Here is a 57,671-nt window from a genome sequence, read left to right on the forward strand (position 1 = left end):
CTGAACGACTGGCACGTGGTGGCGTATTCCACCGATCTGGAACAGGGCAAACTTCTGCCCGTTACCCTGATGGAACGCGACCTCGTGCTCTGGCGCTCCGCCTCAGGCGAAGTGCATGCCTGGGACGACCTGTGCATCCATCGCGGCGCACGCCTGTCCAAAGGCTGTATCGAGCGCGATACCGTTGTCTGCCCCTATCACGGCTGGCGCTATAACGATCAGGGAAGCTGTGTACTGATTCCGGCCGCCCCCAATGAACCCCCAATGAAAAAAGCCCGCGCCATTACCCACCCGGTCAAGGAGCGCTACGGCTTTATCTGGGTAAGCACCGGCACACCGGAAAAAGATATTCCGGTTTTCCCCGAGTGGGATGATGCCAGCTACCAAAAAGTGCATTGCGGCCCATACACGTTCCGTTCCGGGTATCGCGCGGTCGAAAACTTCATGGACCCCAGTCACTTTCCGTTCGTGCATGCCGGGGTCAACGGTATTTACGACAACCCCGACCCCATCGCCCCTTATGATGTGGAGTTGACGGAGGAAGGTCTTGTCACCAGTGAGGTGCGCGTAACACAGCCCTACGGCGATCCCCGCCAGATTCCGGTCATTGCTTATTATGCCTACACATGCTTCCGCCCGCTTGTGGCATATTTCAAAAAGCGCCTTGTCATCCAGAACCCCGAAGACCAGCATCTGGGCAATGAGGACGACCGTTTCTGCACCTTCCTGACCACCCAGATGGTCGATCAGCAGACCAGTATCGTGCGGATCTGTTGCGCCATGAACTTCAATCCGCAGCCAACGGTTGAAGACGTCCGTCGCCGTCAGGACATCGTCTATGCGCAGGATGCAGGCATTGTCGATACGCAGCGCCCCGAACGCATCCCGGTAGACCTGCGGCTGGAACTGCACCACCGCAGCGACCTGCTCGGGCAGAAATATCGCAAATGGCTCCAGACAATGGGGATTACCTACGGTGTCTTCTGACGGTTCGGCCCCTACCACGCAGCAGGCTCTCATTACCGCCCGGCAGGTCGCCGGGCGGGACATCTGCCTGCTGACCTTGCAGGCAGAAAACGGCGCCCCCCTGCCCGAGGCAATGCCGGGGGCTCATATTGACCTGCATCTGCCCGATGGCCGCAGCCGACAATACTCGCTGCTGTCCTGCGCTCCTTACACGATTGCCATCAAGGCGGTACGGGATGGACGCGGAGCCTCACAATGGCTGCATGATACCCTGAAGGTGGGTGACACCATCAGAATTGGCATGCCCAGAAACAACTTTGCGCTGCGTGAAGGCGCAACCGATACCGTGCTGCTGGCAGGCGGGATCGGCATTACAGCGCTGCTGTGCATGTATGATGCGCTAATAGCCGAGGGCCGCACGGTCTGCCTGCATTACTGGGCACGTTCGGTAGAAGAAACATTCCTGCATGCACAGCTTTCCAGCAGGCCTGGGCTGCATATCCACTCATGCGGCGGGCGCGTAACGTCAATGGCTGCCGTCATGGCCGAACATGGCCCCGAGGCAGATCTTTATTGCTGTGGCCCTACACGGATGCTAGCGGAATTCACGGCACTGACACAGGGCCGGAACCCGCAAAGGCTGCATATCGAACGCTTTAGCGCCGACAGCACCACTTTGCCTGAAACAACAGATAACGGCTTTAGCGTCCAACTGGCCCGCAGTGGCACAACCATTGCCGTGGGAAAGGATCAGTCCATTCTCGAAGCGCTGACAGAGGCCGGGGTAGATATTGAATATTCCTGCGAGGAGGGGCTGTGTGGCGCCTGCGAAGCGCGTGTGTTGGACGGCACCCCCCTGCACCGCGACAGCATACGAACACCCGATGAGCACGACCAGCGACGCACAATCATGCTGTGCGTAAGCCGGGCACGCTCCGGCATATTGGTACTGGACCTGTAAACAGACACCCGGAGAAGGCTTTTCATGAGCGTATCAGACCCCTTCCCCCCCCATGAGGCCGTGCAGGCACTGGCCCGGCAGGCGGGGCTTGAACTTACGGCAGAGAACACCCCCGGAATTATAGAAAATATGCGTATTCTCCAGCATTATTCCGATCTCATCAATACATTCCCCCTCTCGGACCACTGCCCTCCAGCATTTGGGTATCAGCCATGACAGCAGGTGTGCAGGCGCTGGCGGAGCGTGTGCGTTCGCGCACGGTTCGGGTTAGCGATAGTATCCGCGCGACACTGGACACCATAACCCGGCATGATAAAGGCCTGAATGCCGTGACACGGGTTCTGAGCACGCGCGCTCTGCAAAGTGCTGCAGCTCAGGACGCCTTTTTAGAGGCAGGCGGCACACCCGGCCCGCTGGCTGGCGTACCATTCGGGGTGAAGGACCTTTTCGATCTGGAAGGGATCACAACCACCGCAGGCTCCGCAGCTCTGGCCAACACACCCCCGGCAACGCAGGATGCCCTGGCCATTACCCGGCTGATCCGTGCAGGCGCCATCCCCGTTGCCACATTGAATATGGATGAATTCGCCTACGGCTTTGTAACAGAAAACGCCCATTACGGACGCACAGCCAACCCGCATGACACCGCCCGATTGGCGGGTGGGTCTTCAGGCGGTTCCGCCGCCAGCGTAGCAGCTGGCCTGCTGCCCTTCTCGCTAGGGTCGGATACAAATGGCTCCATCCGGGTTCCGGCGTCACTCTGCGGCGTATGGGGCCTGCGCCCGACTTACGGACGGCTCCCGCTTGACGGGGTTTATCCTTTTGCAGCCAGTCTGGACACCATCGGACCTTTTGCACGCAGTGCAGCCGATCTGCACCTCGTCTTTGCGGCTCTTGCCACAGATACCCCGCAGACCGCCCCCCCTACAGAGAGCCACACCGGCACCTTACGGGTTGCACGCCTTGGGGGGTGGTTTGCAAAAAACCTTGATCCCGATTTGGAGCAAGGCATAACCCGCCTCATGGAGCACTGTGGCACACGACAGGTCATAAACCTGCCGGAAGTCGAACGCGCCAGAGCTGCCGCCTTTCTGATTACGGCAGCCGAAGGGGGCAACCTCCACCTGCCTCGCCTCCGCAATAACGCTCAGGCTTATGACCCTGCCACCCGCGATCGCCTGCTTGCCGGAGCCCTTCTGCCCGCAGGACCGGTTATACAAGCACACCGTTTTCGTTCATGGTTCCGCGAAGCAATACATGGGATTTTCCGCGACTACGATATTCTGATCGCACCCGCCACGCCCGGCCCGGCTCCCCTACACGCCAACCCCATCCTGACACTGGATGGCAGGCCCGTTCCCGCCCGTGCCAATCTTGGCTTATTTACCCAACCCATCAGCCTTGCTGGTGTACCCGTGTTGAGCGCCCCCCTGCCCTGCCAGAGCAGGCATACCAATACGCCAACACCGGACATGCCGCTGGGTATTCAGCTTATTGCTGCTCCCGGTCAGGAAGAACGCCTGCTTTCACTCGGCATAAAGCTGGAAAAGGCTGGCCTGCTCGGACGCCCCGCAGCACAGTGGCCATAAAAAAATCCTGATGAAATCAGGATTTTACAGGGGCGCGGCTATGGATATTACCGGCTTCCGTCAGGGTTTTCATGGCGGACATAAACTGCGCCCGGCCTTTTACGGGAAGTGCCTCAATCGTACGCGCGTGAGCTCGGCGGGCGGGTTCGCTCATCTGATCGAGAATATCCTGCCCGGCCTGCGTTAGAAAAACCTGCTTTACCCGCCTGTCATGCTGGGCATTTTCCCGCCGCAGGACATCACGTTTTTCAAGTCTGGCCACTACATTGGCCAGAGTAGCCCGGTCAACACCGATTGCCTGTCCCAGTTCGTGCTGGTCTTTGCCCGGATACAAGCTGACCATGCTCATAATACTGTATTGCACAGGGGTTATGTCGAACCCGCTGCACTCCTCCATAAAAAGCGAGACATGGATCTGGTGCAACCGGCGGATAAGAAAACCGGGCCGCTCCAGAATCGCCTGTGTCCAGGCCTGATCGGGCTCTGCGGCCTCAGCGATAGTATCGGGGGACGACTGATTTTTCATGTCGAGAGGCTAACAGATTTCGCTCTACCTGCCAAACATTGAACAGGTTTAGAGGATTTTTCCGCGCTTGCGGGGGATTTGTTCTTGCCTGCACCATTAATACGTCAGTATACTGATCAATAATCTCACAAAGGATATCTGATAATGCCTGTTGACCTGATCCTGCGCTCCGGCACGGTAATTGATCCGCTTACAAAACGAAATGAAGTGCTGGATATCGCCATCACCAACGGGCAGATTTCCCACATGGCGCCCCGGATCGGGCCGGACATTACGGCACACAAGGAAATTGATGTAACCGGGCGCATTGTCGCCCCCGGGCTGATTGATACCCACGGCCATATCTACCAGCATGTCACTGGCCGCTTTGGCCTCAACCCGGACCTTGTCGGCGTGCGTTCGGGCGTTACCACCATTATCGACCAAGGGGGGCCAAGCTGCATGACACTTGGCGGTTTCCGCCATTTTGTGGCCGAACCGGCTGATACGCGCGTGTTGTGTTTTCTGTCCGCCTATCTTGTCGGCGGGCTTGAGGGGCACCTCTACCCCGAACTGTACGGCCCCGGCCAGACCAATGTCGAACACAGTGTTCGGGTTGCGCGCGAAAATGCCGATATCGTACGGGGCATCAAAGGTCATGCGGAAATTGGCGGCATTTCGCGCTGGGGTCTTGAGGTCGTCAAAATCGGCAAGGACATTGCACGACAGGCGGGTATTCCACTTTACGTCCATCTGGGCCAACTCTGGCCCACTCGTGAAGACGCGCCCGACATCAATGCCGATGATGTCGTGCGCGAACTCGTGCCGCTACTGGAGGAAGGCGATGTTCTGGCCCACCCCTTCACGCGCCACCCCGGCGGTTTCATTTCCATGGACACAGGCGAAGTCCACCCCGTTGTCTGGGCGGCACTCGAGCGTGGCGTTACGGTTGATGTTGGCCATGGCTCGCATTTTTCCTTCGAGATGGCCGAACAGGTCATGCGCGCGGGTATCCGCCCCTATACGCTGGGAGCCGACATGCACGGCTATAACGTGAACGTTCCCAATATTACCGATAGCGAAGACCGTCAGGCCAACCCGTTTGCCGGACGTGCACCTTTCAGTCTGACCAACGCCATGTCCAAACTGCTCTATCTTGGCATGTCGCTGGAGGAGGTCATGGCCACCGTAACGCTCAATCCGGCGCGGATGATTGGCATGTCCGATACGCTCGGCTCACTTCAGGTTGGGCGTGAGGCAGATATCAGCGTGCTCAATCTTGAGAAAGGCCGCTTTGAAATGACAGATAACAGCGGCGCACGAGTAACAACCAATACCATGCTTACCCCCGCCTTCACCCTGCGTGCCGGTCGGATTTTCGAAGCCGACAGCCCGCTCAATCCGCCTGTCGTGCCTGTTCAGTAAAGCTGGAGCCAGTCCCATGCCCGCACCCTGCGACAACACCGCAGCACAGGCCGTACGCGATGCCGCCTATGACAATGTTGCCGCCGTGCCGGGCAGCCGGGACTGGATGGCCCGCCTGCGGGCGGATTCAGAAAGTTTTCGCACGCGCCTTCATACTATACGGCAGGATGTGCAATGGGGGCCGGAACCCGCCAACCGCTGGACATTCTATCCCTCTGGCCGAACCGATACCCCCTGCCTGATTTTCATTCATGGCGGATACTGGCAGTGGAACCGGCCGGAAGACTTCGCCTGTCTGGCAGAGGGGCTGCTGGCTCACGGCTGGTCGGTTGCCATGCCTGCTCATACGCTCGCCCCTTCAGCCAGCCTGACCCGGATTGTGCATGAACTGGAACAGGCACTGAACTGGCTGGCCGAGCGGGGGGCAGCTTATGGGCTGCATGCACCCTATGTACTTTCAGGCTGGTCGGCCGGGGGCACGCTCGCCACTTTGCTGCTTGGCCATCCGCTCATAAACGCAGGGCTGTGCCTCTCGGGCATTCACGATCTTGCCCCTTTACGGAACACATACCTGAATGCCGCGCTAAAACTCAGCATGCAGGAAATCGAGGATTTTTCTCCGCTACGTATTCCCCCCTGCCCCAAACCGCTCTGCCTTGCCTTCGGCACAGAGGAGCTGCCGGTTTTCGCGCAGGACGCCGCCGCACTCCTGACCTTACGAAACCACCATAACTGCCCGACAACCTTCATGCCGGTACCGCAGAAGGATCATTTCCGCATGCTCAACACGTTGCGCGCGCCAGACGGGTCTCTGACACGCTGGCTGGTGGAAACATTCGGACACTTTCCCCCATAAGTCATTTCATACCAAAGGATTTTTCCCTCAGGAATCCGTTTCCGGTCTCTCCGCCATAATGGAAACATGGGCCGCCAGAATACGCCATCCTACCTCCCCCCGGATCCATGTCTGCATCTGCCGCCCGATAGCCGTACCACCAATACGGCGGAATTCCAGACTGACGACCGCCATCGTTTCATTCACACAAACAATGTGCCGCCGTAGCACTTCACGCGGGGGAGACCCACCCGCCCGCGCACGCCGAAACGCCGCAATGGCCTCTGCTCCATACAGATTTTCACCCACGCCGTAGCGCACAGCCTCCGGCCCACTCCAGAACAAGGCGTCCAGTGCTGGCATGTCATTGCGGCCCAGCGCCTCCTCATACGCATCAGCGCACCGGGCGACCTGCACCATCATATCCGGGTCATTCAGGCGCATGGGTCACAACCCCTATTTTCGGGGCGTTTTGTATCAGTTCTGGCGGGCATCATAATCTTCAGCCAGCATTATCGCCCCTTTACGCGCCAGCGCCTGACAGGGCGCATTGGTATTGGCACTGACAATATTGGGCATGATCGACGCATCAATCACACGCAGGTTTTCAACCCCTTTTACGCGCAGCCTCGCATCCACCACGGCCCTGTCATCCCGGCCCATGCGGCAGGTGCCAACAGGGTGCCACATGGTGTTCACCACCTTGCGTATCCACTGAGCTATCTCTTCATCGCTCTGGATTGCGGCACCTGGGGCAAGCTCCTCCTCCGTAACCTGAGCCAAGGCATCCTGCGCCATAACTGAACGCGCCGCCCGAATAGCGGCTACGGCATCGCGCAGATCCTGCTCGTCCTCCATGAAATTGGGATTGATCAATGGCATGGAGTCCGGGTTTGCATCCGCCAGCCTGACCCAACCACGACTGCGGGGCCGCAGCAACACGACTTCCAGCGTCACGCCGGGGCGCTTGCCGGTAGGGATCAGCCCATCTTCGGAAATAACCGGAACATGGTAACACTGCACGGTCGGATCTGCTGTGAAATCCTGCGGATTCCAGTGCGAGACAGTTTCGATACCATTGCCCGCAATGGGGCCATCTCGCGTCAGCAGATACCGCAAACCGGCCTTTGCCGCCCCCAGACCGCCACAAATATCCTGATACCCGAGCTTACCGCGCACATAGGTGCGCACACAGCAGATCGGATGATCCTGAAGGTTTTCACCAACCTCTGGCGCCTCAACCTTAACCGGAATCCCAAATGCATTTAACTGTTCTCGCGGGCCAACCCCGGAATGCATCAAAATTTTGGGGGACTGCACCGCCCCAGCCGATAGCACAACCTGCCGCGCCAGCACCCTGTGGCTGCGCCCGCCAGCAAGATATTCCACACCATAGGCCTGTCCTTCGCGGATCAGTACCCGTGTAACGGTTATCCCTGTAACCGCTTTGACACGTCCGGATTGAAGGTGGCGCCGCAGATAGGCATCAACGGCGCTGCACCGCCGCCCTGCCTCAATATTGGTCTGCACGGGAGAAACACCAATCTGGCTTTCCCCGTTGTAATCCACATTATAAGGCAGACCATATTCCTGAAACGCCTTGACGCAAAGCCGGTTCAGCGGATTGATGTGGCGTGTCAGCTCTATTTTCATATCGCCGTCAGCGCCATGATAGGCGTTATGAAAGGTATCGCTACATTCCTGCGCAATGAAATGCCGTAGCATTTCAGCATAGGACCAGTCTTCCTCGCCACCTACGGCTTCGTTCCACTCATCATAGTCGCGCGGCTGCCCGCGCACATAACACAGCGCGTTGACAGACGAACCACCCCCCATGACCTTGCCAGACCGATAGGGCCGGGCCGTACCATACTGGGGCACGGTATCGTATTTCCATACATGACGGTCGTGCTCAAGAAGCTTTGCATATCCTGCTGGTATTTTTATGAACGGGTCTTTATCGGCCCCTCCGGCTTCCAGCAGCGTGATACGGGCATCCGTGTGTTCGGCCAGATAGCCTGCCACAACACAACCGGAAGCCCCCGCACCAACAATGACGATATCTGTTTCCGTATCCGGCATTACTCTTGCTTTCATGCGGGTTGTCGCGGCGCATCTCGGCAGAGATACGCCGCCGGACTGTTATACGATTAAAGCTGACCTGCTTCAGGCCGCTGCACGCAGGGCTTTGTTCTTTTTTCTTCTGGCCAGAACCCAGTAAAGAACACCCGGCACCACGATACCCAAAATCCAGGAAATATCGATACCACCAAGCTGATTTGCAATCACACCTGTATAAAGGCTGTTGGACAGGAACGGTACCTGCACCACAATGCCAAGCACATAACAGGCTACAGCCAGTCCGTTGACATAACCATACACGCCGCCATCATTCCGGTAGAGCGAGGGAATATCATAACGCCCGTGCTCAATCAGGTAGTAATCAACCAGATTGATCGCAGTCCATGGCGACAGGACAGCCAAAAGCAGGAGTAGAAAATTGCTTATATTATCAAGCGCATCTCCACTCAGGCTCATGGTCAGCAACGCAGAGGCACAAACCAGAACCGCAGCCACAACGGTACGCGCTTTTTTGGAAGGTTTCCATGAAGGCGCGAAAGTATGCAACAAAGTCAGGCTGGACAGTGTCGCGCAGTAAATCTGCATTGATGCACATACAATGGTGGACGCAAAAAACACGATATAGATGACCGCAGGCAGTAGACCGGAAACCTGACGGAGTGATTCGTAGTAATTATCACCCGAGATGGTACCCGCCACATACGCTCCCACAATCATAGGCAGGGCTGCGCCAATGGCGCTACCCGAAAGGCAACCGTAAAACGCTTCCTTTTCCCCTGTATGCACAGGCAAATAGCGCGAATAATCCGATACATACGGTGCATAGGCAACCTGCCACAGCACACCAACCGAAATCGCCATCAGAAAATCATGCGCGCTGGGTGCTGCAAAAAAGGGAAGTTTCAGCGCCCCGAAAGGACTGAAAATGTAAATGGCCCCCACCACAACAAACACGATCCCCGCAATGTAGGAGAACGCGGCAATAAAACGCTCCAGCAGGGCATGACCAACCGTGCAGAGCACCCACACCATGAACGCCGAGGCATAAATAGCCGGATGGCTGGAAAGCGGGCCAAAGAAGGTTCCCGACTGATCACGCCCAATGGCAAACAGGGTTGAAGCAAAACCAATATACATAAAAATAACGATCAGGATGACCAGCAGCGAGCCGTAAACCCCAAACTGGCCACGGGTCTGCTGCATCTGCGGAATACCCAGATGTGGCCCCTGTGCGGCATGCAGAGCCATGAAGATGCCGCCCAGCACGTTACCCAGTATAATGGCCAGAATGGCCCACCCCACGGAAAGATTACACAACTGGGTATAGATCATGCCGGTCATGAAGGTCAGAACCGTCTGGTTTGCCCCCAACCAGACGGTTGCAAGAGAACGGGCATTCCCACGCCGGACATTATCCGGGATTGGGAATATTGTTTCGTCTTCGATATGAAATGAACTGTTTTTTCCGCCCTGCGGATCCAGAACACTTTCGGACATGTCATTATCTCCAAAAAGACAGGAAGCAGGCAAACGCCGGTCAGCCCCGGCACAGTACAGCCACAAAAATCATCAGAACGGGAAAGAGGCTTTTCCCGTCTGGAACGTCACCCATTTGAGTTCCGTCATTTCCTCAATGGAGTAGCGCCCGCCTTCGCGGCCGAACCCACTGTTTTTGACACCTCCGAAAGGCACATGCGGCTCGTCGGAAATGGTCGAATCATTGATATGCACCATGCCCGCCTCGATATTCTGAGCGAAATACCAGGCATCACGCAGGTTCTCGGTCATAACGGCCGCAGACAGGCCATAAGCCGTATCATTGGCAAGCCTGAGCGCATCCTGCGTATCGTGTGCACGCAGGACAGACACCACCGGGCCGAAGGATTCCTCATGGTAAATCCGCATATCGGGCGTGACATCACTCAGAACCGTTGGTGCAAAATACGGCCCCTCATAGGTGCCGCCACACTGCACAATGGCCCCTTTGGACACAGCATCTTCTATCTGCCCGGCAATAAATGCGCATTGCGAAAGCCGGATAAGCGGCCCCACCACCGTATCCTCCTGCTCTGGCGGGCCTACCCGCACATTTTGCGCACGCTCGACAAAACGCTGACAAAACACGTCATGCAGGCTGGCATCCACAATCACGCGCGAGCCAGCCATGCAGACCTGCCCCTGATGCAAAAAGGCCCCGAAGGTGGCCGCCCGCACGGCAGCATCAAGGTCAGCATCCCGCAGAACAACCAGCGGCCCCTTGCCGCCCATTTCCAGCGTAATGCGCTTTAGCCCACGGGCTGCGCCTTCCGCCAAAAGGCGTCCGGTACGGGTCGAACCTGTAAAGGTAATAGCCTTTATCCGCGCATCTTCCGTCAGGGCGGGAGAGACATCAGACACAGCCGCATTGATCACGTTCAGCACGCCCGGCGGTAGCCCGGCCTCATCAAACAGATCAGCAATCAGCAGGCCAGAAAGCGGTGTTTCTTCTGATGGTTTGATAATAATCGCATTCCCTGCCGCCACGGCGGGCACGACTTTTTTCATGGTCAGCAGAAACGGTGAATTGAACGGGCAAATGCCTAGCACCACCCCCAGAGGCTGGCGGAAGGAAAGGGAAACCCGGCCATCAATCGTCGTGGGCATGGTTTCACCCGCGATCCGGCGGATTTCTCCCACCATGGTCTGAATAAGATCAACCACATAGTCGATCTCCCACAGGGCTTTTTTAAATGCCGAACCGGACTCCCTGATCAAAAGTTGCTGGATTTCCGTACGGCGGGCCAGAATAACCTCTCTCAGACGGAAAAACAGCGCTTCCTTGGTGGCAACCAGTGTCGCGGCCCAGTCCTTGGCGGCTCGCTGCGCACTGTGCAGGGCGGCCTCAATTTCAATTGCAGATGCCTGATGCACATACGCAATCAGCGTATTGTCGGCCGGGCTATGGTCAGGGGCCAGAACCTCCTGCGCGGACGCCACCCACTGGCCATTCACATACAGCCCGTAAACCGGAATACCGTTTTGTTCACAAAGAGGTTTCAGCATCGTTTCACCGTTCGTATTGTGCCACACGCATGAGCCACCCGGCCTGTTTTCTGGCCTGCATTCTCGTGCCCGTTCCTTACGGCGGCCCGCAATCCACGTAAGGGCCGCACCTTCATATTCCGATAACGGAACGATTGCACAAAGCGTGAAGCCGCGCAATACTAATCAGTATGCTGATAAAATATCCCTTCATGCAGGCAGATCAGCAGGCACCATAGGCAGAACACGACAGAACCGCTTATGCTGCCCGCTCCGCCATAAAACAAAACATCAAACACAAGCGGGACAAAAAATGCTTCATACACCACGATCAACCAGAGGCATGGTGACATCGCCGCACCATCTGGCCAGCCAGAGCGGGCTGGAAGTTTTGCGCAAAGGTGGCACAGCACTGGAAGCCGTCATTGCAACAGCCGCAACCCTTTCCGTTGTATATCCACACATGACCGGGCTTGGAGGAGATGCCTTCTGGCTCGTGGCCTATCCAGACGGCACAACCACCGTCATAGATGCTTCTGGCCGAGCCGGGCAGAACGTCAGTCAGGCGCTTTACAGGGCTGCGGGTCATGACAGTGTGCCGTGGCGCGGGGGACTTGCCGCCAACACCATGGCCGGCACAGTTTCAGGCTGGCAGGAAGCCCGGCGACAAAGTGCGCGCCTGGCCCCCTGCCTACCATTGGAAACCCTGTTTGAAGAGGCCATTTTTTACGCGGAACATGGTTACCCCATGAGCCAGAGCGAAGCGCTGATGCTGCGTGAAAAAATGCCAACCCTGCTGGCCAGCCCGCAATTTCGTACGGCTTATGATATACCGCAGGTGCCAAAAACCGGACATATCCGCCGCAACCCGGCCCTTGCCCGCACGCTTGAAACACTTGCCAGCAATGGTCTGGAAAGTTTTTACGAAGGCTCCATCTCCCGGATGCTCGCTACAGGCCTGACGGATGCCGGTAGCCCGCTCTGCGCTGAAGATTTCGCCAGCCATACCGTACGGGTTACACACCCCCTACATACAGACCTGCCCGGTGCTCGCGTCTACAACGCCCCTCCGCCCACACAGGGTGTCGCGTCACTGGCCATTCTCAAACTGTTCAGCCTGCTCGATCGGCCACAGGCCGAAAGCTTCGGCTATGTGCATGGTCTGGTAGAGGCCACCAAGCGGGCCTTCCTGTTCCGTAACCAACACGTACAGGACCCTGATAGCATGAGCGAAGACTGTCAGGCTTTTCTGGACGATGAAAGTCGCTTACGCACGCTGGCCGATAGCATTGACAGCCACCGGGCCATGCCATGGCCCCACCCTGCACAGGCAGGGGATACGACATGGATGGGAGCAGTCGATTCCTCCGGTGTCGTCGTCAGCATGATCCAGAGCCTGTATTTCGAGTTCGGCTCCGGCATTTTCCTATCCGATACGGGCCTGTTCTGGCAAAACCGGGGGGCATCCTTCCTGCTTGCTCCACCAGATAGCCCTGATGGCTGGAATATGCTCGCACCAGGCAAAAAGCCTTTCCACACCCTCAACCCCGCCCTCGCCCGCTTTGCCGATGGCCGCGTCATGGCCTATGGCACGATGGGAGGAGAAGGCCAGCCCCAGACACAGGCTGCGCTATTCACCCGCTATGCGCTGTACGATACGCCGTTACAGCAGGCCATTTCCGCCCCCCGCTGGCTGCTAGGCCGCACGTGGGGCGATGATAGCACGGCCCTGAAAGTGGAAAACAATCTTGATTCCAGCATCCGGCACCAACTCGCAGAGGCCGGACATACCGTTGTCGAGGTAGAGGCCCTTTCAGACCTTATGGGCCATGCAGGCGCCCTCGTTCACCATAAAAACGGCCTGCTGGAAGGCGCCACCGACCCCAGAAGCGATGGAGCCGTAGCCGCATTCTGACAGACTACACAACACCCACCACCCGTGCGCGCCACACCCGCTGCATCTGGCGCGCGCAAAACCGAGATTGGCACACAATCTAGGTAACTGACTGAAAAATAAGGATTTTTCTAAGCAATGGCGGATGGGGTGGGATTCGAACCCACGGTACGGTTCCCCGCACGCTGGTTTTCAAGACCAGTTCCTTAAACCGCTCGGACACCCATCCAGCTTCGCCAAGGCCATGTCTTATAAGCAGGATGCAGTGGGGCTGTCCAGCCACCTGCCTCCTATATGGTGCAAAGACAGCAACCCGCGTCTGCCCCATGGTGCTTGCCCTTCCAGCCACGGGACTGTACAAGCCCCATCCTGAATAGCCATTCCTCTTGGGAACCACGTATGAAACAGCAGGCAAACCTGATCCGTGCCGGTCAGGTCATTGAGCATGACGGTCGTCGCTGGACGGTCTTGAAGCAGCAGATCATCACCCCCGGCAAGGGCGGCGCTTTCATTCAGGTTGAAATGCGCGACCTCAAAACCGGTAACAAGACCAACGAACGGTGGCGCACGGCTGATACCGTCGAACGTCTGATGACCGAAGACCGGGAATATCTGTACTCCTACACCGATGGTGAACTGCTGGTACTGATGGACCCCGAAAACTTCGAACAGCTCACGGTGCCGCTTGACCTGCTGGGCGAACAGGCTCCCTTCATTCAGGACAACATGACCATCAACCTGCATCTGGTTGAAGGCGACCCGGTGGGTATTGATCTGCCGCCGCAGGTCACGCTTGAGGTTGTCGAGGCTGATCCTGTTGTCAAAGGACAGACCGCCAGCTCATCTTACAAGCCTGCCAAGCTTTCCAACGGGGTCAAGACCATGGTGCCGCCCTTTATCGAAGCGGGTGAGCGTATCGTGGTTCGTACGGAAGACGGTTCTTACGTCGAACGCGCCAAGAACTGATCTTTTTCCGTCTATCCACCCTTAAAATCAGGACAAAACACCGTGGCCATGCGTCTCTCCCCCGTCATGATGGTGATGCAAACCGCAGCTCAGAAAGCGGCCAAGCGCCTGCTGCGTGACTTTAACGAAGTCGAGCAGCTCCAGGTCAGCATCAAGGGGCCGGGCGACTTTGTCTCCCAGGCGGATTTACGCGCAGAGCAGACTCTGCGCGAGGAACTGGAGCGCGCCCGCCCCGGCTATGCCTTCCTGATGGAAGAGTCCGGCGCATCAGGCAGCGACAACTGGACCTGGCGCTGGGTGGTAGATCCGCTGGACGGCACCACCAACTTCCTGCATGGCATTCCTCACTGGGCCATTTCCATCGGCCTACAGCGGCGCCTGCCCGATGGCCGTGTAGAACTGGCTGCCGGTCTGGTTTACAACCCCGCCGCTGGCGAAATGTTTTGGGCTGAAAAAGGCTCAGGAGCCTACCTGAACGAACGCCGCCTGCGCGTATCCGCCCGGCGCGATATGCAGGAAGCCGTTTTCGCAACTGGTATCCCGTTTGCCAAAGTGCCCGCCAAACAGCGTCTGCCGTTTGCCCGCGTCATGGGCAACCTCATGCCGCGCGTGGCCGGAATCCGTCGCTTTGGGGCGGCTGCCCTTGACCTCGCATGGGTCGCGGCCGGACGCTACGAAGGTTACTGGGAGTTTGGCATCAAACCGTGGGACTGCGCGGCGGGTGCCCTGATCGTGCGTGAAGCGGGCGGTCAGGTAACCGACACCGCCGGTGTGGATCTGGATGACCTGCCTGACGATGTCATGATCGTGGCTGGCAACGGCAACATGCACGGCAAGCTGCTCGAAGTGGTTGTGGAAAGCCTGAAGAATCAGGACTGATTTTTCAACTGGCTTTCAGGCTCAGGCCCGCGTGTTCCGGCACGCGGGCTTTTGTTTGTGAAGCGCGGCCTTTTACCGCATAGCCTCTGGCATTGTGCCTGCGAATAGCTCATCTAGAGAGTATGCACTCCTCCTTTCCCTCCGCGCATGATGCTCCGGCTTTTGTCCCTTACCGGGGCGGCTTTTCGCTTCTGACCGAGGATGGGGAACTCCTGCACCTTTCCGCGCAGGCACTCCGCGAGCGGCTTGCCGCGCTACCGCCTGCCCTTGTCGTTCATGCGCCAGCGCTGGCCCGCAGGCTGGGGCTGCCAGCACCGGGGCAACCTGCCCCATGGCTGGACCTGCTCGAACTCTTTGCCTTCGTACACCCGGCCCGCCCGGCCGTACCCACGCCACGAGGACTGGCTTTGGCGCTAGGGCTGGATGTGGAAGGGCAGGAGACCATCGAAGCTGATCTTCTCCCCAACCTGCTTGCCACCCTGCTGAATGACCTGCGGCAGCGCAATACAGGAGCCGAAGCCGACAGTCTTGCGGCATTCTGTCTGCGAATGGCGCAAGCAGGATGGCCTTGGGCTGGCACAGTGGCTGAAACGCTGGAACTCGAAACCCGGCTCACACCCCGCGGCACCCTGCCCGAAGATGCCCTACAACCCGCCGATGCCCTCAGAGTTTGGCGCACACTCCCCAAATGGGAGGAAAGCGCTCCACGCCCCCCACCGGCCTCGCATGCCATTACGCCGCTAGAAGTACGTGCCAGACTGGCCCATATTCTGGGCGAAGGGGCGGAAAGCCGTGCTGGGCAGGCAGACTTTGCCAATGTCTGCATTAACGCCTTCGAGCCACGCAGCATGCCGGGCGACCCCGCCGTACTGCTGGCCGAAGCGGGCACTGGCACTGGCAAAACTCTGGGTTACATCGCCCCCGCCAGCGTCTGGGCCGAACGCAATGACGGTGCGGTATGGGTCAGCACCTACACCCGGCACCTGCAACGCCAGATCGAGCAGGAAACCCGCCGCCTTTACCCTGACAGCGCAACTCACCGGCAGAAAGTCGTGTTACGCAAGGGGCGCGAGAACTATCTGTGCCTGCTGAACATGGAAGAAGCCGTCAATACGGCAGCCAGCCGCCCGGCAGGTGTAACCATTGCCCTAGCCATGCTGGCACGCTGGGCGCTGGCCACAGCCGATGGCGACCTGATGGGCGGCGATCTGCCGGGCTGGTTTGGCGATCTGTTCGGCCAGGGGAATCTGGCCGGGGTTGCGGACAGGCGTGGCGAATGTATCCACGGCGCCTGCCCGCATTATCAGCGCTGCTTTGTCGAACACGGAATCCGCCGCGCAAAAGATGCGGATCTGGTGATTGCCAACCATGCGCTGGTTATGGCGCAGGCTGCCTATGCGCAAGCGGGGATCAGTGATGATGCCGCCAACAGCCCGGAAAATGCTCCACCGTCACGCTATGTGTTTGATGAAGGGCACCATCTGGCCGATGCGGCGGACAGCGCCTTCAGCGCCGAACTCTCCGGGCTGGAAGCGGCTGAACTCCGGCGCTGGCTGCTGGGAGCCGAAGGCCGCCGCTCCCGCGCACGTGGGTTAAAGCGACGGCTGGATGATCTTGTGGTCGGCCACCCCAAGCTGGAAACCCCGCTGGATGCAGCCCTGACAGCAGCCCATGCTCTCCCATCGCCCGGCTGGTCAACCCGCCTGACCGCAGAAGACACCCCGCCAGAGTCTGCCGAACCCGACCTTCCCCCGGTGCCGGAAGAGTCTTTCCCGGCCACCCTGCTCCTCCCGCCCGATGCGCCCACAGCGCAGCCGATCATGGAGAACCCGACCGAAGTCTTTTTACGCCTGCTACGCCAGCAAAGCCTCGCCCGCGCCCATGAGGGCGGACGACAGCACGCACAGGGGGGCACGCTTGAATGTGACCTGCACCCCCTTGTGCCCGGTCTGGCGGAAGCCGGGCAACAGCTCTCCCGCGCACTAACCCGCCTTGTCGAACCGCTGCGCACGCTCTGTGAGCGCCTGCGCGCCCGACTGGAAGACGATGCGGACAGTCTGGACAGCCCTACACGCATACGGATCGAAGCCATGACACGTGCCCTGCACCGGCGCGCCATTGCCCGGCTGGATGCGTGGCTGGCCATGCTAGCCGAGCTGGAGCAGACACCCGATGCGCAGGGCCACGTACCCTCGCATGTGCATTTCATCCGACTGGAGCGGCGTGAGCGCCAGCGCATGGGTGAACAGGATGTGGGCCTGCACCGCCACTGGATAGACCCGACCATTCCCTTTGCCGCAACCATGGCCATTCCCGCACAGGGCATGCTGATCACCTCGGCCACCCTGCGTGACCATCAGCCAGCCCCCCCCACCAGCCAGCCCGATGACAGCCACGAGGCAGATGATGCCGAACGCACGTGGGAAGCCGCAGAGGCCCGCACCGGGGCCAATCATTTTCCCTCCCCCGCCATTCGGGCGAGCCTTGCCAGCCCGTTCAACTATCAGGCCCAGACTCGTGTCTTTATCGTAACAGATGTGGACAACAGCAGCATTGTCGATCTGTCTGCCGCGTTTCGCACATTGTTCATGGCATCGGGTGGGGGAGCACTGGGGCTTTTTACCGCCATCTCCCGCCTGCGGGGGGTGCATGAGCGCATTGCCCCCACGCTGGAGGAAAATGGCCTGCCCCTGTACGCCCAGCATGTCGATGCCATGGACAACAATACGCTGGTGGATATTTTCCGCACCGAGGAACACGCCTGCCTGCTTGGCACCGACGCCATGCGGGACGGGGTGGACGTACCGGGCAATGCCTTGCGACTGGTCGTATTTGAGCGGGTTCCATGGCCGCGGCCTGACATCCTGCACCGCGAGCGGCGCATTCATCTGGCGGGGGGAGACCCCAAAGGCTTTGATGATGCTATAGCCCGCCTGCGCCTGCGTCAGGCTTTCGGGCGGTTGATCCGACGCCAGTCAGATCGTGGGGTGTTTGTCCTGCTGGACCGGCGCGCACCCTCGCGCCTGCTTTCCGCCTTTCCCGGCGGGGTGGAAACACACAGAGCCGGGCTGGCGGAAACCGCACGCGCCATTACGGCATTCCTGCATGCCGAACCTGATGCGCCCACAACCGACAGTCAGACCGCCGGGTTGGATGGCGCATAGGAAAACGGCCCCCCGTAAAACAGGGAGCCGTAACGACCTTACAGAACCTGCAGGTTCGTCGCAGCCTGCTTGCCACGCTCTTCCACCAGATCGAAGGACACTTTCTGCCCGTCGTTCAGGCCACGCAGGCCAGCAGCCTGAACGGCCGTAATATGCACGAAAACATCCTTGCTGCCTTCATCGGGAGCAATAAAACCATAGCCTTTGGTGGTGTTGAACCACTTGACGGTACCGGTGGGCATGGGCGGGAACGATCCTTGTTTCTCTTCAACTCCCGGCCACACACAACGTACTGCCGGGGTTCATGGCCCCAATCCCGTCATGCGCGGGCGGTCTTGTCAATGAGAATATCCAGCCACCCCGTCAGGAAGCCAGCGTATTTTCCAGAAAGAGCAGGCTGCGCTCGCGGGCAAGTGCATAGGCTGGTGCGTTAAAAGCCGCCCGTTCAGCACAGCCAAAACCGTGCCCGGCATCGTCGTAGACAAACATCTCCACTTCCGGGTGTGCCTGACGGATGGCGGCAATATCCGCAGGCGGAATGCTGGCATCCTGCCCGCCAAAGTGCATCTGCACCGGACAGGCAGGCTGTTGATTCAACGCCGCAGCAATGCCCGCGCCGTACCAGCAACAGGCCGCAGCCAACCCTTCAAGCCTGCATGCACTTTCCCATGCCAGTGTGCCACCCCAGCAATACCCGATCATACCTGCCTTGCCCGAACGCGGATGCGCCAGAACCGCACGCAGGTCAGCCAATGTCTGCTCAAGGGGAATCCGGGCGCGCAGGGCTTTGCCCTCTTCCACATCCGCCGCCGTGTAGCCCAGCGTCACGCCGCGCTCGGCCCGATCGAACAGGGCCGGAGACAGCACATGAAACCCCGCCTTGGCGAAATCCTCGCAAACCGCGCGGATATGATGGTTCACGCCAAAGATTTCCTGCAACACCACCAGTGTCGGGTTCAGCCCCGGCTGACCGGCCTCCCACACTTCAAAACCGTGGCCATCAGCCGCCTCGAGTGTTATCCAGTGTCCCATAAGAACGCGCCTTTCCTGCCGGGTTTACCCTGGCGTTAAGAGCACCATAACCGATGCCTTCACCCGTCATTATGACGTGAAAAAGAAACTGGGCGCCATTCCTTGACACCGCCTTGGGGCGCACCTATCTCCTGTTCTGGCACTCCCGGGGTGGGAGTGCTAACGTAACGCGGCGTTATGTTACGCGCGGCAAAACTGATGGCGCTGCTTCCCGATACAAGGGCGCTGTCACAGAAAAGAATGTGGAGCGATCCATAATGACGAAGTTTCGTCCCTTACACGACCGGGTAGTTGTCCGCCGCCTCGAAAGCGAGCAGAAGACGGCTGGCGGAATCATCATCCCCGACACCGCCAAGGAAAAGCCGATGGAAGGCGAAGTTGTCGCCGCCGGCCCCGGTGCACGCAACGAGCAGGGCCAGATTGTGGCTCTGGACGTCAAGGCTGGCGACCGTATCCTGTTTGGCAAGTGGTCCGGCACGGAAGTGAAGATCGACGGCGAAGAGCTGCTGATCATGAAGGAAAGCGACATTCTGGGCGTGATTTCCGCCTGATTCGCTAACCCTTATCGCAATTCAAGAACGATCTTCACAGGAGACATTCAATGGCTGCCAAAGACGTAAAGTTTGGTGCTGATGCCCGCCAGCGTATGCTGCGCGGCGTGGACATTCTGGCCGATGCGGTCAAGGTAACGCTCGGCCCCAAAGGCCGTAACGTGGTTCTGGACAAGAGCTTCGGCGCACCGCGCATCACCAAGGACGGCGTTTCCGTCGCCAAGGAAATCGAACTGGCTGACAAGTTCGAGAACATGGGCGCGCAGATGCTGCGTGAAGTGGCTTCCAAGACCAACGACATCGCGGGCGACGGCACCACCACCGCCACCGTGCTGGCTCAGGCTATCGTGCGTGAAGGCATGAAGGCCGTTGCCGCTGGCATGAACCCGATGGACCTCAAGCGCGGTATCGACAAGGCCGTTGCTGTTGTCACGGAAGAGCTGAAGAAGAACGCCAAGAAGGTCACGACCCCGGCGGAAACCGCTCAGGTCGGCACGATTTCCGCCAACGGCGAACACGAAATCGGGCAGATGATCTCCGAAGCCATGCAGAAGGTTGGCTCCGAAGGCGTTATCACGGTTGAGGAAGCCAAGCACTTCCAGACCGAGCTCGACGTTGTGGAAGGCATGCAGTTCGACCGCGGCTACCTGTCCCCCTACTTCGTCACCAACCCGGAAAAGATGACTGCGGACCTCGAAAATCCGTACATCCTGATCCACGAAAAGAAGCTGTCTTCGCTGCAGCCCATGCTGCCGCTGCTCGAAGCCGTTGTGCAGTCCGGCCGTCCGCTGCTGATCATCGCTGAAGATGTCGATGGCGAAGCGCTGGCCACTCTGGTTGTCAACAAGCTGCGTGGCGGCCTGAAGATTGCCGCTGTGAAGGCTCCGGGCTTTGGCGACCGTCGTAAGGCTATGCTGGAAGACATCGCGATCCTGACCGGTGGTCAGGTTATCAGCGAAGACCTCGGCATCAAGCTCGAAACCGTTACGCTGAACATGCTTGGCACGGCCAAGAAAGTGCATATCGACAAAGAAAACACCACCGTTGTCGATGGCGCTGGCAGCTCGGACGACATCAAGGGCCGCGTAAAGCAGATCCGTGCGCAGATCGAGGAAACCTCCTCCGACTACGACCGTGAAAAGCTGCAGGAACGTCTGGCCAAGCTGGCTGGCGGTGTTGCCGTGATCCGCGTTGGCGGCTCCACGGAAATCGAAGTGAAGGAACGCAAGGATCGCGTGGACGATGCCCTGCACGCAACCCGTGCGGCTGTTGAAGAAGGCATCATCCCCGGCGGTGGTACGGCTCTGGCCCGCGCCACGACGGCTCTTGCCCACCTGCACTACCACAACGACGACCAGCGCGTTGGTGGCGACATCATCCGCCGCGCCCTGCAGGCTCCGCTGCGCCAGATCGCCCTGAACGCGGGTGAAGATGGTGCCGTTGTTGCCAGCAAGGTTCTGGAAAACGACGACTACAACTTCGGTTTCGACGCTCAGGCAGGCGAATACAAGAACCTGGTTGAAGCCGGTATTATCGACCCGGCCAAGGTTGTGCGCACGGCTCTGCAGGATGCAGCTTCCGTCGCCGGCCTGCTGATCACCACCGAAGCCATGGTGGCTGAACGCCCTGAAAAGAAGGCGGCTCCGGCCCCTGACATGGGCGGCATGGGTGGCATGGGCGGTATGGACTTCTAATACCCCCTTCCGTATCCAGTCGGAAAACGGCCGTGACTTAACTGTCACGGCCGTTTTTTTATGCCCGCATGCCTACCCTGCCCGCCTCCGCGCGTTTGCATCCTCATACGTGCAAGATTTTTCTGGACAATCCGGGCCGGAAAACGCTTTTTACCTCCACTTACCCGGCCCGGCTAAGAGGCCGGGCTGTCTGTTCCTTCCTTGCCCTTGCTGGAAACCCTCATGCAGGCTGCCCGATCAGACAAAAGTGCCACTCTTTTCAAGGTTACTCTGGCACTTCTGCTGTATTTCATTACCTCCACGCTGGTTATCCGCTTTACGACCGACGGGCACAGCCATGCCACTATCTGGCCGGGCAACGGCATTATTCTGGCACTTCTGCTCAATCGCGGCCTGACCCTGCGCAAACGCGTTCTATGCCTGACCTTTCTGACTGACATTCTGGCCAAAAGCATTGTCTGGTCATGGACACCGTGGTTCATTGCCTCGGCTTTTCTCAATGTTACGGAAATTGCATTGGTTGCGGCTCTAGCCCGGTTCTATACAAGCCACGGCAAACCCTTTGCCTCGGCCCGCACGGTTCTGAATTTCACACTGATCGCGGGCATTGCCATTCCATTCGCCATTTCCATTCCCGGCGCATTCGTAAGTGGCACGGCCCATAACAGCAGCTTCTGGCTCTCTTTCTGGGAGTGGTTTTTCAGCACATCCTTCGGGTTGCTGATCTTTACCCCCATGTGCACCTCGCTGTTTGGCGGGCGCTTTGTGCATGATCTGACGGAAAACGGTAGCTATCCCGCATGGAAAATCGGCGTGGTTCTGCTCTGTCAGGCCGCCCTGTCAGTGCTGGTGTTCAGCCAGAGCACCTACCCGCTTCTGTTCATTCCTGCGGAAACACTCATCATTTCATCCCTGCTGATCGGAGAGGTCGGGGCCAACCTGTCTTTCATGATCATTACAGTTGCGGGACTCGTCTTCACGATTGATGGCAAAGGCCCGATCAGTCTGGTTCATACCAATCATTTCGGGCGTGAAGTGCTGCTGCAGATCTATCTGTTCATCCTGATGCTGACGGAACGGCCAGTTTCTTCAATTCTCATGAGCAAGCGCGCCCTGATCAAACGACTAACCGCGCGCGAACAGATGCTGGCTCTTGCACTCATCAACGCCACCGACAGTATTCTCAGCTTTGACCGTGACTGGATATGCCGCTGGGCGGGCGGTGCCTCACTCTCACTTCTGGGCGTGGCCAATGAAAACCTGCCCCTGCAACGGTTGAGCAACATTCTGGCGACTGACAACAGGGAAGTCCTGACCCTGATGGAAACGTTTTTCAGTGCTGACCAGTATTCCGCCATTCTTGAAATCGCGGCACCGCATATGCCCGGCACCACGATTGAACTGAATTTCCGCAAATTTTTCGATGCAGGCACAGTTGCGGGGGCTATTGTCACCATCCATGATGTAACCCGGCGCAAGCTCAAGGAAGACGATATCGCCCGGCAGTCCGAAAGCGACCCCATGACCGGCCTGCTCAACCGGGCAGGATTTCAGAAACGGATCAATGCGCTGATTAACGCAGCGCATGCCGATTTCTCACTCGCCTATATTGATGCCGATCATTTCAAGGACATTAACGACCATTATGGTCACGAGGCGGGCGATACGGTGCTGAAAACCCTCGCAGCCCGGATAAGCCACCAGACGCGCGAGAGCGATATTGTCTCGCGCTTTGGGGGCGATGAATTTGTGCTGGTTATTACCAAAAACCAGAAGGATGCCGCTGCGACCCTCGAGCGCATTGTACGCGCGGTGCACGACGAGCCTATCGCCCTCGATACGGGCGAAACCATTCATATTTCAATCAGTTGTGGCGTAGCCCCCTATAGCGAGGGCGTGTCAGTCGAATCCCTTTTACGCCAGGCCGACAGCGCCTTGTACGAAGCCAAAAAGGCAGGCCGTAACCGGGCCTGCGAGATCAGCCCCGTTATCGTATCACCGCAAGTGACCATAGCCTGAGGCAGAAGGCCTCAGGCATGAACAGGCTCAGATGATATAATCAATCGGGGGCAGCGTCTGATCCATGTTGAGTGCTGGCATGCTGCCAACATGGCGCGTGCCAACCTTACGGGCCGGATTGCCAACCACAGTCGTAAAGGGCGGGACAGGTTCGAGCACTATCGAGCCTGCGCCAATCTTGGCACCTTCGCCCAGTTCGATATTGCCCAGCACCTTGGCCCCCGCCCCGATCAGCACACCACGGCGCACCTTGGGATGACGATCACCACTATGCTTGCCGGTGCCACCAAGGGTGACATTCTGCAGAATGGACACATCATTTTCGATCACGCAGGTCTCGCCCACTACAATACCTGTGCCATGATCGAACAGGATACGCCGCCCAAGGCGGGCTGCTGGGTGAATGTCCACACTGAACAGCTCTGATGCACGGCTTTGCAGGTGCAGCGCCAGATGCACCCGCCCCTCGCGCCAGAGCCAGTGTGCGACACGATATGTCTGCACCGCATGGTAACCCTTGAAAAACAGAAAGGGGGTTACAAAATCCGGGCAGGCCGGATCACGCTCACGGATCGCCAGCAGGTCTGCCGCTGCTGCGCATACAATATCAGGATCGGCCTCAAAACCTTCCTGCACCAGTTCGCTCAGCGCATCAGCCGCTACCGAGCGATCTCCCAGCTTGCGCCCGAGAAGCGCTGCCAGTGCCGAGGCAAAATCAGCGTGATTCCGCACACCGGTTGCCAACAGCCCACGCACCAGCGGGTCATTGCATCCGCAGGCTTCGTGGAGCATCTGCTGCCATAACGTCGCAAGCTGGGGCGCGCACAGGCTGCTGCTCTTGTCAAACTGGCTGGATGCCAGAACGCTCTGCTCCCTGCTGTCCGTCATGACTCCATTATCCATGATCGTTTCCTGCTCCTACAGCCCCATGGCATGTCGCACAAAAGCCCTGCGCAAGGCCGGAATGCGGTGTACGCCCGCAATACCAAGGTCGCGCGCCAGACGCAGAACCGGATTATTGTTACTGAACAGCCTGTCCAGCGCATCGGTTGCCGCCAGCATCAGCATATTGGCCGGACGGCACCGGGCCTGATAGTTGGCCAGCAGTTCAGCCGCGCCAACATCCTGCCCTTTTGCATGCGCCTCAACCAGCAGCGGCACAAGCTGAATGATGTCCCGATACCCCAGATTAAGCCCCTGCCCGGCTATGGGGTGGATACCATGAGCGGCATCCCCCACAAGCAGCATGCGGGTATCCGTATAGCGCTGGGCATACTGCGCGGACAGCGGATACGTCCACCGCCGCCCGACCGGCGTTACACGGCCAAGGCGTTCCGTGCCCATGCGGCTTTCAACCTGCCGGGCAAAAACCTCATCCGGCAGGGCAGCAAACCGCTCAGCCGTGCCATCCTTGTCGCTCCAGACAATGGCGGACATATGGGGGTGTTCTTCCGTGCCACACATCGGCAACTGTGCGAACGGCCCAGCAGGCAGGAAGTGTTCAAGCGCACTGTTATCGTGCGGAAACTCATGCGCAATCGCACAGACAATGGCAGTCTGCCCATATGGCAGGCGCGTCAGGCCGATACCGGCCTCTTCCCGCAGGCGCGAGCGGCGACCATCGGCCGCGACAATCAGCTTCGCCCCGAAAGAGCGGCCATCAGACAGGCGGACATGCGCACCTTCCGCCCGGCGGGTAATGCTGGCCTCTACCGGGGCCAGAACCGTAATACCGGCTGTTTCCGCCAGACAGGCGTTGAGCGCCACACGCAGGGCGCGCGCCTCGATCATCCAGCCGAAAGGCTGCCCCGCATCCTCACGCTGGAACTCCAGAAACAGAGAGGACGCAGGCTCCCCCGGACGGCCATCCGTAACCAGAATATCCTCAATCGGGCAGGATGGACGCGGAAGGGCATCCCATACCCCCGCTTCTTCCAGAAACCTCTTGGGGCCAGCGGCAATAGCATAGGCCCGGCCATCCAGATCAGGATGCTCCATACCCGCAAGCTCGGTCCGGTCCAGCACAGCAACACTCAGCCCAGCACGCCCCAGACGGCAGGCCAGCGACGCGCCAACCGGCCCCGCGCCCACAATACAGACATCTACATCGGGCAGAGTATCCGCGGGAAAAACGCCTTCCGCCACGGTGGCTGCGGCCTTCTGGTGCATAAGCTCGGTTTCCTTCAATACGCAGTCCCCGCCCTCTCACGGGCAGGCCCGCCACGCACGGGGCGGGCAGCGGCATCATATATGCGCTTGCCCGCCGGGAAAAACCAGACATGCGCTCAGAACATCCCACATAAAAGCCTAGCGCGGCATGACCAAATGTGTCAGTCTCGGAACAGGAAAGAAATGATTATCGGGAGGGAGTAAAAGTTAAATGAAACTGATTACAGCCATTATAAAGCCCTTCAAACTCGGCGATGTGCGCGAAGCGCTCGCCCCGCTTGGCGTGCAGGGTCTGACCGTTTCCGAAGTCAAGGGTTTTGGCCGCCAGAAAGGCCAGAACGAAATCTACCGTGGCGCCGAATACCGGATCAGCTTCCTTCCCAAGATCAAGGTGGAAATCGCTACAACTGACGATCTGGTTGATCAGGTTATCGAAGCCATCCTTGATTCCGCTCACACTGGCAAGATCGGTGACGGCAAGATTTTTGTCAGCGATCTCGACCGCGTTATCCGTATCCGCACCCGCGAAACAGGCGATTCCGCCCTGTAATTAACGGATTTTCCGCCTTTCCATGCCTACCATCCCTTAGGGGTAATGGCATGGAAAGGCCGGGCGCCTCCTAGGAGCGCGCACTTGCGGCAGACTTTCGAAAAAGCGACTTCATGCTTTAAACGTCCGGTCTGCCCGGCCCATCTCCCACCGTTTTCTTTCTTGTTTTCGTGCGGGGTCTCACCGCTCAGGCAAGACGTGCAAGCCCTCTAGACGGGCCTGCACGCCTTGCTACGCTCTGGGTGCAACGCCTCGCACCCGCTATAGGCTTTCTATTAATCGCCACCTTGTGATGAGACCGAATAGTATAGTTTTACTTTCGCGACACCCAAACATAGGTGCGATACAGCCCTCAGCAGGCCAAACCAACCATCAGACGCCACACGAATATTACGGACACCGTGCCTGCGCTCCTTTTTCGCGCAATAAAAAAGCCTCCGCCACATCCCGTGGCGGAGGCTTTACCCCTGTCAGACCGGCTCTCCCAAACGGGAGAGCCCGCCAACAACTCAGAGGTTGATCTGTTCCCCATGCAGGGACGTATCCAGACCTTCCTGTTCCTGATCGGGGGTAACCCGCAGGCCGATCACGACATCCACAACCTTGAGGATGATAAAGCTGACCAGAGCACACCATACGATGGTGACCATGACAGCTTCACCCTGCACGATCATCTGCTTGAAGGAACCAACGATCCCTTCAGGGCTGGAGTCCGTAGCGGAGAGCGGGCCATAGGCCAGCAGACCAGTCAGCAGCGCACCAACAATACCGCCAACACCATGCACGCCAAAGGCGTCCAGACTGTCATCGTAACCGAGCATGTGCTTGAGGCTGGTTGCACTCCAGTAGCAGACCACGCCAGTGATCAGACCAATGACCAGCGCGCCGCCGGGCAGCACGAAACCAGCCGCCGGGGTAATGGCCACAAGGCCACCCACAGCACCGGAAATGATACCCAGAACAGTCGGCTTGCCAGCACGCAGCCATTCCATAACCATCCAGGACAGGCCCGCCGCCGCAGCAGCAATCTGGGTCGTGACCATGGCCATGCCCGCACGGCCAGCAGCACCCAGAGCAGACCCGGCGTTAAAGCCGAACCAGCCCACCCACAGGAGAGACGCGCCAATAACGGCGTAGGTCAGGTTGAACGGAGCGAGATCATCATGCCCGTAACCCTTGCGGCGCCCCAGAACCAGCGCACAGACAAGACCGGCCACACCAGCATTGATATGCACGACCGTGCCACCCGCGAAGTCAGCCGTGCCGAGAGCAGCCAGCCAGCCCATCGGGCTCCACACCCAGTGAGCGATCGGGGCGTAAACCAGCAGCGACCACAGAACGGAGAACACGCACATGGCGCTGAACTTCATGCGTTCTGCATACGCACCGGCGATCAGGGCCGGGGTGATGATGGCAAACGTCATCTGGAAGACCATGAAGACGCTTTCGGGGATGGTCATCGTCGAAGCGTTGGGCGTGCCTTCACCAATAGTGAAGGGAATGTCCGCACCATTATGGATGTGTTCGCCAAGTCCGTTGAGGAAAAGTCGTGAAAAACCACCAATCCACGGCGTGCCATTGCTGAACGCCAGAGAGTAGCCAGCCACCATCCAGACAATGGACATGAGACAGCACAGGGCAAAAGCCTGCATCATGGTAGCCAGAACGTTTTTCTTACGCACCATACCGGCGTAGAAAAGACCCAGACCGGGGATGGTCATCATCAGCACCAGCGCCGTGCTGGTCAGCATCCAGGCGGTATCACCGGTATCGATGGCCGGAGCGGCATCAGCCGCGAGGGCGGAACCACCACCCAGCAGCGAAACCGCAACCGCGCCCGCCAGCAGTGACAGGGATGAGGCCATCCCCGTGCGTTTTACGGCAGAATATGCCCTAGGCAATGACAGGAACATATATTGGGTCTCTCCTTAAACTCAAGGCTCTCAGCAATACTGGTCTTAATGATTTACGATCCTGACAGTGCCATTGTTTGACTTGTATCTCAAGCGGAACAAAGCGCCCTTTGCCACCATATTCCGTAATCATGGCCAGAATCTGGAAAAGAGCAGGCAGAATAGCGCCCGACAGCCTGCACTCCCACACAGCCTGTCAGGCCTGAAAACCTGTGAAATTATGGCTTTCCATGTGGCACAGCCAAAGGTTGCCGCCACCATGCCCCCTCTGGCTTTGGCATGTGTATTTTCTGGCGAATGCGGCATGGATGCCACACCCGCCCGGACCGTTATGCGCCCTTGATTGCGCGGGAAACCGGACGCGGCGGCAAGGATGTCCACCGATACAATGCCCTTTATCATTCCGTGGATTTGCCGTAGCGTACGGCCGTCATCGCTCTTCTGGCTGACGGACAGGGCAATGGGCCAATGCGCCCGTCAGGGGACATGAGCGTGCATCTTCCTGCCTATCTTCCTCGTAAGGTCATCACCATGAAAGTATTCGCGCGTATTGGTCTGGCGGCGACGCTGCTCACCTGCACCACCGTCATGGCCGCCCCCGGCGCCCATGCGCTGACAGCCAAGGAATGCCACGAAAAATTCAAGGAAGCGAAAGCCGATGGCTCGCTGAAAGACCAGACCTACAAGGCCTTCAAGGCCGCCACATGCGATGCAGCCGAACCGGCAGCCGCAAAGCCTGCTGAAACCAAAGCCGCTGAACCCAAGGCCGTGGAATCCAAGGCTACCGAGGCAAAGCCCGCCGAAACCAAGCCTGCTGAAACCGCCAGCAGCGCCAAGCCTCTGCCCGCCAGTGCCGAAGGCGCGGTTTTCCCGAGTGCTGTCAGCGCCCAGTATTCCAAGCTCAGCGCTGGTAAAGCCCGCCAGAAAACCTGCCTTGACCAGTACAACGCCAACAAGACCAGCAACGCCAATGGCGGCCTGAAATGGATCCAGAAAGGTGGCGGCTACTACAGCGTGTGCAATGCGCGCCTGAAAGGCTGATACGCCTCAACCCCATGACAGGCCGCAGCTCTGGCCTGCCATGGGGCTTTTACGGCTGCGTGCGTTTGTGCGCAGGCATGAGGTAGAGTGAGCGCGTCGCATAAGACAGCCAGATGCGATGGTTCATGAACCAGTCTGCCCCCAGCAGCATATCCGCCGTATCATGCACGGGTGAGACCGTCAGAACCGGTGTACGTTCTTCTTCCTGCCCGACTCGTAAGGTCTCGAAACGGTGCCAGTGATAAACCTGCCCGTGGCCATCCAGCCCGGCGGCCACACCCCCCGGATCCCCCGCCAGTGCGCCAGCGGCAACACCGGCCCTACGGGCTGCTTCACTGGAAACAATGGTGGAACGGGCTCCACTATCCAGTAGGGCATGCAGAGTATGGCCATCGAGTTCGACTGACGCCATCAGGCGTTTGCGTGCGGTCATATCAAGAGGCACCGCACGATACAGATAACGCCAGCCAACAGGCCCGGAACATGCCGCCGTGGCGGGAGACCAGAACGCCATCCACCCTTCCGCCACACTGAACTCAACATCATAGCGCGAGAGCAGATCCGCCCCTACCAGCCCTTCAATGGCAGGCACCAGCGCCGGAATAGCAGGCAATGCCTCTACCGGCACGGAAACCGGGCCAAACTCCACCGCCCCAAGCCGCAGAGAGTGGATAATGGCATTAGGCACCAGTCGTCCCTCGCCCCCTGTGCCCTGCACAACCGTACGGCGCTCGGGGTCTGGCTTCATGTCAAACAGCGCCATGGCCTCGGGGGAAACCAGACTCCCCTCCGACCCGGTATCGACAATCATCCGCGCGGCATGGCCGTTCAGGCTCACGGGCGCATTGATAAACCCCGCGTCATTCCGCAAGGCGACACGCGCCACCAGATGGCGGCATCCGGGCGGATCAGCAGGCTCGGCCTTGCCCGCCGGGCCAAAACCCGCCACGACAAACACCATGCCCACACACAACACAGCCTGTGACACATACGGTAAAAACCGCCAGCCCCCTCCGGGTCGCATCAGGCCAGTTCTCGGGCAAAACGGTCTGTCGCATTCAGCAGGGCTGTCAGGATACCGGGTTCAAACAGGGCATGCCCCGCGGCATCCACTAAATGGAATGCCGCTTCCGGCCATGCGCGATGCAGATCCCACGCCGTACGCACCGGCGTTGCCATGTCATAACGCCCCTGCACGATCACGGTAGGAATATGCCGGATACGCTCCACATCGCGGATAAGCTGACCTTCTTCCAACCAGCCAGCATGAACGAAATAGTGGTTTTCAATGCGGGAGAAGGCCAGAGCGTATTCAGCCTCATCGTGCTGCTCCTCCAGTTCCGCAGACGGGAGCAGGGTCAGGGTTCGGCCCTCCCACAGGCTCCAGGCCCTGGCGGCTTCCACGCGTGTGGCCCTGTCCTCTGCGGTCAGGCGAAGGCGATAGGCGGCCATCATGTCATGGCGTTCGGCCTCGGGAATGGGGGCCTGAAAATCCTCCCATTTGTCAGGGAACAGCCATGAAGCGCCTTCCTGATAATACCACAGCAATTCGGCTTTACGCAGCGTGAAGATACCGCGCAGCATCAGGGCCAGAACCCTGTCCGGGTGGGTCTGGGCATAAGCCAGCGCGAGGGTTGATCCCCATGAACCGCCAAACACCGCCCACTGCGCTACGCCACACTGTTCGCGCAGGCGTTCGATGTCCGCCACCAGATGCCATGTGGTGTTGGCTTCAAGGCTGGCATGGGGGCGCGAACGCCCACAGCCGCGCTGGTCAAACAGCACAATGCGGTAGCGGGCGGGGTCAAACAGCCTGCGCTGGCCGGGCGAACAGCCACCACCCGGCCCGCCATGCAGAAACACGACCGGAATACCCTTGGGGTTGCCGCATTCCTCCCAGTAAATTTCATGCCCTTCGCCCGTATCAAGATAGCCGTGGGCGTACGGCTCGATAGCAGGCCAGGGAGCGCGGTAGGCTTCGATCATGCCGGTATCCATCCTTCGGGGTTTTTCTGTGCTATTCCCTGTCACGTTCCATTTGTGCACGCGGGTGCGCACGCGTCCAGACATCCAGAAGCCGGGCTTCGTCTGTCAGGGTGTAACGCTGGGTGGTGGACAGGCTGGCATGGCCCAGCAATTCCTGAATGACACGCAGGTCTGCTCCCCCTTCCATCAGATGGGTGGCAAAGGAATGCCGCAACGCATGCGGGGTAGCATGTTCGGGCAGACCGGACAGGGTACGCCACAGCCGCATTGCCTTTTGTGCTATGGTTGGCTGTAGCCGCCCGCCTCGCACGCCCACAAACAGCGGCGCATCCGCCGTGGGGGATGGATGCTGCGCCAGCCATGCCTCAAGCGCCTGCTGCACCTGCGGCAGCACAGGCACCAGCCGCTCCTTACCGCCCTTGCCATAAATCCGCAGTACGCCTGTAGACGCCAGCACGCGCATATCCGCCACATCAAGCGATAGCGCTTCGGAAATGCGCAATCCGCAACCGTATAGCAGCAGGAACAGCGCCTTATCGCGCCCGCGCTCAAAAGGTGTACGGGCCAGCTCCGCAATATCCTCGGGGGCGGCCAGCGCATCGGGGCGGGAAAGCGGGCGGGGGAGTGTTTTTTTAATCCGTGGGCCGCCCAAAAGCTGAATGGCCGTATTCTCCACCCCCTCGCGCCGGGCCAGATAACGAAAGAACGACCGCAGGGCGGAAACCCGGCGCGCCCGTGTGCGCGCGGCCTGATCGGGGGTGGACGGGCGCACCATCGGCCGGTTGTTACGGGCCAGAGCGCGGGCCTGCTCCTGCGCCAGCCATGCCCGGAAATCCCGCAGGGTCAATCGCCCCAGCCCCTCCATATCCGGCAGGCCATTCATATGACCGGCCAGAAACACCAAAAAGCGCGACAGGTCAGACCGGTAAGCCTCAAGCGTGCGCGCAGAGGCCCGTTTTTCAACCGCCATCCATTCCATAAACCGCTGAACTGCTTCTTCCGCTGTCATGCGCGCTCCCCGCCCTCTCCTCTGCCCGGCCCCATAAGGCGGCGGCACGGATACCCTCCGGCTTTTTGGCCCTGTTCTTTACACCGCCACGGGCTTAAAGACTGAAACATGGCTCAGCCCCCATCTTCCCATGAAACGGATGCCCCGGCCAGCATTGCCCGCGTATCCGTGCTGCTGCCCATGCCATTCGCGGGGGCGTTCGACTACACGGCACCCGCGCATATGGCCTTGCAGCCGGGGGATATTGTGACTGTGCCGCTCGGCAAACGGTATGAAACCGGCGTTGTCTGGGACGCCACGCCAGATCTGCCGCCTGATCTCGCTTTTGCGACCGATACAAAACCCGTTCCGACCAGTCGCCTGCGCCCGGTCTCAGCACGGCTGGATCTACCCCCGCTCAATGCCGAGTTACGCCGCTTCGTAAACTGGGTTGCCGCCTATACGCTCTCGCCACCCGGCATGGTACTGGCCATGACCCTGCGCCAGCCCATGCAGGGCGTACCGGCCCCCAGCATGGGCTGGCTGCCCGCCCCCCTACCCGAAACCCTGCGCCTGACACCCGCGCGCCAGAAAGTGCTGTCGGTTCTGGGCGAAGGCCCACCCCGCACCACCACCGATCTGGCCAATGCCGCAGGCGTGGGCGCCGCCGTTATTCGTGGGCTGGCCGATGCCGGAGCGCTCCACCCGGTACGGCTGGACCCCGGCCATGCTTTTGCAACCCCCGACCCGGATCACTGCCCGCCAGTGCTGGAAGGCGCACAGCTTGAAGCCGCACAGGCTCTGCGCGCCAGCGCCCGTGATGGCGGGTTTTCGGTCACTCTGCTGGAAGGGGTTACAGGCTCGGGTAAAACCGAAATCTATCAGGAAGCTGTCGCTGCATGCCTGAAGACAGGACGGCAAGTGCTTGTACTCCTGCCAGAAATTGCCCTCTCGGCCCAATGGATGGAGCGTTTTACACGTCGTTTTGGGGTGCCACCCGCCATATGGCATTCCGAAATCGGACAGAAAGCCCGCAGGCAGACATGGCTCGGCACGGCTGATGGCAGCGTGCAGGTGGTGGTTGGCGCACGCTCGGCCCTGTTCCTGCCTTTCAAGGCGCTGGGGCTGATCATTGTGGACGAAGAACACGAACCCCTGTTCAAGCAGGAGGAAGGCGTTCTTTACAATGCGCGTGACATGGCTGTGCTACGCGGGCGACTTGCCGGGGTTCCGGTTATTCTGGCCTCCGCCACACCCAGCCTGGAAACTCTGGCCAATGTGGAAGCCGGGCGCTACCGCCATCTGGTGCTCCCCACCCGGCATGGGGGAGCCGCCCTGCCCGAAACCCGCCTGCTTGACCTGCGCGACCACCCGCCCCCGCGCGGGCTGTTTCTCTCGCCCGTCCTGCGCGATGAAATAGCCGCAACACTGGAGCGACAGGAGCAGGCCATGCTGTTCCTGAACCGCCGGGGTTATGCGCCCCTGACCCTCTGCCGGGCCTGCGGACACCGCATGGAGTGCCCGCACTGCACCTCGTGGCTGGTAGAACACCGCGCGCGCAAGGTGCTATCGTGCCATTACTGCGATACCACCCAGCCCCTGCCCCCCACCTGCCCGGCCTGCAATGCGGAAAACAGCCTGACCGCCATCGGCCCCGGTATTGAGCGCATTACGGAAGAAGCGCGCGAGCTTTTCCCGCAAGCCCGTATTCTGGTGATGTCGAGCGATACGCTCGGCGGCCCAAAGGCAACAGCGGCGGCCATCGAAAAAATCTCACGCCGCGAGGCTGATCTGATTATCGGCACACAGGTTGTGGCCAAAGGCTGGCACTTTCCTTACCTGACGCTTGTGGGCGTTGTAGATGCTGATCTGGGGCTGGGGGGAGCAGACCTGCGCGCGGGCGAACGCACGATCCAGCTTCTGCATCAGGTTGCCGGCCGCGCTGGCCGTGCCGAAGCCCCCGGCAAGGTGCTGCTGCAAAGCTACATGCCCGAACACCCGGTCATGCAGGCGCTGCTTTCTGGGGATTTCGACAGCTTCATGGCGCAGGAGGCAGCCCAGCGCAAGCCGGGTTTCTGGCCCCCTTACGGACGACTGGCCGCCCTTGTCATCAGCGCGACCGAGGCGCAGGCGGCAGATCATGCGGCCGCACTGCTGGGCCGCACCGCCCCATATGGCGAGGGTATACAGGTGCTTGGGCCAGCTCCCGCGCCGCTCGCCCTGCTACGCGGGCGCCATAGACGGCGGCTGCTCCTGCGCACCCGCCGGTCTATCGCGGTGCAACCCATATTGCGCCGCTGGCTGGCTGCGGTCGATCTGGGCCGGGCCGTACGGGTCGATGTGGACATAGACCCGGTTTCATTCCTCTAGGCGGAACAATGCCAGCCTGTTCCGCCGGGCCGCTTAAGCGGCCCTGTGCGCCAGTCTTACTTGCTTTTGTCGTCATTCACCGGCTTGGCGGTGCTGGTCAGCACGGTGGAAATGGTTTCACGCAGAACCGTCACGCGCACATTGGGGGCGATTTCCACCTCGACTTCGGATGAATCCTCGCGGCTGCGCTGCACAATGCCCACAACACCACCCGCGGTCACGATCCGGTCGCCACGACGCAGGGCCTTGAGTTCAGCCTTGAGCTGCTTCTGGCGCTGCTGCTGAGGGCGGATCATGAGGAAATACATGATGGCGAAAACCGCAACAAACGGCAGGAAGGACATCAGCGTGGCGCCGGCGCCACCGCCCCCGGCGGCAGTCTGGGCATGAGCTGCGGGAATAAGGAAATCGAACATGGGGTGCTGACTTTCAGATAAGGCTGGTTGCACAAACGGAAGAAGTGACCATAGTTTTCAATCCTTTTCCGTCAAGCTCCTGCATGGAAGTTCACGGCATGCGCCGCGCACTTTCCGGGCGGGAGAAAAAAGAGGCCCTTATGGACGCAGAGCAGACCCCGTTTCTCGAACGGATCGCCACGGCGCTGGAACGACTGTCCCCCCCGCCCGCCACGCTGGAAGGCGTGGATACGGCGGATGCCTTTGTCTGGCTCCCTGAGCGCGGCAGGCTGCGCCCCGTACCCCACGTGGCGCATGTACCCGTTGACCTGCTGCGCGGGGTTGATCAGCAACGCCGCACGCTGGTTGAAAACACGCAGTATTTCGCCAGCGGCCTGCCCGCCAACAACGCCATGCTGTGGGGTGCGCGGGGTATGGGCAAGTCCTCTCTGGTCAAAGGTGCCCATGCTCTGGCCAACCAGAAAGACGGCCAGCCCTGCACTCCCGGCAAAGGCCGGGTGGCGCTGATAGAAATCCAGCGCGAAGACCTGACCAGCCTGCCCCTGCTGCTGAGCCTTTTGCGCGAGAACCCGCGCCGGTTCATCCTGTTCTGTGATGATCTGTCTTTTGAAAAGGAAGACAGGGATTACAAGGCTCTCAAATCCGTTCTGGATGGCGGCATAGCCGGACGGCCTGAAAACGTCCTGTTTTACGCCACATCCAACCGCCGCCATCTGATGCCGCGCGATATGATCGAAAACGAGCGCGCCACAGCCATCAGCCCGTCCGAAGCGACGGAAGAAAAAGTTTCTCTCTCCGACCGCTTTGGCCTGTGGCTGGGTTTTTACTCCTGCGAGCAGGATACCTATGCCGATATGGTGCGCGCCTATGCCGCCCAGCGCGGCCTGACCATTGCCGAGGCCGAACTGATGGCCCGCGCCAATGAATGGGCCATTACACGCGGCAGCCGCTCGGGCCGTGTGGCGTTCCAGTTCATAGAAGACCTGAGCGCACGCCTGAGCGCCGATACACCACACCGCTAAAAACACGCTGGCGGGTTGCAAAAAACCGGGCACACCCCGGCAAATGCGAAAGAATATGTCTTTCAGCATTGTCGCGTCTTGCGTCCCGCCAGCCAATGCGTTGAGATAGCACTGAACGCAGGGGTGACCTGCGTACCGTCATCCGATACGAGGCACCATGACCCAGACTGATCCCGCCGTTCCTGTTTTCTCCACCTCCGCCCCTACGGCTGAGGCAGGCAGGGTCGACCTTCGGACTGTCCGCTCCAACCCGGACTATTGGTACCCTGTCGCCTGGTCACGCGAAGTCAAACCCGGCAAAACCATCGGCACCCGCTATGCCGGCCTGCCGATTGCCCTTGTCCGCCCGAAGGAAGGGCCGGTTTTCGCACTGGAAGACCGCTGCGCCCACCGGCAGGTTCCGCTCAGCAAGGGCGAGGTCAAGGGAGATTCGGTCAAATGCTGCTATCACGGCTGGGCCTATGGCCGCTCGGGTCGCTGCATTGATGTGCCTTATCTCGGCAAGGGCAAGCTCCCCAACGGGGTGCGTACCTTCCCCTGCCGCGAACAGGACGGGATGATATTCGTCTTCCCCGGCGACCCGGAAAAAGCTGAAACCACTCCCCTGCCGCCCGCTCTGGCGCAGGCCGCAAACCCCGCTTACAAAACCCGCTTTTTCGGGCGCGAAGTGGGCTGTCACTACAGTTTCATGCACGAAAACCTGATGGATATGAACCATCAGTTCATGCACTCCAAACAGATGGGCCAGATGAAGCCCCGCTTCCTTGGCCAGCTCAAGGAAGCCGGTCTGGTTGAAGCCCGCTACAGCTTTGCCCGCACGGGAGGCAGCCAGCCCCTGGGCGAAGCGCTGATTTTCGGCGAGCGGCGCAACGCGGAGGCGAAGTTCCAGCACCGCGATGTCATGACCATCCGCACCGAATACCCCTACCAGACCCTGCGTATCCAGACCGGGGATGAAGACCCCGTGATGGATCTGTGGATCGTCTATGTCCCCCAGAGCGCGGATGAGCTTACCAACCGCACCTTTGGCCTGCTATCGGTCAAACGGCCGAAAATTCCCGGCCTGCTCGATATGGCATGGCCGTTTCTGGTCGCGTTTACCGAGCGTATCTTTGCTGAAGATCGCGAGATCGTGGAACTGGAACAAAAAGCATGGCGCGAACTGGGGGGAGACCACAATGTGGAAGTCTTCCCTGTTATCAACGCTCTACGCGACCTGCTGAAAGAATGTGGTGTTCCGCCTGCCTCTGGGTCTCATGCCTGATACGTTACCCCTTGAGCTTGAGGCGCCTCCCTGCCGCCTGCGCCTGCTGACACCTGATGACGCCCCGGCCCTGCACCATCTGGTCAATGACTGGGAGGTTGTGCGCATGCTCAGCAGTCCGCCTTTTCCCTACCCACGGGAACTGGCGGATGAGTGGATAACCGCCACACAGGCCCTATGCCGGAAAAACGAAGGCTTTTACTTTGCCATACTGGGGCCTGATGGCAGGCTAGCAGGGTGTATCGGCCTGCGGATTGTCCCCCTGCCCCAGACGGGCCGCTCCCCCCATGCCCCTCCGCAACGCGAGGGCCAGCTCGGTTACTGGCTGGGCCGCGCTCACTGGGGGCAGGGCTTTGCCTCGCTGGCAGCCAGCCGTATTGCCCGCTGGGCGCTGGCACACCTGAACATCGACCGCCTGAGTGCGAGCGCTGCGCAGGATAATATTGCCTCCATCCGCGTGCTGGAGCGTGCAGGCTTTCGCCATACAGGCACTGATCGGCAGAAGTTCGTCGCCCGTGGCACCGACCTGCCTGTGGAGCTGTTCGAGGCCACCCGCGCTGACATCAGCCAACCTGCCAAAACCCCGAACACCGACACGCCAGCCCCCCTGGCGGCCAGCACGGCGCCACCACCCGCCCCACCATCGGATACCCCCGCCCACCATCACGAAGCACTGGCCGGAGCTGCTCCCACAGGCACCTCGCCCGCCATACCAACACGTAACAACAGGCCAGAAGTCCGGCGGTTAGTGCTGGTAAGCGCCGCAGCCCTCATCAACCCAAGCGGGCAGATCCTTCTTGCCCGCAGGCCGGAAGGCAAAAGCATGGCGGGGTTGTGGGAGTTCCCCGGCGGCAAGGTGGAAGCAGGCGAAACACCCGAAGCGGCTCTTGTCCGCGAACTGCATGAAGAGCTGGGGCTGGATATGAGCCGCGCCTGCATGGCGCCCTTTACCTTTGCCTCGCACGCCTATGCCGGTTTTGACCTGCTTATGCCGCTGTATCTATGCAGACGCTGGCAGGGTACCCCTACCCCGCGCGAAGGGCAGAAACTGGCATGGGTCGCGCCAGAAAACCTGCGTGGTTACGCCATGCCCGAAGCCGATCTGCCGTTTATCCCACTCTTACAGGCACTACTCTGAAGGGCTGATCCCCCCTCTCTCGCCCCTGCCCTGCCGTCCTGTGGCTTGACGGCACCCGCCTTGCACGCCTAACCAGAAAATACGCCCGCTCTCTTGGGGGTGTCCTCGTGATTTGTCCGGCCGGATTGCGGCGAGGTTAAAGAAGTGCGCTAAAGAGGCCCTGACGACGCCCGCCCGACGTCAAGGTTTCCACGGTCAGTTCAACAGACCGATACCGCAGGATTACCCGCGCGGGTTCGTCTGACACGAGAAAACCGGATACCAGAATGACCAACTCCGATACATCAAGCCAGGCCACATGGCGCCCCGCCACCCGTCAGCTCCACGCTGGTCTTGAGCGCACGGCTTACGGCGAAACCAGTGAAGCCCTGTTCCTGACCTCGGGCTTTGTCTATGACAATGCCGAACAGGCCGCCAAAACCTTCACCGGTGAAGTAACCCACTACCAGTACAGCCGCTTTGGCAACCCGACCGTAGCCGCACTGGAACGGCGGCTTGCCGATCTGGAAGGGGCTGAAGCCTGTGTTGCCACCGCCACCGGCATGGGGGCGGTTTCTTCCGCCCTGCTGTCGCATGTGAAGGCGGGTGATCGCGTGGTTGCCTCCAGCGCGCTGTTTGGTTCCTGTCACTGGATCGTGGCCAACCTGCTGCCCCGCTACGGCGTGACAACGGTTTTTGTTGATGGCACGAATCTGGATGAGTGGGCCGAAGCCCTGTCCGAGCCGACAGCCGCCGTGCTGCTGGAAAGCCCCTCCAACCCGATGCTGGAAATTCTGGACATTGCCGCCATTTCCACTCTGGCGCACAAGGCTGGCGCTATCGTGGTGGTGGATAATGTCTTTGCCTCCCCCGTGTACCAGAAGCCGCTGGCACTGGGGGCGGATGTGGTCGTGTATTCCTGCACCAAGCATATTGATGGACAAGGCCGTGTGCTCGGCGGTGCCGTTCTGGGTCGTGCGCAGTGGATTACCGAAACCCTTCAGCCTTTCACCCGCAATACCGGCAATGCCCTTTCGCCTTTCAATGCGTGGGTGATGCTCAAGGGGCTTGAAACCCTCTCCCTGCGGGTGGATGCCATGACCCGCAATGCCGCACAGGTAGCAGACTATCTGGCCTCCGCCCCCGGCATTGTAACCGTGCGTTACCCCGGCCGTGCTGACCACCCGCAATACGCTCTGGCCCAGCGCCAGATGAGCGGTGGCGGCACGCTGGTTGCGTTTGAAGTCGCAGGCGGACGTGAAGGCGCATTCGCCTTCATGAACGCGCTGAAGCTGATCGCCATTTCCAACAATCTTGGAGATTCGCGCTCACTGGTGACACATCCGGTCACCACGACCCATTCCAAGATCGACCCCGAGGCCCGCGCGGCACTTGGTATCAACGAAGGGACGATCCGTTTCTCCGTCGGTCTGGAAGACGCGCAGGACCTGATCGACGATCTGGCACGCGGCTTTGCCGCCCTGTCCGCTCTTTAAGCAACGCAGCCCGGCAGCTTATTCTGCCGGGCTCCCCACAAAAGACAACGGGCCTGCTCCCCACGGTATAACCGTAAAGAAGCAGGCCCGCCCCATAACCCGGCTTACCGGGGTGGCTGAGGAAACCCTCAGCCCTGTTTCTGAACTTTCCAGCCCGTTTCACGCAGGGCAAAAGATAGCCCGATCGCAATCACAATGCCGACCAGCAGCGGCATGAACGCACGGTGGAACAGCGCCATGCTGTCAGTATCGCCACCGACCATCAGGGCTGAAACCAGCGGTGACATGACACCCGTGGTGCCGAACACCAGAAAGTTCATGACCCCTGCCGCCGTGCCCTTCACTTCCGGCGGGTTCACTTCCTTCATGGATGAGAACGGAATCATCGCCGCTCCAGAAGCAATACCCATCACCAAGGCCACAGAATAACGGGGCATGACACCGGCAGGAATGTACAGGGCACACAGCGAAGCCGCGAGCAGCACCAGTGCGCCACCGATCAGCACCGGCTTACGCAGACCGATCCTGTCAGAAATCCAGCCCAGCAGCGGGCAGCCGATAACCCAGCCAATCGGCACCATGGACACATCAGACGCCGCAAAAGCCATGCTGGTGTGTTCGCCCTTGCTCAGCATGGACGCCCCCCAGCCCAACGCGCCGATTGTAGTAGGCACAAACAGCAGCCCCCCCACAATACCCGCGATCCAGCTCTGCGGATTGCCGAAAATAATGCGGAACGGCTTAAGCAGGTTTCCAACGGAAAAATGCCCGTGATGCGCACTGCTATCGCCAGAGTCCCGCGGCATGACAAACCATGTCGCCACGGCCAGACACACGCCGATCACGCCAAAACCCAGCCAGACCGTCTGCCAAGGAATATGGAAAGACCCGTTGGGGTCAATCAGAATACGCGTGGGTTTGGAACCGAACGCCGCCCCCGCCATACCCAGACACTGGGTAAGCCCCACAAAAAGAGCAAGTGTGCGCGCAGGAAGATACCGCGCCGCCACATAGGAAGAACCAACAAAAGCGCAGATGGCACCAAGAGCCTGAATGACATAGCCCCCGATCCCCGCCGCGACACTCCCCTGAGCGAAAATAAGGCAACCCACGCTGGTAATGGCAATGCCAACCGGCATGGTGGCGTGCGCGCCATAACGGTCAAGCAGCACACCCACGGCCAGAGCCGCCAGCGCATAGACAATATAGTAAGAAGCAATCATCAGCCCGAGATGGCTGTTACCCCATGCCTGTGTCAGCTCGTCCTGCATGATGCCGGGTGCTGAACGGATGGCGTACTGATAAAAATAGAACAGCGCGCATAAAAACCAGGCCAGCACATAAAGCGGCAGTATCTTCTGCGGCTGCCCCGCAGGTGCGCTACCCGGCAAAGGCGCTGTATTGGACGTCTGAGAAGCCGACATGAAAAATTCCGATATTGCAAAACGCCATACGCCTGCCTTCCATCAGGAAAGCAGGCGCACGGAGAGTTAAGTTATTTCGCAGGCGGACGGGCGTTTGCCGTAGCCACATGCCGGCCCCAGGAAATCAGCTCCGGGGTGCAGTCATCGCGCGGGATCACGCATTCGATCAGGGTCGGGCCTTCCTTGTTGCCCAGCGCAACCTTGACGGCATCGGCCAGTTCGCCCGCCGTGGTGGCGCGCAGGCCAATGCCCTTGCCGTCTTCCGCGTTGAACGCGTTCACAACGGCGGCGTAGTCCCAGTTTTTGATGTTGTTGTACGGGCCATCATGAATTTCAACTTCGATGGTGTAACCAGCGTTGTTGATCAGGAAGATAATGACCGGCAGCTTGCGGCGCGTCATCTGCGCCACTTCCTGCGCCGTAAGCTGGAAGGAACCATCACCCACCATCAGAATGGTGCGGCGTTCCGGTGCGCCCACGGCATAGCCAAACGCAGCAGGAACAGACCAGCCAATATGGCCCCACTGCATTTCAAATTCGACGCGCGCACCGTTGGGCAGCTTGGTGCGAACCACGTTAAACCAGGAATCACCCGTCTCACCAATAACGGTGGTTTCAGGCGTAACCAGCCCCTGCAGCGTCTGCTGGATGTCAGCACGGGTCAGCTTGTCATCGCCGCTGCCGGTGGTTTCAGACACCGTTGCGGTGTGCACGCGCTTGTACTGAACCAGTGTTGCGTCTTTTTTCGGCTTGTCCTTGAAATACGCCGCCAGAGCTTCCAGCAGTTCCTTCAGGTGGATGTTATCGAACGAAAAGCCGTTCAGCTTGGTAACGTTCTTGTCCAGAACGGCAACATTCGGCCCCTTAGGCCATGCGGTCCAGCCTTCGGTCGAATAGTCGTTAAAGATGGGCGCCAGCGCCAGAATGCTGTCAGTCCAGTTGAAGATGTCATTAACACCCGGCGTGCTTGCGCTGCCCCAGTAGGTGCCGACATAGGCCGGGTGCTCTTCAGGGAAGAAGCTCTTAGCCGCAGCCATCGTACCCACAACGCAGCCAAGAGCGTCAGCCAGCTTCACAGCGGCTTCTTCCGCCCCGGCGGCGCGCAGGCGGCTACCGATCAGAATGGCAGGCTTTTCGTGCTTTTCAATAAAGCTGGCAACAGCCGCCACGGCTGCGTCAAGCGTTTCCTTATCCGAAGGGCGCACGTCCAGCACAGCACTGATGGGGCCGGGAGCCGCACAGGGCTGGGCCGACACGTTGCAGGCGATTTCGATATAAGCCGGCTTCTTTTCACGCAGGGCCGTGCGGATAACATGGTCGATCTTTTCCGGCGCATCTTCAGCGCTGGTGATGGAAACCGCCGCACAGGTCAGCTTTTTTGCGATTTCGAGCTGATAGCCATAATCAGGAATACCAATGGTGTGGTGCAGGATATGCCCGCTGCCATGATCATTGGAGTTGGGAGCGCCAGAAATCAGGATAACCGGCAGGTTTTCGGCATAGGCACCGCCAATGGCGTTCAGGGCCGAAAAAGCACCCACGTTAAACGTTACAACAGCGGCAGCCGCACCGTTGGCGCGGGCGTAACCTTCAGCGGAAAAACCGCAGTTCAGCTCATTGGAGCAGTAAACCTGCTCACAATCCTTGTTGAGAAGCAGCTGGTCGAGCAGCACCAGATTGTAATCGCCAGCAACGGCAAAATGGTGTTTCAGGCCGATCTGGGAAAGACGTTCAGCGAGGTAGGTACCTACAGTATAAGACATGTTTTCTTTCTCCCTTGGTGGGTTGTCCTGAGACCCCACTTTACTGGAACGGAAAATATCGGAAGGTCACATAAACCGTGTTGCCCGATGCGGTCGGGGTAACACTGCTGCCGTGACTATCGATGCCAGAATAGGCAAACTTCCGGATATATGTGTATTGCAGGCCGGCCATTACACTCCCGTAGCGGCCCTGCATGAAGTGCCACCAGCCACCAGCCGTAAAGGAGGCCAGCGTATGGGTCTGGGCGGCACAGCTTGCTTCCTTGACACCGGGCGGCGTTTCGCAGCCGCTCAGGTTCAGGTCGCTTACGCCGTAGCCATACTGATGACCATCAGCCCCCATGTAATATTTGCGCCCGGCTGATTCCACACCCCCATAGGTATAGACCAGCACGGAACTCGCCGGATGCCCGATCAGGCCAAGCGACCCCATGATTTCTGGCACAGGCACATACTGGCCCTGACCGTTAAACGTGGTGTCGGGCAACTGGGTGGGGCCATAGCGGCCAATGCCGTCACCGGCCAGCACGTTGCCGGTCAACTGCAATTTGTTGGTGCCCAAAGGCATGGTCATGCCCGCCCCGACACCACCACCAAACGAAGTCTGTTTCTTGGCGGTTGTCGCCCCCGGCGCCACCGCTACGGAGCGGAACCACCGGGCAAGGCCAAAGAGTTCGTAATGCCCGAACGAGGTATCGACAGCCCCTTTAAGGATAATGTCGGGCACGGGGTTGTTGCTATACTGGGCGGTGGAGTTCAGCAGTGCGCCACCGTTGTTGGAATAGTAAACCGTTGCCCCTGTGGTATCGCCATAGGCTGGGGGGAGCGTGCCGCCCGAAGCAACCGATCCCGAAAACGCGCTGATCGCCTGTGGGTCTTCAATTGACAGGCCCAGCCAGTATTTCTGGTGCCAGTCCTTACCAATCCGAATCTGGGGCACACGGGTAAAGACAATCCCCGGAATCTGGTTGTTATCCGTAACTGCGGGCAACTGCTCCTGTCGGGGCAGAATGCCCTTGGCGTAATTGGTCGCCAGACTCCACGCCTGCCCCATGAGCAGATGGAAGCCCCAGTCTTTTTCCGTCACAGTAAAATAGCCCTGACGCAGACGGGGCACATACCCGTTGATCTGCGCACTGTTGCTACTGACCCCTGCTCCGGCAAAGTCGCTTTCAATATAGGCTTGCAACCGCACCGATTTGGACGGATTGGCTTCCATCAACACTGACATGCGGCTGAGCTGCGAGGAAAGGCGTTCCTCGCTCAGCCCATGATTATGGCTATTGGCATAAGGAAAATTACCCCATGCTGTAGCAGGCCCGCTGGTCATGTTGGAATCACGCCAGATATTGGACAGTTCCACAAAACCACCCAGACGCACTGAAATACCGCCTATGCTGAAAATAGGCGGCAACGTATCCACTGCGGTTTGCGTAATAGCCTGAGGGCTGGCGGTCGAAAGATCGATAGTGGATTTGGTTGTTTGCGTCTCTTTAGCCTCTGGCATCCATTCGAAACGTGCACTTTCCCGTTCACCATCGCGCACTTTCAGTGGCATCACGTCTTTGGCGCGCTCAGGCTGCATGTCGGATGAAAAACGGATAGCTGGCTCAAACGCCCCATCAGAAATAGCCTGACGTGAAGACGGCGCGGCATTTGCCGTATGCACAGCCGGTTTGCCCACAGCCGGGCGTGTGGCACCAACATGCTGCCTACGGGCCTGCCGCTGCTCAATAACTTCGACCTGAGCTGCCAGTTTACGCATCTGCGCTTTGATCAGAGCAATTTCCTGCGCATCATCCGCGTATGACGCAACAGGCATATCCACTACACAGAAAACTGCCGCCCCGATCAGCAGGTGAGTTTTCAGCCCCCGTCTGCCAGCCTTATTTTTTAAAACGGCAAATATCACGCCTGCCCCTTGGGGTATGCACACTCTGCAGTGAAGCGTCTTTTATAAAGGCCTGACCAATACGAAAAAAATCAGACCCTGCTTTTTATTTCCACAAACAATGCGCGGTTATCATTTGAATGAGCCTGAATAACGCGCGCCCTGAAAATGGTCAAGAAAAACCACAATTCTCCGTGACCACACGCACAGGATGCAAATATAATTTTATTGCGCAAAATACGACCAATAAAAAACAAACAATAACTTTTAGCGATTATATTTTTTGTATTATTATACTTTCTCTGACACAGCCCTCATCCTGACAACCATACAAACTTAAGAAAAATTTTATAATTCAGCACGCCGCCGTTTTCACATGCCCAACCGATCGGACGTGCGGCGCTTGGCAGACGCCCCCCGTTCATGATAGTGCTGCCCGCCTTGATCTTGAACCAGACAGCGCGTGCACCCGCTCACAGGGGCGGAGCAAACTGCTGGCACGGCTTTCCCTCATATGTTCAGGAGCACACTCGCCCATGGCCGACCGGGCTGCCTTCCCTCTGGCGCATGAACTGGAAGAACCCTACGCGGATCTGTTCGCGGCCCTTCCTGTTTATGAAATGGTTACTGGCGCCATTCGGGTGCAGGTGCAGGTTTTCTGGCTGGCTGAACAGTCCGAACCGGACGAAGGCAGCTATTGCTGGGCCTATCGTATCCGTATCGGCAATGACAGCGCCAACCCCGTGCAGCTTCTGGAACGGACATGGCTGATTACCGACACCCAAGGCCGTGAAGAACACGTGCAGGGCGCTGGCGTAGTGGGCGAGCAGCCGATTATCCAGCCCTGCACCAAGTTTGAATACACGTCGGGCGCGGCACTGGGCACACCGGGCGGTTTCATGCGTGGCACCTATCTGATGCGTGACACCACAACCGGCACCTGCTTTGACGTAACCATTCCCGCTTTCAGCCTGGACAGCCCGTTCCAGCAGACACTGCTTCATTAATCCGAATTTTGTTCGCTGACAGGAGATCCGGCATGAGCGCGCCGCCGCCCAACACAGACAGCCAGACTGCCCGCCCGACACAGACCGAAGCCGAGCAGGCCGTCCGCACTCTTTTACGCTGGGCCGGTGATGACCCGACGCGTGAAGGGCTGCTGGATACACCAGCCCGTGTCGCCCGGGCCTATACGGATTTTTTCTCCGGCTACGAAATCGACCCTGCCAGCCTTCTGCGCCGGACTTTTTCGGAAGTGGATGGGTATGACGAAATCGTGCTGCTGCGCGACATCCGTTTCGAAAGCCATTGCGAGCACCACCTGGCCCCCATTATCGGCCGCGCTCATGTGGCCTACCTGCCGCGCCAGCGCGTTGTGGGCATTTCCAAGCTGGCCCGCGTGGTGGACGCCTATGCCCGCAGGCTCCAGATTCAGGAGCGTATGACGGCGCAGATCGCCAACACCATTAATGATGTGCTCGAGCCCCATGGTGTGGCCGTCATTATTGAATCCGCCCACGAATGTATGACAACGCGCGGTGTCCACAAACCCGGCGTGTCCATGGTGACCAGCTCCATGCTGGGCGTATTCCGCGACAACTCCGACACCCGCCGTGAGCTGATGGCCATGCTCAACCGCCCCGGCACACAGGACTTCTGATCCACTGAAAACCCCCTCCCCCAATAAGGGAGGGGCGCTTTCTCGGCGACTGCGATCAGATGGAAACGCTTGCGCCCAGAACCTTGATAAACTGCGCCAGCCATGCGGGATGCGCAGGCCATGCCGGAGCGGTTACCAGTTCACCATCCGTAACGGCATCTGTCAGGGCTATATCGGCATAAACGCCGCCAGCCAGTTCCACCTCCGGTTTGCAGGCCGGGTAAGCCGAAACCCTACGCCCCTTGATGGTGCCTGCCGCCGCCAGAAGCTGCGCACCGTGGCAGATGGCCGCTGTCGGGCGGTCAGAAAAGGCGCGGACAATTTCCAGCACCCGCTCATTCAGCCGCAGATATTCCGGCGCACGCCCGCCGGGTACGATCAGCCCCAGATAGCTGTCGGTATCCACGCTGTCGAAATCCGCATTCAGCACAAAAGCATGGCCGGGCTTTTCGCTATAGGTCTGCGCCCCTTCAAAATCATGGATAGCGGTCAGCACCTTATCGCCCGCTTTTTTGCCGGGACACACGACATCCACCGCATAGCCCAGCATCAGCAGCGCCTGATACGGCACCATGATTTCGTAGTCTTCGACGTAATCGCCCGCCAGCATCAGCAGCTTGACATCATCAGACATGGGTATCGTTCTCCTTCAACCCCTCACGCAGGCGGGGCATGAGTTCCACAAAATTACAGGGCCGGTGGCGGCTATCGAGCTGGAAGACCAGAATATCATCCCAGCCATCCTTGACCGCGCCGGTCGATCCGGGCAGCGCAAAAAGATACGTCCCCCCCGCAACACCCGCGAGCGCACGCGACTGAATGGTGGATGTGCCTATCTTGCTGTAGGACAGCATGCGGAATAGTTCACCAAACCCTTCAATGCGTTTTTCCAGCACACGCTCGAAGGCTTCAGGCGTAACATCCCGCCCGGTAACGCCCGTGCCGCCACTGGTAATGACCACATCCACCAGCGGGTCTGCTATCCATGCGCGCAGTTTCTGCTCAATCTGCCCCGCATCATCGGGCACGATGGCGCGATCCGCCAGAACATGGCCAGCCGCCTCAACACGGGTGGCAAGCGTCGTCCCGGAGGAATCGGTTTCCAGCGTGCGCGTATCCGATACGGTCATGACCGCAATCCGCACCGGCAGGAACGGTCTGCTTGTATCAATTCTGGACATAAAACCTGTCTTCTCTCTACCTGAAGCGCTCCCCGCCCACACCAGACACGGCACGGCCGGTTTGCCTACCCGCTACCATAACAGCTTCGACCGCACCGTGCAGTCCCATGATCGGGCAATGGCATCATGGGAGTGGACGGCCACCCCCGCGGCTGGCAGAGTTAATCCATGCGCTATCGCCTTTTCCACCCGGCTGCGGCCCTTGCGGCCTTACTGGCCTCCCTGTCGCTGGCCTGTCCGGCCTCGGCCACAGCACCTGCGCCCTTAACAACCGTGGAAGGACAGCGGCTTGAAATTGCCCTCGCCTGCGCGGGCACACTGTCTGTCCATACAGATAGCGAGCTGAAAAACGCGGTTAGGGGCCATTGGCCGCAGAACACCACCCTGACACACCAGCCTGATGGCACGCTGCGGCTTACGCTTGAAACCTGTCCAGCCCCCTCAGCCGCACCTCAAGCCTCCGCCACGCTCGACATTACCACCCCGGCGGACATGCCTCTGGCCATTGAGGCCCCACAGGCGCAGGGCATGACACTGGATAACCGCACAGGGCCGGTTGTTGTGCATGCTGGCGCGGGGCTGACCCAGCTTGGCACGGCGGAAACGCTGGATCTGATCAGCGAGGCCACGGGCCAGATCACCATTCCAACCCTGCCGGAGTCAGCACGCCTCCGCTCTACTGGCAGCGCGAACATTACCGTCAACAAGGCCAACGGCACGGCCCTGTCGGTCTATCTTGGCGGCGCTTCGGCCTTCATGGCCTACTCGGGGAAGCTGAAAGCCCTCGAAATCACTTCAGCCAGCACACAGGACGCCATTTTCCATGGCGAAACCGAAGTCGCGGCTCTGCATGTCGAAAACAGCGGCTCCATTATCGTTGACAAGGCCAGCGGCACACTGGCGATAGAACGCGATGGGCCGGGCCAAATTCTTGTCAATCAGCCGCAGGGTTCTCCCTCCGGGCAACCCGGTGCGCCATCGGGCCACCAGCCCGCCAAAAACTGAACCACCCTAGGTAAAGGAAGACCAGACCGGTGTCGTTCAGTCGGCTGTTTATCATGCGCCCTGTCGGCACCACCCTGATGGCGCTGGCCTTTGTGGTGGCCGGGCTGTTCGCTTATCGGGCCATGCCGGTTGCCGATCTGCCCAATATCTCGGTGCCGGTCATTTACGTGATTGCCACCCAGCCCGGCAGTTCGCCCCAACAACTCGCCAGTGCTGTCACAACACCGCTGGAGCGCAGGCTGGGCCAGATTGCGGGTATCGAGAGCATGCGTTCGGACACGACAGATAGCAGCAGCTTCATTCTGCTGTTCTTCAAGAGTGACCGGGACATCAACGGGGCCGCGCGCGATGTGGAGGCGGCCCTGCGCGCGGCACGCACCGACATGCCCACAACCCTGATCATGCCGCCGCAGTATTACAAGGCCAACCCGTCTGACAGCCCGATTATGGTCACGGCCCTGACATCGCCCAACCGTTCGCCTGACGCCCTGCGCGATCTGGCGGAAACCCGCCTTACCCCGCTGCTGGCCGGGGTAAAAGGCGTAGGATGGGTGGAGCTTGTTGGGTCTGACAAATCCGCCATACGGGTGGAGATGAACCCCCAGCTTCTCTACCATTACGGGATCGGGTTTGAGGATGTGCGCTCGGCGCTGGCCTCTGCCAACGCCAACACGCCCAAAGGCTTCATTGACATGGCCGGGCAGCGCCTGACGCTACAGACCAACGATCAGGCACGAGACCCCGAGCAGTATCATGGCCTTGTCATTGCCTACCGCGATGGCCGCCCCGTGCGGCTGGATAGCATAGCCCGTGTCCATAGCGGCCCGCAAAGTGATCGCAAGGCGGGCTGGCTAAACGCAAGCCCCGCCGTGCTGGCCATTATCCGCGCCCAGCCGGGCAGCAATGTCATAGAAGTAACCGATGCCATCCGTGCCCGCGCAGCCTATTTGCGGCAGGCACTCCCGGCTGATGTCAAACTGACACTGGTTACCGACCGCTCTATCTCCATCCGTGGTGCGCTAAAGGATACGCAGGAAACACTCCTGATGTCAGTCGCGCTGGTGGTGCTGGTGGTGCTGGCCTTCCTGCGAAGCTGGCGCTCTACCTTCATTCCCGCCGTTACGGTGCCGGTCTCACTGGCTGGCTCACTCGCGGCCATGCACCTGATGGGGTTTTCGCTCGATACGCTCTCGCTCATGGCGCTAACCATCGCCACCGGCTTTGTGGTGGATGACGCCATCGTGGTGGTGGAAAACATAGCCCGCCACATGGAAGCGGGCATGGAGCGCATGGAAGCGACCCTGACCGGCGCACGCGAAATTGCCTTTACCATCCTGTCCATAACCATCTCGCTGATTGCGGTATTTCTGCCGCTTCTGCTGATGGGCGGGGTGCCGGGCCGCGTGTTTTTCGAATTCGCGATGACGCTGACCATCGCCGTCTCCGTTTCCTTTTTTCTGGCGGTCTCGCTCACCCCCATGATGTGCGCGCGCCTGCTGGCCGTACCTGACCCGCAGGCACCGCCCGCAGGCCGTAGCCGTAACCCCTTTGTATGGGCGGCACACTGTCTGGCAGACATGACGGACTGGCTCATGCACCATAGTGCAAAAGGCTATACCCGCGCACTCGACTGGACTCTGCGCCACCCGTGGTGGGTGGTGCTTTCGCTGCCGTTGAGTGTTGTCGCCACCATCGGCATCATCATCGCCATGCCCAAAACCGTCCTGCCTGCCGAGGACATTGCTCTGCTGGAAGGCTATCTGAGCGCGGATCAGAGCATTTCCTTCACCGCTATGGCGGACAAGGCCAAGCGGGTTGTCAAAATCATGATGGCCGATCCCGACATCCGCAACGTCATGGGCTTTACGGGGGAAGACGCAGCGAACGAAGCTACGCTCTTCGCCGTGCTGAAGGACAAGGACCAGCGCACCGCCAGCCCCGAAGCCATTGCCACCCGACTACGCACACAGGTTGACCAGATTGCCGGGCTGAATGCGAGCGTCTCCAATCCGGGCGACATAAACGGTGGTGGCCAGCGACAGCATGAAGGGGCTTACAGCTTCATTTTCAGTTCGGATCAGGCGCAGGATATCCAGACATGGGTACCGCGCCTGACAGACGCCCTGCGGAACAGCCGGGTGATCCGTGGCGTCAGCAGCCACCAGAGCGGAAGCGGCGCCGCCATTCATGTGGATATCGCCCGCGATACCGCCGCCCGCTATCTGGTTACGCCACAACTGATCGGCAATGCCCTGTACGATGCCTATGGCCAGCGTACGGCATCGAGCATCTCCAGCCCGTTCACCACATCCTATGTGATCATGGAGGTGGAAAAAACCTTCCGAGACAATCCTGAGCTGCTCAAAAGCCTATGGGTTTCCACTTCGGGCGGCACGGCCTCGGGGGCCGTTGCCTCCAACACGGTGCGTGTGCGCCTGACCGACAGCCACACAGCGGGCTCAAGCAGCACAACGCTTAGCGAGCAATCTTTCCGCAATGCCATAGCCAACAGGCTTGCGGGGGGTGGAGCGGGGGCTTCCAATGGCTCGGCTGTGTCCTCTCTTGAGGAAACCATGATCCCGCTGATTACGATCAGTCGCCTGATCTCACGCCCCTCGCCCCTTCAGGTCAGCCATGAATCCGGCATGGTATCAGGCACGATTTCGTTCGATCTGGCAGAAGGCCACTCCTTGAACGAAGCCGAAGCCGAAATCCGCTCCACCATGCGCGCCCTGCACACACCACAGGGACTGCAAGGCGGCTTTTCCGGTCAGGCTGGCGATCTGCACAAAGATCTGGTGAATGAACTGCTGATCATGATCGCAGCCATCGCCACCATGTATGTCACACTGGGTATTCTGTACGAAAGCTACAGCCAGCCGCTTACCATCCTGTCCACCCTGCCCTCCGCCGCCATGGGGGCTGTACTTATGCTCTGGCTGTGCGGACAACCTTTCTCGCTCATTTCCATGATTGCTGTGATCATGCTGATCGGCATCGTCAAGAAAAACGCCATTCTCATGATCGACTTCGCCCTGCAGACAGAACGTGCCGGCATACCACCGGCACAGGCCATCCGTGCCGCCTGCCTGACCCGCTTCCGCCCGATCCTGATGACAACGCTGGCCGCAGCCTTTGGGGCATTACCAATGGTTATCGGGCGCGGGTACGGCGCGGAACTGCGCCTGCCACTGGGAATCGCCATTCTAGGTGGGCTGGCCACCAGCCAGTTGCTGACACTGTTTTCCACGCCCGCCGTTTATTTAATCATGCACCGCCTGAGCGATACCGGGCGGGCCTTGAGCCACAGCGCATGGTCTTTGCTGCAAAAACGCTTTAAGACACAGCGCTGAACACTGCGCCGCCCTGTAGGCGCACCCGTTATCAACCAGACCGGAAAGACATGAGCATGTCAGACACCCTGCCCGATCGGCTGTCCGTCAACCCTGAAAGCCCCTTCTACAACGAGGCCCTGCTGGCCCGTGGTGTCGGTGTGCGCTTCAAAGGTGTGGAAAAAACCAATGTCGAGGAATATTGTGTGAGCGAAGGCTGGGTGCGCGTGGCCGTTGGCAAAACCACCGACCGCCGCGGCAACCCGCTGACCATGAAGCTGACCGGCCCGGTAGAGGTCTGGATTAAGGACTGATCTGCTTCTGGCACATGGCCCTACAATTAAATACTTTATTTAATTGTAGGGGTTTGGAATACTGCGCCGTCTAAAAGACAACGACAGGGACAAGAGCCGTGACTCAGACACAAGCCAGCACAACGCCTGACCTGCATTTCACGATCGTGATTGTTGGGGGTGGGTCTGCTGGTATCGCGCTGGCAGCACGCCTTCTGCGCATGCGCCCCACGCTGGATATCGCCATTATCGACCCCGCCACCACCCATGCCTACCAGCCCGGCTGGACACTGGTGGGTGCGGGCGCCATGAAGCTGCGCGATACTCTTGATCAGGAAGGCGGGCTTATTCCCACGGGCAGCAAATGGCTGCGCGCCGCCGCTGCCTCTTTCCAGCCTGAAGCCAACACCGTTACCTTGGATGATGGCCGTATCGTTGCCTATAACCGCCTGATTGTCTGCCCCGGCCTGCAACTGGACTGGGACAAGATCAAGGGCCTGCGCGAAACGCTGGGCCGCAACGGCGTATGCAGCAACTACTCGCGTGAGACGGTGGAATACACCTGGACCTGCATCCAGTCTCTGGCCGGGGGCACGGCGCTGTTCACCCAGCCGCCCATGCCAATCAAATGCGCGGGCGCTCCACAGAAAATTGCCTATCTGGCTTCTGATTACTGGCGCAAGAAAGGCACGTTGAGCCGCACCAGTGTTGATTTCTGTCTGGCGGGCGATGTGCTGTTCGGCGTTGCCTATTATCGCCCGGCCCTGCAGGAAGCGATTGATTATTACGGCATCAACCTGCGTTACAAAACCAACCTGATTGCGGTGGATGGCCCGGCCCGCAAGGCTACTTTTTCCGTAACCGCCCCGGATGGCACCGTTACGCAGGAAATCCGCAGCTTTGACATGCTGCACGTAACGCCGCCGCAGAGTGCGCCCGATTTCATCAAACAAAGCCCGCTGGCCGATGCCGCTGGCTGGCTGGATGTGAACCCCGCCACCCTGCAGCACAGCCGTTTCGAGAGCATTTTTGGCGCTGGCGATGTCATGAACACCTCCAACGCCAAAACCATGGCCGCAGCCCGCGCACAGGTGCCTGTTGTCTGCGCCAATGTTCTGGCCTCGCTCGATGGCAAGCCGCTGGACGGCCAGTATGACGGTTATGGCGCCTGCCCGCTAACTGTCGGTTACGGCCGGATCGTGCTGGCGGAATTCCTGTACGGCGGCAAACCCGCCCCCAGCTTCCCTTACGATCAGCGCAAGCCCAGCCGTTTTGCATGGTTCCTCAAAACAACGGTTTTCCCGCGTGTTTACTGGGATATGATGCTCAAGGGGCGCGATGTCGAACTGCCGCATCACCCCCGCTGGATTTCTGAGTAAGCACTCAGTCCGGGCCACCTACAAACGTGGGTGGCCCGCTTTACAGTCCACGATATTCGTCTTTATAAAAGAGTAGGAAAGCGGTTTTTTGCAGCACTCCAGCGTGCACGCATAACCGGATAACGCCCTGTGGGGGCCGTCCCCTGAAGGAAGATATGCGCCCTGTATTGTTCTTTTGCGCAGCGGGCATGACCCTTCGTGCAGCGGTCGCTCCCGGCAGTCATGCCGTAACGCCTTTCCTCTTTCTTTCTTCCTTGCAGGCACAAAACCCAGAATGAAACCGCCTCTGTCGGCAACTGGCCGGACGCTGATGGACAGATGGCTTCTGCCAAACAGCACGATTTTGCAGGGTGCCTGCCTGCTGGTGGCGTTTACCGTCATTCTGACGTTTTTTTTCTTTGTTTCCGAAATGCCCGTGCCCCTCAAGCACGATATGGTCGAAGCCTATGCGTGGGGCATGGAGTTCCAGCTTGGCTATCATCAGCACCCACCGTTCTGGGCGTGGCTGTGCGGCCTCTGGTTTGCCATCTTTCCGGTTACAGCCTTTTCCTTCGCGCTCCTGAGCGCGACCAACGCCGCCGTGGGGCTATGGGGCACATGGGTACTGACCGGCGAACTGATCAAAAACCCCGAGCAGCGACTGACCGCCCGCGCCCTGCCCCTGCTGACGCCATTCTTTACGTTTTACGCCTTCAAGTTTGACGCCAACACGATCTTCATTTCTCTCTGGCCGTGGACGCTCCTGTTTTTTTACCGTGCCTCCGAGCGGCATAACCGGCGTGCCACCCTGTATTTTGGCCTGCTGTGCGGCCTGTGTTTCCTGTCCAAATATTACATCCTGCTCCCACTCAGCGGCTGCGGCCTTGCCGCACTCGCCAGCGAGAACGGACGCAACTGGCTACGTTCGCGCCAGCCGTGGATTGCTGCAGCCGTCATCATACTGGTAACATCCCCGCATCTGTGGTGGCTGACACAAAATCAGGCGACACCACTTGCCTATCTGCACAGCAAGCTGAACTGGCCGTGGGCTGAAATCCTCCACCGCTTTTTCATGGCCAGCTTTGGCCTGCTTGGCATGGTATCAGTCGTGATCGGGGTAATGGTCGCTGTCTGTCTCGGCGCACGTGGGCCTCGGGCACAACATACCCCCATCACAGCGGCTCAGACACGATGGGTTGCCTTTGTTACGTTCACGCCTATCGTGCTGACACTGGCGTTCAGTATCGCCCTGCGTACCCCTGTCACCAGTGAAATGATGATCGGGGTTGTGCCCCTGCTGCCGCTACTGATTTTGCAGGCTACAGGCACCTGCCCGCCCAGACCTTTGGCCCGCACCACAATCAATCTTGTGGCGATCGGCAGTTTTGCATTGGTTATTGGTGCGCCGATTTTCATGTACTGGCGGCCACACACCAAGCGCTGGGCCAAACAGGCTCCGTTCGAAGAAGTTGCCCTGACAGGCACCCGACTATGGCAAGAGCACGTCAAGGCGCCTCTGGTCTACGTCTCGGGGTCAGAGCCCTATACCAACCTCGCAACCTTCTACAGCCCGGCTCATCCGCACAGCTTCCCCCGGCATGATCTCTCTTACGCACTCTGGGTAACACCGGAAAAAATCCGCCAGCACGGCTTGCTGTCGCTCTGTCTGGATGGCGATACAGAGTGCTTCGATGGCGCTAATCGCTACGCCACACCGCAGACGATACGTATTCCCTTGGCGCTAGCGCATCACTTCGGCCATTATACAGGTCGCATGTATAATTACACGTTCATCATCACTCCTCCAGCGGTGCCGTAGTGCTGCCAATCTCAGGTATTCTTAATCGCTATCTGGCACGACAGATCGTGCTGGGCGTTGTGGGCACCATTGCCGTGCTAACACCGTTGGTCTGGCTCATGCAGGTGCTGCACCTGCTTCCCCTGCTCTCACGACAGGGGGTGTCGTTCCTGTCGTTCCTGTGGATGATCCTGCTGATCCTGCCCGGACTGGTGGAAATCATCCTGCCTGTGGCAGTCTTTATCGCCATTCTGGTCACATACAGCCGGGCGATGGCCGACCGCGAACTCACAGTCATGCTGGCCTCGGGTCGCTCCCCCGCGCAACTGAGCCGCCCGGCCACGTTCATAACCGCTACATGCATTCTGCTAAGCTACCTGCTGACACTGGTGGTGGTGCCGTATAGTGCCCGCCATATCCACCATATCCAGCAATCGCTCCGCAGTCAGGGCGCAGTCCTGCTCCTGCAGGATGGTGTGTTTTTCAATATCATGCCCAACCTGACGGTTTACGTGAGCCAGAAGGACAGCAATGGCGAACTCCATGGCCTGCTGATCAATGATGAGCGGCAACCGGGCCATAGCTCCACCGTGCTCGCTCGTCACGGTATCATGATCATGAAGGATCATATGCCGCTGCTGGTCATGCTGGATGGTTCGCGGCAGGAAATCGACCCCCATACCGGCCATCTGGGCATGGTGTATTTTACGCAGGAAGTGCTGTCTCTCTCTCCCGAAAGCCAGCATGCTGAAGGCCCCGGCCCTGAAGAACTTCCCCTTTCCACGCTGCTTCACCCACCGGATACTGTTTCTGCACAGGAACGCGGGCGAATGATTGCGGAAGGCTGGAAACGTCTGGGAGAGCCTCTGACCTCGCTGGCTCTGGCCGTCATTGCACTGAACGCGACCCTACGCGGCCAGTTTTCGCGTCAGGCTTCTGTCCAGCGGCCTGCATGGGCTGTGCTGGCAGTTATTTCCTTTATTGCGCTTAATCTGATGCTGCATTCCCTGTCGGTCAAACATGCGGTGTTCGGCATTGTTTCACCCGGTATTGCGCTTCTGGTAGGAGCCATTGGTCTGTTCAGGCTACGAGACAGGAAAAGCTGAGTTTCAGCCCGTACCTGCCCACCTGAAACACCGGCCTTTAACGCGATGGGCGCTCGGCCTGTGCGGAGGCTGGCTGACCTGCCGTATTGAGCGCCTGCGCGGTAAGGTAGCCTGCGGTCACACTCGCCATGCACAGGGCGAGTGAAAGCACGATATTGAGCATCGCACGCAGCACAGCCCCTTGCCGCAGTAGATCAAGTGTCTGAAGACTGAAGGATGAGAAGGTGGTAAACCCGCCGCAAATCCCCACCATAAAAACCAGCCGCACCGTTTCAGAAGCAGCAAAGCGTCCATTGCTCGCTGTCAGCGTACCAAAAAATGCGATGGCAAAAGAGCCGCTCACATTGATCAGGATCGTACCCCACGGTAGCCACTGGCTCCAGCGCAGGGCAGCCAGCCCGCCCCAGTAACGCAGCAGGGTGCCAAATGCGCCCCCCAGCCCGATCATGACGGTTGTCGCCAGCCGTGTTTCCATCACCTTCTCTACTCCTGCGTCAGCCAGCCAGCCCCGGCGCATGACGGGTCAGGATTGGCAGGGTGCCATGAGCCAGAATATCCTGCGTGGGGCCACCAAACAGCCATTCAATGAAATGCGGTCGCGTATACGCGCCCATAACCAGCAGATCACCACCAGCCGCAAGGGCATGCTGGCGCACCTGCTCGCCTGTATCCACCGCACCCAGCAGAAAACGCTCAATACGCACCCCTACCCCCAACCGCGCCAGGTCTCCAGCCAGCGGTGGATCTGCCACCTCATTCGGAGTCCGTTCACCAATAACAAATGTCACGCGATTGGCGCGCTCAAGGAGAGGGCGTGCAGACTGCACAGCCAGATCAAGCGCGTGAGACGGATGCCACGCAACAACCGGATACTGGCCAAAAGTCGCATAATGCTGCAAAGGCGCAATCAGAACCGCAGCGCTGGCATCATACAGGGCAGCGGCA

49 protein-coding genes, 1 tRNA gene and 1 riboswitch (2 of these 51 running past the window's edge) are annotated in these 57,671 nt (G+C 59.4%); of the genes, 28 read left to right on the forward strand and 22 right to left on the reverse strand.

Going from position 1 to position 57,671, the window contains the following annotated elements; genetic code table 11:
• The 4 genes in view from J2D75_RS04350 to J2D75_RS04365 are tightly spaced (at most 24 nt apart) and all read left to right on the forward strand, a layout consistent with a single transcriptional unit that may run on beyond the window.
• On the forward strand, positions 1-987 hold the 3' portion of the coding sequence (locus J2D75_RS04350) for an aromatic ring-hydroxylating oxygenase subunit alpha (protein WP_207853202.1). 54 nt of this gene lie to the left of the window's left edge; the window shows 987 of its 1,041 coding nt (coding positions 55-1,041); the start codon falls outside the window, past its left edge; its stop codon occupies positions 985-987.
• Positions 977-1,927 carry a 2Fe-2S iron-sulfur cluster-binding protein gene (locus J2D75_RS14625; RefSeq protein ID WP_207853204.1) on the forward strand — a complete coding sequence of 317 codons (951 nt, stop codon included), beginning with the start codon at positions 977-979 and terminating at the stop codon, positions 1,925-1,927. Before J2D75_RS04350 ends, J2D75_RS14625 begins: the two co-directional genes overlap by 11 nt.
• A gap of 24 nt (positions 1,928-1,951) precedes the next feature.
• Complete coding sequence (locus J2D75_RS04360) at positions 1,952-2,143, forward strand: DUF4089 domain-containing protein (RefSeq protein WP_207853206.1); 192 nt, start codon at positions 1,952-1,954, stop codon at positions 2,141-2,143.
• Positions 2,140-3,516 (forward strand): AtzE family amidohydrolase, encoded by a 1,377-nt coding sequence (locus J2D75_RS04365; RefSeq protein ID WP_207853207.1) that lies wholly within the window; start codon positions 2,140-2,142, stop codon positions 3,514-3,516. The genes J2D75_RS04360 and J2D75_RS04365 overlap by 4 nt, the downstream gene beginning before the upstream one ends.
• Before the next feature lie 16 nt (positions 3,517-3,532).
• Here J2D75_RS04365 and J2D75_RS04370 read toward each other — a convergent pair whose 3' ends face one another.
• Complete coding sequence (locus J2D75_RS04370) at positions 3,533-4,042, reverse strand: MarR family winged helix-turn-helix transcriptional regulator (RefSeq protein ID WP_207853209.1); 510 nt, start codon at positions 4,040-4,042, stop codon at positions 3,533-3,535.
• A gap of 144 nt (positions 4,043-4,186) precedes the next feature.
• Here J2D75_RS04370 and J2D75_RS04375 point away from each other — a divergent pair, with 144 nt between their 5' ends.
• Both J2D75_RS04375 and J2D75_RS04380 read left to right on the forward strand, forming a co-directional pair.
• Complete coding sequence (locus J2D75_RS04375) at positions 4,187-5,446, forward strand: amidohydrolase/deacetylase family metallohydrolase (RefSeq protein WP_207853211.1); 1,260 nt, start codon at positions 4,187-4,189, stop codon at positions 5,444-5,446.
• 16 nt (positions 5,447-5,462) lie between these two features.
• Positions 5,463-6,302, forward strand: a complete 840-nt coding sequence (locus tag J2D75_RS04380; RefSeq protein WP_207853213.1) for an alpha/beta hydrolase — start codon at positions 5,463-5,465, stop codon at positions 6,300-6,302.
• A gap of 27 nt (positions 6,303-6,329) precedes the next feature.
• On the opposite strand, the gene hpxZ is transcribed toward J2D75_RS04380, so the two are convergent.
• The 4 genes from hpxZ to J2D75_RS04400 form a co-directional block, all read right to left on the reverse strand.
• Entirely contained in the window at positions 6,330-6,725 is a 396-nt protein-coding gene (gene hpxZ, locus J2D75_RS04385; RefSeq protein WP_207853215.1) for an oxalurate catabolism protein HpxZ, read from the reverse strand.
• Positions 6,726-6,758: 33 nt separating this feature from the next.
• Positions 6,759-8,363 carry a GMC family oxidoreductase gene (locus J2D75_RS04390; RefSeq protein ID WP_207853217.1) on the reverse strand — a complete coding sequence of 535 codons (1,605 nt, stop codon included), beginning with the start codon at positions 8,361-8,363 and terminating at the stop codon, positions 6,759-6,761.
• A gap of 84 nt (positions 8,364-8,447) precedes the next feature.
• A complete protein-coding gene (locus tag J2D75_RS04395; protein ID WP_207853219.1) occupies positions 8,448-9,860 on the reverse strand; it encodes a purine-cytosine permease family protein in 1,413 nt (470 codons plus the stop codon).
• A gap of 72 nt (positions 9,861-9,932) precedes the next feature.
• Positions 9,933-11,405 carry an aldehyde dehydrogenase family protein gene (locus tag J2D75_RS04400; protein WP_207853221.1) on the reverse strand — a complete coding sequence of 491 codons (1,473 nt, stop codon included), beginning with the start codon at positions 11,403-11,405 and terminating at the stop codon, positions 9,933-9,935.
• A gap of 292 nt (positions 11,406-11,697) precedes the next feature.
• On the opposite strand from J2D75_RS04400, the gene J2D75_RS04405 reads away from it, so the two are divergent.
• Positions 11,698-13,299: a gamma-glutamyltransferase family protein gene (locus tag J2D75_RS04405; RefSeq protein WP_207853223.1), complete on the forward strand. Its 1,602-nt coding sequence runs from the start codon at positions 11,698-11,700 to the stop codon at positions 13,297-13,299.
• A gap of 118 nt (positions 13,300-13,417) precedes the next feature.
• Here J2D75_RS04405 and J2D75_RS04410 read toward each other — a convergent pair.
• Positions 13,418-13,507: transfer RNA gene (locus tag J2D75_RS04410), tRNA-Ser, on the reverse strand.
• A 170-nt stretch (positions 13,508-13,677) separates the two neighbouring features.
• Between J2D75_RS04410 and efp the strand changes: the two genes are divergently transcribed.
• From efp to J2D75_RS04425, 3 genes are all read left to right on the forward strand, one after another.
• Complete coding sequence (gene efp, locus J2D75_RS04415) at positions 13,678-14,244, forward strand: elongation factor P (protein ID WP_207853224.1); 567 nt, start codon at positions 13,678-13,680, stop codon at positions 14,242-14,244.
• A 48-nt stretch (positions 14,245-14,292) separates the two neighbouring features.
• Complete coding sequence (locus tag J2D75_RS04420) at positions 14,293-15,123, forward strand: inositol monophosphatase family protein (protein WP_207853226.1); 831 nt, start codon at positions 14,293-14,295, stop codon at positions 15,121-15,123.
• Between the two features lie 122 nt (positions 15,124-15,245).
• Positions 15,246-18,287: an ATP-dependent DNA helicase gene (locus J2D75_RS04425; protein WP_207853228.1), complete on the forward strand. Its 3,042-nt coding sequence runs from the start codon at positions 15,246-15,248 to the stop codon at positions 18,285-18,287.
• A gap of 38 nt (positions 18,288-18,325) precedes the next feature.
• Here J2D75_RS04425 and J2D75_RS04430 read toward each other — a convergent pair whose 3' ends face one another.
• Both J2D75_RS04430 and J2D75_RS04435 read right to left on the reverse strand, forming a co-directional pair.
• Complete coding sequence (locus J2D75_RS04430; protein ID WP_141374737.1) at positions 18,326-18,529, reverse strand: cold-shock protein; 204 nt, start codon at positions 18,527-18,529, stop codon at positions 18,326-18,328.
• Between the two features lie 121 nt (positions 18,530-18,650).
• A complete protein-coding gene (locus J2D75_RS04435) occupies positions 18,651-19,319 on the reverse strand; it encodes a dienelactone hydrolase family protein (RefSeq protein WP_207853230.1) in 669 nt (222 codons plus the stop codon).
• Positions 19,320-19,576: 257 nt separating this feature from the next.
• Here J2D75_RS04435 and groES point away from each other — a divergent pair, with 257 nt between their 5' ends.
• The 3 genes from groES to J2D75_RS04450 all read left to right on the forward strand — a co-directional run bounded on the left by groES (position 19,577) and on the right by J2D75_RS04450 (position 23,583).
• The gene (groES, locus tag J2D75_RS04440) at positions 19,577-19,870 is read left to right on the forward strand and encodes a co-chaperone GroES (protein WP_207853232.1); all 294 of its coding nucleotides are present in this window, start codon (positions 19,577-19,579) and stop codon (positions 19,868-19,870) included.
• 50 nt (positions 19,871-19,920) lie between these two features.
• Positions 19,921-21,564, forward strand: a complete 1,644-nt coding sequence (groL, locus tag J2D75_RS04445) for a chaperonin GroEL (protein WP_207853234.1) — start codon at positions 19,921-19,923, stop codon at positions 21,562-21,564.
• A gap of 222 nt (positions 21,565-21,786) precedes the next feature.
• Positions 21,787-23,583 (forward strand): sensor domain-containing diguanylate cyclase, encoded by a 1,797-nt coding sequence (locus J2D75_RS04450; protein ID WP_207853236.1) that lies wholly within the window; start codon positions 21,787-21,789, stop codon positions 23,581-23,583.
• A gap of 27 nt (positions 23,584-23,610) precedes the next feature.
• Here J2D75_RS04450 and cysE read toward each other — a convergent pair whose 3' ends face one another.
• The gene (cysE, locus tag J2D75_RS04455) at positions 23,611-24,375 is read right to left on the reverse strand and encodes a serine O-acetyltransferase (RefSeq protein ID WP_408736738.1); all 765 of its coding nucleotides are present in this window, start codon (positions 24,373-24,375) and stop codon (positions 23,611-23,613) included.
• Positions 24,376-24,501: 126 nt separating this feature from the next.
• Positions 24,502-25,752, reverse strand: coding sequence for a UbiH/UbiF/VisC/COQ6 family ubiquinone biosynthesis hydroxylase (locus J2D75_RS04460; RefSeq protein ID WP_207853240.1), 1,251 nt, complete (start codon positions 25,750-25,752; stop codon positions 24,502-24,504).
• Positions 25,753-25,963: 211 nt separating this feature from the next.
• Between J2D75_RS04460 and J2D75_RS04465 the strand changes: the two genes are divergently transcribed.
• Positions 25,964-26,302 carry a P-II family nitrogen regulator gene (locus J2D75_RS04465; protein ID WP_025860447.1) on the forward strand — a complete coding sequence of 113 codons (339 nt, stop codon included), beginning with the start codon at positions 25,964-25,966 and terminating at the stop codon, positions 26,300-26,302.
• Between the two features lie 509 nt (positions 26,303-26,811).
• On the opposite strand, the gene J2D75_RS04470 is transcribed toward J2D75_RS04465, so the two are convergent.
• On the reverse strand, positions 26,812-28,215 hold the full coding sequence (locus J2D75_RS04470) for an ammonium transporter (protein WP_408736735.1): 1,404 nt from the start codon (positions 28,213-28,215) through the stop codon (positions 26,812-26,814).
• Positions 28,216-28,701: 486 nt separating this feature from the next.
• Here J2D75_RS04470 and J2D75_RS04475 point away from each other — a divergent pair, with 486 nt between their 5' ends.
• Complete coding sequence (locus J2D75_RS04475) at positions 28,702-29,256, forward strand: hypothetical protein (protein ID WP_243428486.1); 555 nt, start codon at positions 28,702-28,704, stop codon at positions 29,254-29,256.
• 49 nt (positions 29,257-29,305) lie between these two features.
• On the opposite strand, the gene J2D75_RS04480 is transcribed toward J2D75_RS04475, so the two are convergent.
• The 3 genes from J2D75_RS04480 to J2D75_RS04490 are packed head-to-tail and all read right to left on the reverse strand — an operon-like array spanning position 29,306 to position 32,251.
• Positions 29,306-30,244 carry a retroviral-like aspartic protease family protein gene (locus tag J2D75_RS04480; RefSeq protein WP_265782864.1) on the reverse strand — a complete coding sequence of 313 codons (939 nt, stop codon included), beginning with the start codon at positions 30,242-30,244 and terminating at the stop codon, positions 29,306-29,308.
• 35 nt (positions 30,245-30,279) lie between these two features.
• The gene (gene pip, locus J2D75_RS04485) at positions 30,280-31,242 is read right to left on the reverse strand and encodes a prolyl aminopeptidase (protein WP_207853242.1); all 963 of its coding nucleotides are present in this window, start codon (positions 31,240-31,242) and stop codon (positions 30,280-30,282) included.
• Positions 31,243-31,273: 31 nt separating this feature from the next.
• Positions 31,274-32,251, reverse strand: coding sequence for a tyrosine recombinase XerC (locus tag J2D75_RS04490; RefSeq protein ID WP_207853244.1), 978 nt, complete (start codon positions 32,249-32,251; stop codon positions 31,274-31,276).
• A gap of 108 nt (positions 32,252-32,359) precedes the next feature.
• Between J2D75_RS04490 and J2D75_RS04495 the strand changes: the two genes are divergently transcribed.
• Complete coding sequence (locus tag J2D75_RS04495) at positions 32,360-34,600, forward strand: primosomal protein N' (protein ID WP_207853246.1); 2,241 nt, start codon at positions 32,360-32,362, stop codon at positions 34,598-34,600.
• A 56-nt stretch (positions 34,601-34,656) separates the two neighbouring features.
• On the opposite strand, the gene yajC is transcribed toward J2D75_RS04495, so the two are convergent.
• On the reverse strand, positions 34,657-35,016 hold the full coding sequence (gene yajC / locus J2D75_RS04500; protein WP_207853248.1) for a preprotein translocase subunit YajC: 360 nt from the start codon (positions 35,014-35,016) through the stop codon (positions 34,657-34,659).
• A 140-nt stretch (positions 35,017-35,156) separates the two neighbouring features.
• Here yajC and J2D75_RS04505 point away from each other — a divergent pair, with 140 nt between their 5' ends.
• From J2D75_RS04505 to metZ, 4 genes are all read left to right on the forward strand, one after another.
• Positions 35,157-36,038, forward strand: a complete 882-nt coding sequence (locus J2D75_RS04505; protein ID WP_207853377.1) for an ATP-binding protein — start codon at positions 35,157-35,159, stop codon at positions 36,036-36,038.
• A gap of 157 nt (positions 36,039-36,195) precedes the next feature.
• Positions 36,196-37,302 carry an aromatic ring-hydroxylating oxygenase subunit alpha gene (locus tag J2D75_RS04510; RefSeq protein ID WP_207853250.1) on the forward strand — a complete coding sequence of 369 codons (1,107 nt, stop codon included), beginning with the start codon at positions 36,196-36,198 and terminating at the stop codon, positions 37,300-37,302.
• Positions 37,295-38,440, forward strand: coding sequence for a bifunctional GNAT family N-acetyltransferase/(deoxy)nucleoside triphosphate pyrophosphohydrolase (locus tag J2D75_RS14530; protein ID WP_207853252.1), 1,146 nt, complete (start codon positions 37,295-37,297; stop codon positions 38,438-38,440). The genes J2D75_RS04510 and J2D75_RS14530 overlap by 8 nt, the downstream gene beginning before the upstream one ends.
• A gap of 94 nt (positions 38,441-38,534) precedes the next feature.
• A riboswitch (SAM riboswitch) is annotated at positions 38,535-38,614 on the forward strand.
• 92 nt (positions 38,615-38,706) lie between these two features.
• Entirely contained in the window at positions 38,707-39,915 is a 1,209-nt protein-coding gene (gene metZ, locus J2D75_RS04520; RefSeq protein ID WP_207853255.1) for an O-succinylhomoserine sulfhydrylase, read from the forward strand.
• A 128-nt stretch (positions 39,916-40,043) separates the two neighbouring features.
• On the opposite strand, the gene J2D75_RS04525 is transcribed toward metZ, so the two are convergent.
• From J2D75_RS04525 to J2D75_RS04535, 3 genes are all read right to left on the reverse strand, one after another.
• Positions 40,044-41,339, reverse strand: coding sequence for an MFS transporter (locus J2D75_RS04525; RefSeq protein ID WP_243428487.1), 1,296 nt, complete (start codon positions 41,337-41,339; stop codon positions 40,044-40,046).
• Between the two features lie 71 nt (positions 41,340-41,410).
• Positions 41,411-43,102 (reverse strand): alpha-keto acid decarboxylase family protein, encoded by a 1,692-nt coding sequence (locus tag J2D75_RS04530; RefSeq protein ID WP_207853257.1) that lies wholly within the window; start codon positions 43,100-43,102, stop codon positions 41,411-41,413.
• Between the two features lie 40 nt (positions 43,103-43,142).
• Complete coding sequence (locus J2D75_RS04535) at positions 43,143-44,924, reverse strand: hypothetical protein (protein ID WP_207853259.1); 1,782 nt, start codon at positions 44,922-44,924, stop codon at positions 43,143-43,145.
• Positions 44,925-45,529: 605 nt separating this feature from the next.
• On the opposite strand from J2D75_RS04535, the gene apaG reads away from it, so the two are divergent.
• On the forward strand, positions 45,530-46,000 hold the full coding sequence (gene apaG, locus J2D75_RS04540; RefSeq protein WP_207853261.1) for a Co2+/Mg2+ efflux protein ApaG: 471 nt from the start codon (positions 45,530-45,532) through the stop codon (positions 45,998-46,000).
• 32 nt (positions 46,001-46,032) lie between these two features.
• Positions 46,033-46,653: a GTP cyclohydrolase I FolE gene (folE, locus tag J2D75_RS04545; protein ID WP_207853263.1), complete on the forward strand. Its 621-nt coding sequence runs from the start codon at positions 46,033-46,035 to the stop codon at positions 46,651-46,653.
• Positions 46,654-46,708: 55 nt separating this feature from the next.
• Here the strand turns inward: folE and J2D75_RS04550 are convergent, their stop codons facing one another.
• Both J2D75_RS04550 and moaB read right to left on the reverse strand, forming a co-directional pair.
• On the reverse strand, positions 46,709-47,287 hold the full coding sequence (locus tag J2D75_RS04550) for a DJ-1/PfpI family protein (protein WP_207853265.1): 579 nt from the start codon (positions 47,285-47,287) through the stop codon (positions 46,709-46,711).
• Entirely contained in the window at positions 47,280-47,834 is a 555-nt protein-coding gene (gene moaB, locus J2D75_RS04555; protein ID WP_207853267.1) for a molybdenum cofactor biosynthesis protein B, read from the reverse strand. The genes J2D75_RS04550 and moaB overlap by 8 nt, the downstream gene beginning before the upstream one ends.
• A gap of 168 nt (positions 47,835-48,002) precedes the next feature.
• Between moaB and J2D75_RS04560 the strand changes: the two genes are divergently transcribed.
• From J2D75_RS04560 to J2D75_RS04585, 6 genes are all read left to right on the forward strand, one after another.
• Positions 48,003-48,839 (forward strand): hypothetical protein, encoded by an 837-nt coding sequence (locus tag J2D75_RS04560; RefSeq protein WP_207853269.1) that lies wholly within the window; start codon positions 48,003-48,005, stop codon positions 48,837-48,839.
• Between the two features lie 29 nt (positions 48,840-48,868).
• Positions 48,869-52,192 carry an efflux RND transporter permease subunit gene (locus J2D75_RS04565; protein ID WP_207853271.1) on the forward strand — a complete coding sequence of 1,108 codons (3,324 nt, stop codon included), beginning with the start codon at positions 48,869-48,871 and terminating at the stop codon, positions 52,190-52,192.
• Positions 52,193-52,248: 56 nt separating this feature from the next.
• Complete coding sequence (locus tag J2D75_RS04570) at positions 52,249-52,485, forward strand: DUF3297 family protein (RefSeq protein WP_025859932.1); 237 nt, start codon at positions 52,249-52,251, stop codon at positions 52,483-52,485.
• Positions 52,486-52,583: 98 nt separating this feature from the next.
• Positions 52,584-53,843, forward strand: coding sequence for an FAD-dependent oxidoreductase (locus J2D75_RS04575; protein ID WP_207853273.1), 1,260 nt, complete (start codon positions 52,584-52,586; stop codon positions 53,841-53,843).
• 274 nt (positions 53,844-54,117) lie between these two features.
• Positions 54,118-55,641 (forward strand): glycosyltransferase family 39 protein, encoded by a 1,524-nt coding sequence (locus tag J2D75_RS04580; RefSeq protein WP_207853275.1) that lies wholly within the window; start codon positions 54,118-54,120, stop codon positions 55,639-55,641.
• A complete protein-coding gene (locus tag J2D75_RS04585; RefSeq protein WP_207853277.1) occupies positions 55,641-56,726 on the forward strand; it encodes an LptF/LptG family permease in 1,086 nt (361 codons plus the stop codon). Before J2D75_RS04580 ends, J2D75_RS04585 begins: the two co-directional genes overlap by 1 nt.
• Before the next feature lie 37 nt (positions 56,727-56,763).
• Here the strand turns inward: J2D75_RS04585 and crcB are convergent, their stop codons facing one another.
• Both crcB and J2D75_RS04595 read right to left on the reverse strand, forming a co-directional pair.
• Entirely contained in the window at positions 56,764-57,201 is a 438-nt protein-coding gene (gene crcB, locus J2D75_RS04590) for a fluoride efflux transporter CrcB (protein WP_207853381.1), read from the reverse strand.
• A 19-nt stretch (positions 57,202-57,220) separates the two neighbouring features.
• Positions 57,221-57,671 carry the 3' portion of a universal stress protein gene (locus tag J2D75_RS04595; protein ID WP_207853279.1) on the reverse strand. It continues 386 nt past the right edge of the window, so the window shows 451 of its 837 coding nt (coding positions 387-837); its start codon lies beyond the right edge, outside the window; its stop codon occupies positions 57,221-57,223.

This window comes from Acetobacter suratthaniensis (assembly GCF_017377745.1).
In the GTDB taxonomy this organism is placed as follows: domain Bacteria; phylum Pseudomonadota; class Alphaproteobacteria; order Acetobacterales; family Acetobacteraceae; genus Acetobacter; species Acetobacter suratthaniensis.

Excerpts from the sequence above, each read along its gene's own strand:
- J2D75_RS04360 (WP_207853206.1), top strand. The coding sequence starts at position 1,952 with ATGAGCGTATCAGACCCCTTCCCCCCCCATGAGGCCGTGCAGGCACTG.
- J2D75_RS04365 (WP_207853207.1), top strand. The coding sequence starts at position 2,140 with ATGACAGCAGGTGTGCAGGCGCTGGCGGAGCGTGTGCGTTCGCGCACG.
- J2D75_RS04370 (WP_207853209.1), bottom strand. The coding sequence starts at position 4,042 with ATGAAAAATCAGTCGTCCCCCGATACTATCGCTGAGGCCGCAGAGCCC.
- J2D75_RS04375 (WP_207853211.1), top strand. The coding sequence starts at position 4,187 with ATGCCTGTTGACCTGATCCTGCGCTCCGGCACGGTAATTGATCCGCTT.
- J2D75_RS04380 (WP_207853213.1), top strand. The coding sequence starts at position 5,463 with ATGCCCGCACCCTGCGACAACACCGCAGCACAGGCCGTACGCGATGCC.
- hpxZ (WP_207853215.1), bottom strand. The coding sequence starts at position 6,725 with ATGCGCCTGAATGACCCGGATATGATGGTGCAGGTCGCCCGGTGCGCT.
- J2D75_RS04390 (WP_207853217.1), bottom strand. The coding sequence starts at position 8,363 with ATGCCGGATACGGAAACAGATATCGTCATTGTTGGTGCGGGGGCTTCC.
- J2D75_RS04395 (WP_207853219.1), bottom strand. The coding sequence starts at position 9,860 with ATGTCCGAAAGTGTTCTGGATCCGCAGGGCGGAAAAAACAGTTCATTT.
- J2D75_RS04400 (WP_207853221.1), bottom strand. The coding sequence starts at position 11,405 with ATGCTGAAACCTCTTTGTGAACAAAACGGTATTCCGGTTTACGGGCTG.
- J2D75_RS04405 (WP_207853223.1), top strand. The coding sequence starts at position 11,698 with ATGCTTCATACACCACGATCAACCAGAGGCATGGTGACATCGCCGCAC.
- efp (WP_207853224.1), top strand. The coding sequence starts at position 13,678 with ATGAAACAGCAGGCAAACCTGATCCGTGCCGGTCAGGTCATTGAGCAT.
- J2D75_RS04420 (WP_207853226.1), top strand. The coding sequence starts at position 14,293 with ATGCGTCTCTCCCCCGTCATGATGGTGATGCAAACCGCAGCTCAGAAA.
- J2D75_RS04425 (WP_207853228.1), top strand. The coding sequence starts at position 15,246 with ATGCACTCCTCCTTTCCCTCCGCGCATGATGCTCCGGCTTTTGTCCCT.
- J2D75_RS04430 (WP_141374737.1), bottom strand. The coding sequence starts at position 18,529 with ATGCCCACCGGTACCGTCAAGTGGTTCAACACCACCAAAGGCTATGGT.
- J2D75_RS04435 (WP_207853230.1), bottom strand. The coding sequence starts at position 19,319 with ATGGGACACTGGATAACACTCGAGGCGGCTGATGGCCACGGTTTTGAA.
- groES (WP_207853232.1), top strand. The coding sequence starts at position 19,577 with ATGACGAAGTTTCGTCCCTTACACGACCGGGTAGTTGTCCGCCGCCTC.
- groL (WP_207853234.1), top strand. The coding sequence starts at position 19,921 with ATGGCTGCCAAAGACGTAAAGTTTGGTGCTGATGCCCGCCAGCGTATG.
- J2D75_RS04450 (WP_207853236.1), top strand. The coding sequence starts at position 21,787 with ATGCAGGCTGCCCGATCAGACAAAAGTGCCACTCTTTTCAAGGTTACT.
- cysE (WP_408736738.1), bottom strand. The coding sequence starts at position 24,375 with ATGCTCCACGAAGCCTGCGGATGCAATGACCCGCTGGTGCGTGGGCTG.
- J2D75_RS04460 (WP_207853240.1), bottom strand. The coding sequence starts at position 25,752 with ATGCACCAGAAGGCCGCAGCCACCGTGGCGGAAGGCGTTTTTCCCGCG.
- J2D75_RS04465 (WP_025860447.1), top strand. The coding sequence starts at position 25,964 with ATGAAACTGATTACAGCCATTATAAAGCCCTTCAAACTCGGCGATGTG.
- J2D75_RS04470 (WP_408736735.1), bottom strand. The coding sequence starts at position 28,215 with ATGTTCCTGTCATTGCCTAGGGCATATTCTGCCGTAAAACGCACGGGG.
- J2D75_RS04475 (WP_243428486.1), top strand. The coding sequence starts at position 28,702 with ATGAGCGTGCATCTTCCTGCCTATCTTCCTCGTAAGGTCATCACCATG.
- pip (WP_207853242.1), bottom strand. The coding sequence starts at position 31,242 with ATGATCGAAGCCTACCGCGCTCCCTGGCCTGCTATCGAGCCGTACGCC.
- J2D75_RS04490 (WP_207853244.1), bottom strand. The coding sequence starts at position 32,251 with ATGACAGCGGAAGAAGCAGTTCAGCGGTTTATGGAATGGATGGCGGTT.
- J2D75_RS04495 (WP_207853246.1), top strand. The coding sequence starts at position 32,360 with ATGGCTCAGCCCCCATCTTCCCATGAAACGGATGCCCCGGCCAGCATT.
- yajC (WP_207853248.1), bottom strand. The coding sequence starts at position 35,016 with ATGTTCGATTTCCTTATTCCCGCAGCTCATGCCCAGACTGCCGCCGGG.
- J2D75_RS04505 (WP_207853377.1), top strand. The coding sequence starts at position 35,157 with ATGGACGCAGAGCAGACCCCGTTTCTCGAACGGATCGCCACGGCGCTG.
- J2D75_RS04510 (WP_207853250.1), top strand. The coding sequence starts at position 36,196 with ATGACCCAGACTGATCCCGCCGTTCCTGTTTTCTCCACCTCCGCCCCT.
- J2D75_RS14530 (WP_207853252.1), top strand. The coding sequence starts at position 37,295 with ATGCCTGATACGTTACCCCTTGAGCTTGAGGCGCCTCCCTGCCGCCTG.
- metZ (WP_207853255.1), top strand. The coding sequence starts at position 38,707 with ATGACCAACTCCGATACATCAAGCCAGGCCACATGGCGCCCCGCCACC.
- J2D75_RS04525 (WP_243428487.1), bottom strand. The coding sequence starts at position 41,339 with ATGTCGGCTTCTCAGACGTCCAATACAGCGCCTTTGCCGGGTAGCGCA.
- J2D75_RS04530 (WP_207853257.1), bottom strand. The coding sequence starts at position 43,102 with ATGTCTTATACTGTAGGTACCTACCTCGCTGAACGTCTTTCCCAGATC.
- J2D75_RS04535 (WP_207853259.1), bottom strand. The coding sequence starts at position 44,924 with ATGCCTGTTGCGTCATACGCGGATGATGCGCAGGAAATTGCTCTGATC.
- apaG (WP_207853261.1), top strand. The coding sequence starts at position 45,530 with ATGGCCGACCGGGCTGCCTTCCCTCTGGCGCATGAACTGGAAGAACCC.
- folE (WP_207853263.1), top strand. The coding sequence starts at position 46,033 with ATGAGCGCGCCGCCGCCCAACACAGACAGCCAGACTGCCCGCCCGACA.
- J2D75_RS04550 (WP_207853265.1), bottom strand. The coding sequence starts at position 47,287 with ATGTCTGATGATGTCAAGCTGCTGATGCTGGCGGGCGATTACGTCGAA.
- moaB (WP_207853267.1), bottom strand. The coding sequence starts at position 47,834 with ATGTCCAGAATTGATACAAGCAGACCGTTCCTGCCGGTGCGGATTGCG.
- J2D75_RS04560 (WP_207853269.1), top strand. The coding sequence starts at position 48,003 with ATGCGCTATCGCCTTTTCCACCCGGCTGCGGCCCTTGCGGCCTTACTG.
- J2D75_RS04570 (WP_025859932.1), top strand. The coding sequence starts at position 52,249 with ATGTCAGACACCCTGCCCGATCGGCTGTCCGTCAACCCTGAAAGCCCC.
- J2D75_RS04580 (WP_207853275.1), top strand. The coding sequence starts at position 54,118 with ATGAAACCGCCTCTGTCGGCAACTGGCCGGACGCTGATGGACAGATGG.
- crcB (WP_207853381.1), bottom strand. The coding sequence starts at position 57,201 with ATGGAAACACGGCTGGCGACAACCGTCATGATCGGGCTGGGGGGCGCA.